This is a genomic window from Stutzerimonas zhaodongensis, assembly GCF_003696365.1.
GTDB classification, from domain to species: domain Bacteria; phylum Pseudomonadota; class Gammaproteobacteria; order Pseudomonadales; family Pseudomonadaceae; genus Stutzerimonas; species Stutzerimonas zhaodongensis.
Genome location: NZ_RFFM01000001.1, coordinates 1,769,410 through 1,820,931, shown reverse-complemented (window position 1 = coordinate 1,820,931; position 51,522 = coordinate 1,769,410). Strand labels below are relative to the sequence as shown.

Sequence of the window (51,522 nt, the reverse complement as noted above, 5' to 3'; positions counted from 1 at the left end):
AGACTGAGCGAGGCGGTAATGAAAAGGGGGAGCAGGCTTCGGTCTGCTCCCCCTTTTTCGTTATGGCTAACGCGCTGCTTGATTGAGTCGAACTGAAGAGCGAAGGATAGATAGGCGACATCCAAGGTCTATCTCTTTACACCGGAACCGCTTTGGCCCGGGAGATAACGAACGAAACGGGCGGTGTCTGCCGCTCGCCCTACATGTACCAGCAGTCCATGGAGCAAGCCCACCGATGATCAATGCGGATCAGCCGCACAAGCCACGAGGCGCTGTAGTGACCTTGGCCAATCGACCTAGCGAACCCCTTCATGAAAGAGCCGTGCACGAGCAGCTTGCCCGGCGTCTTGCAGTGCTCCAGGGCATGACTTTCCTCGGTGCGTACGATCGCAGCGTCGAATATCCCCAGCATTTGTACTTCGTACCCTCGGGCACCATCGTCGGCACCAGCACCGCGCGCGAATTGGGTCTCGACGGTGAGGAAGATCTGTTTGGCGGTGTTGTCCCGCAGCCTTTTATCGAGACGAAGGCCATCAGCCATCCGCTGGTTCGCCCGGATGCTGACGCGCCGATCGGATGGTCACGCGATTTCGTCAGTCGCGTCATCGGCAGTGTTCTTCCCGGATACAGCATGTTCTCGCTGAACGATGCTCGAGAAGCCGGGCGGCGCTTGCTCCACGAAGGGGCAGTGAGATTAAAGCCGGTAAGAGCAACGGGAGGCCGGGGACAGGAACGGATCACCACGGTACAGGCGCTGGATCAGGCCTTGGCACATATCGATGAAAAGGAGCTGGCGCAGTACGGGCTGGTGCTTGAGGCCAACCTGGAACAGGTGACCACCTTCAGCGTTGGCCAGATCCGAGTGGCGGGCAACACGCTGAGCTATTACGGAACCCAGCGGCTCACATCCGACAATTCCGGTGAGACGGTCTACGGCGGCTCCGATCTAGTCGTTTCAAACGGCGATTTCGATGCCCTGCTGGCGCTCGATCTGCCGGAAAAGGTGCGGTTGGCCGTGTCACAGGCGCAAATCTACGACGATGCTGCTTCGGCGTGTTTCCGGGGGTTCTTTGCCTCTCGTCGAAACTACGACATCGCTCAGGGTATCGATGGCCGAGGTCGGGCTTGTTCCGGTGTACTTGAGCAGTCCTGGCGAATCGGCGGGGCCAGCGGAGCGGAGATTGCGGCACTTGATGCGTTCAGGCAGGGCGCTCGCGGTGCCGTTCGAGCGTCTACCGTCGAAGTTTATGGTGAGGCGCAGACTATTCCACATGGCGCAACCGTGCTGTTTCGCGGCGAGGATGCCGAGGTTGGCTTCATTACCAAATACGTCACGGTAGAGGCTTATGGCGACGCAAAGTGAGTGTGTAGATATTCTGGTTGATGACGAGCACATAGCTGGCACCTTTCTCTCGCCGCCAACCAAACTGCCCGGCGTGCTGTTTGTACATGGCTGGGGAGGCAGCCAGGAGCGCGATCTTAGCCGCGCGCGTGGCATTGCGGGGCTGGGTTGCATCTGCCTGTCGTTCGACTTGCGCGGTCATGCCCTTACCGTTGCGCAACAGCAGACCGTTACGCGCGAGCAGAACCTGAATGATCTGCTAGCCGCTTATGACTTACTGGCGCAGCACCCCAACATCGATCCGTCTGCTATCGCCGTGGTGGGCACCAGCTACGGGGGCTACCTGGCCGCTTTGCTGACTGCGCTGCGGCCGGTGAAGTGGCTGGCGCTTCGCGTCCCAGCTCTTTATTCGGATGATGACTGGATGGTGCCCAAGCGTCAGCTCAATCGTGATTTGCTCAATCAATTGAGGGGACGCCGGGTGACCCCAGAGGAAAATCGTGCGTTAGCGGCCTGCGCTGAGTTTCGCGGGGACGTGCTGATCGTCGAGTCCGAACACGATCATCTGGTGCCCCACAGCACCATCATGAGTTACCGCGCTGCATTCCATCAGACGCATTCATTGACGCACCGCGTCATCCTCGGTGCCGATCACGCATTGACCACTGAATGCTGTCAGAAGGCCTACACCGACATCCTGGTGAATTGGGCAACTGAAATGGTGGTGGGTGCACGTCTGGATCAGCAGGAAGGCCTCGCTGCTGCCAACAGGATGCCTTAGCCGGGCGGCGAGGGCGGTTGTATGGGGCCGACGAAACGGCTCCAGCGGCGATCCAGCACCTGCTGCTTGAGCACCTCGATCACGTCGACCAGAAGTTCCTCCAAAGCCAGGTCGGTGTTTTCGTCCTGATAGACCCAGGCTTCGAAGAATTCATCGGCAAGGTTTCGCGCAAGGCGCTGGAATTGTGGGCTTTGCAGTCCCTCTGCGGCTCCCTGCAACAGCCGTGCGGCAATGTCGGCCAAGGCCTGGTCGAGCGTATCGGCGACCCGCCCACCCATTGGCAGACGACGCAGGCTGGTTACTTCCGGATTGTTCTGCAGCGCTTGATGGATCAGCGCGCCCACGTAGCCTTCGATAGCGCCGCGATTGTCCCGGTAACCGGTCTCCAGCATGCTCTGCATGCGCCGGGACAGGTCGTTGAGCAATCGCTCCTTGCGCGGCCTGACGACTTCCTCGAGCAGTCTGCGAGACAGGTCGTCGCTGGCACCGATTTCTTGCTGCATACGGCTGAACAGCCGAACCATGACCCGATCCGATAGATCTTCGAGCAGCAGTGAATAGTAGCGGTGGGCGACTCCGAAAATTGCCCAGCGCCGCATGTCGATCAGGCCCAGCCGCTGAAGTCGGATCAGCAGACTGCCTACGCGTAACACACGCAACCAGCGCAAGCCCGTCAGCGGAATGCAGCCGAGAACGTCGTACCAGTGGGCGAAAGGATAGTAGTACCAGCGCGTGTAGCGTCGCTCGAATAATGCGACTGTCCAGCCGAGCAGGACGTCGAGGATGAATATCGCGACAAAGCCTAGATCGATCAGTTGGAAGTTGCGGTGAATGGTGGCGTCGTATCGCTGATGCAGTTCAGGCAGCCAGTTAGAGAGCGCCTCGTTGATGGGCGCCAGGATGAAAAGGCTGTCAAATATGATCAGCCCCAGGTTGATGCAGACCAGCAAGACGATGAAGCCTTCCCAGGCCGCGTGCAGCCCGTCACGCAGGCGCTCATTCCGTTGTGCAGTCGGCTCGGTCATTGGCCTGCACTGGCCGGTGCGCTGGCCGCATGCCAGAGAATTTCAGCACATCCCTGACGGCGCGCGATCAGCCGAGCCACGACGAAGAACAGGTCCGACAGACGATTGAGGTAGGCCAGCCCGACCGCACGTAGCGGCTCCATGGCATTGAGCTGCTGACAGCGGCGCTCACTGGTGCGTGCCATGCTTCGGCAAAGATGGGCCATGGCGATCAACCGTGTGCCGCCGGGCATGATGAAATCCTCGAGTGGCCCAAGCTCCTGGTTCCAGTGGTCGATGGCTGCTTCCAGACGCGCCACCTCCGCCTCCGTCAGCGCCTGGTACTCCGGCATCGCCAGTTCGCCCCCGAGATCGAACAGGCGGTGCTGGCAGGGACCGAGAACCTCGATCAGCTCGGCCAGGTCGGGCCAGCGAGTCTGGGCTTCGGCCAGCTCGGCCAGGAGCAGGCCGAGCTGGCTGTTGAGTGTATCGATTTCACCCATTGCCTCGACCCGCGGGTGATCCTTAGGCACCCGGCGGCCGTCAGCCAAGCCAGTTTCGCCTGCATCACCGGTTCGCGTGTAGATCTTCGAAAGTCGGTTACCCATCTGTAATTCCTTGGTTCAGCTCGCAGGAGTGTCGGAGGCCGATGTCAGTGGAAGACGCAAGGTGAAGGTCGTGCCCTGATCTGGCCTGCTCTGAACTTCCATCTGGCCTTTGTGGTTGTTGGTGATGATGAAATACGAAACGGAAAGGCCCAGGCCGGTTCCCTGGCCCACCTCTTTGGTCGTGAAGAAGGGCTCGAAAATTCGCTTGCGGATGTTCTCGGGAATGCCGCCGCCGTTGTCTTCCACCTGAATCTCGGCCCATGGCGGGCTCAGGCGCGTGCGCAGAATGATCTGGCCTCGGCCTCGTTCCGGATGCTGGTGGATCGCCTGCGCCGCGTTCTTCAGGAGGTTCAGCAGCACCTGCTCCAGTTCATTGCCAATGCAGGGAACACGATCGATCTGCGGATCGAAATCACGCACGATTTCGATGGAGCGGAAATCGAAACCGTCCATCAGCGCGAAGTCGTTGCCCGCGATTTCCAGCGCCTGGTCGATGAGTATCGGCAGTTGGCATTCGGCAAGTTGCCTGTTGCTGAGGCGACTGAAGCTCAGCATGTGGCTGACGATCTTGGCGGCACGCGAGCCGGCCTGCTGTATTCCGTCGAGCAACTGCGGGATTTCCCGCCGCTGCAGGTACTGGTTAACGGCCGACAGGGAGACGCCTGTCTCGTCGGCGGCCTCGCGGTTTCGCTCCAGATCGGGCGACAATCGTCGGCGGATGTTCTGTGCGTTGTGCAGGATTGCGCCGAGGGGGTTGTTGATCTCATGTGCCATGCCGGCGGCTAGGCTGCCGACCGAGAGCATTTTTTCCGACTGCACCATGATTTCTTCCATGTTGATCCGATCGGTAATGTCGTCGATGCGGATCACAACGCCACGGCCGCCCCCGCCCATGAGGGGGTAAAGCGTCAGTGCGTAATGACGAGGCTCGTCATTGAAGGTCCAGGTGACGCGTTCGATTTTCTCGACCTGATGATGTTCCGAAGTTCGCCGGATCTGCGTAAGGAACGGCCGTAGCGGTTCGAATGCGATGAACACCGGTTGATTCAGGGCGTCGTCGATGGACGTACCGGACAGGGCGCTGGCCTGCTGATTCCATTGAGTTACGTAGAGTTGCTCATCCAGCGCGATGAGCACCGAGGGCATGGAGTCGATAATGCTGTTCAGGTAGTTCTGGAAGCCGGTGAGCTTCTGCTCGATCTTGCTGCGTACCTGCACTTCAAGCTCGAGTTTGCGGTTGGAATGGCGGGTTTCCTCAGCCAGACCCTGAGCGTGGTCGAAGGCCTCCTGGGCGTCGTCACGGGCGCGTTTGAGCTGCTGCTCGCGGGCTTCCATACGCGACAGCATGGTGTTGAAAGCATCTGCGAGGTTGCCAATCTCGTCCCGGTTCCGCGGCGTGGCGCGCAGTGAATAGTCCTCATCTCGTGTGACCTGGCGGGACAGCGCTTCGAGGTCTCGAATCGGTCGGGTGATCAGTCTGCGAATCTGGCGTGCCACCAGCGCCCAGAGCAGTAGACTGGCCAGCAGGATGGCGAGGCTGGCCGTAAAGGTGCCTGTATAGAAGGCTCCGGGCAGTTCACTGCTGGCGACGATCAGCAGATGACCCGGCGGGCCTGCGGCTTGTGGCAGTTCAACGAGCAGGTTGGCACGCATTTCATTTTTTTTCCACGCCGGCAGGGTGCTGATCTGCTCCGGAAGATCCAGCGGGTCGCCTCGATAAAGTTGGGCAAGGCGCCGGCCTGTATTGTCGTAGATCACCGCTGCGCGCAGTGGCGCGTAGTCATGCAGCTTTTGCAGCAGCTCGTCGGCTGCCGATTCGGATGCCAGGGCGCGGCTGCTCAGCTCTGGGGTCGCCAGCAGGGCGCCGAGCGTATGCATGGCTTGCGGTGCGACGCTTTGGCGGGAGATCCAATAGGCCGCGCTGATGAAGGTGAGATTGGACACCAGCAGCACAGCCGCGAGCAGCACGAGCAGGGCGATCAGCAGCTTGCGGCCGACCGGCAGATTTTCGAGGCGCTGGCGCAGGGTCATGGCAGGCACAGGCGAGAGAGTGTTGCAGCAGGGTAGCGGTGCCTCAGTCCGTCGGCAATCCGCGAAGTTGCAGGAATGCCCTGAGCTGCTCCAGAAGCCTCGCAAGGCCGGGCGCTTCCACACCATGCTGTAGCGCGGCCCGGCACGCGTGCCCGAGCAAAAAACTCACTTCGGTGCGACGTCCATTGTGTACGTCCTGGTGCATCGACGAGTAATTGCTGGCGGTGGCCTCGATGACGCGCAGCACTTCATCTTCAAGGCCAACGGCGGCTTCCGTCTGATTGCAGGCGCGCAGCAAGTGCGCGAGGTCCTTGCACAGCGAATTCAGCTGTTCGCGGTGTGCCAGCAGTTCGCCGTTGCGGCAATCATGCAGAACGCTCATGGGGTTGATGGCGCAATTGAGCGCGAGTTTGCGCCACAGCTTGCTCATGATGTCGCGGTTCCAGACGTGGGGGATCTGCGCTTTTTCCATGTCGGCGAGCCAGGCCGGTGCGTTTGGGTTCATCGGATCGCCCAGCCAGTTCTGCCCTCGACCGGCGTGGACGATGCTGAAGCCACTCTGGCGATAGGCACCTTCGGTGCTGGAGATGAAAATGCAACGGCAGTCGGGCCATCTCTCAGCGATGGCCTGCTGGCTGCCGAGGCCATTCTGAAGGAGAAGGATCTCCGTGCCTGATCTCAGCCGTAGCGACACTTCAGCGACAGCGGCCTGCGCATCGTAGGCCTTGCATGCCACCAGCAACCGCCGGATTGGTGTGGTCGCATCCGGCAGTTCTGCGGGCACCGGATAAAGAGAGGTTTCGCCCTCTTCGGTCAGCGCCAGGCCGCCTGCACTCTGGTAATCCGCCAGCCGCTGCTGGTTACGCAGAATAAGACGCAGTGGTACGCCAGCACGCGACAGGCGCGTCGCCCAGAGGCCGCCGAGACTGCCAGCCCCGAGTACATGCCAGGTCACGGCCATCAGGTGGCTTGCTTGTAGCGCAGGGGTACGATCCGGCCTGTGGCATAGGCGTCAGGCAGTAATGCCTCTGCACGCTGAATGATCAGCGCCGTGTTGACTGGCGATACGCTTGCATCGAGGCTGACCATGCCGATTCCGGCCTTGATCGAGATAAATCCTTCGCTGGTCTTGAAGGCCTTGAGGTTGAGCCCTTCGTGGAGCCGCTTGAAGCTGCTGGGTGAACAAGCACGCAGGTCGTCGATCAATGTGACCACGCCGAAATGCCGGTCATCCAGGCGGGTAAGCACGTCCAGCGGACGAACCAGTTGTTGCAGGCGCCTCGCAACGCCTCGCAGCAGTTCGTGGTGGAACGTCTCGCCGTAGCGTTCCTGCTGACTCATTATTTCAGGCAGGCCGATCACCAGGTAGCAGAGCGCGCCGCCGCGGCTTTCGATCTGGCGCAGGCTGTCGCCAAGCCGCTGCTCGAGGTAGCGGCGGTTGCCGATGCCGGTCACGTGGTCTATCAGGTTGCGTTGTTCCAGGCTTGCGATGTTCTCGGTCAGCAGACGATTTTCCCGCATCAGCCGCTGCAACGACCCGCACAGCCTGTCGGCTGCATATACCCGCGGCACCAGTTGGTCATTCATGACCGACTTTCCGATGAAATCGTCCACGCCGTGGTCGAAAGCCTTGCTCAGCACGTCCTGACCGTCACGACCAGTGAGCAGAATGATGTAGGTGTAGTGATCGGACATTTCGTCCTGCTGGCGGACCTGGGTGGTCAACTCCAACCCATCCATCTCCGGCATCAGCCAATCGGCCAGCAACACGTTGGTGGGGCGTTGTTCAATCAGTTCCAACGCGGCGCTGGCGCTGTTGGCGAAGCGCACATCCTCGTACCCAGCCTTGGCGAGGGCGCGACCTATCATCACGCTGGAAAACTTGGCGTCATCGACAACCAGGATGCTGAGTTGGGGGTTGGGCATGCAGGACTCGGTGAGGGATGTGACCCTGAAAAGTGATGGTCGGGTCTTATTGCCCTGAACCGTTATAATGATGGCCCATTTGAACCGTCAAGCTAAGCGCGCTGGATCACACCCTTGCGCCGTTTCCATTAGGAGGAAGCCCCATGCCCTCGTTCGACGTGGTGTCCGAACTGGACAAACACGAAGTGACCAACGCGATCGAAAATGCTGTCAAGGAACTTGAGCGGCGTTACGACCTGCGTGGGAAAGGCAGTTTCGAACTCAAGGAACTGACCGTCAATATGACCGCCGACGCTGATTTCCAATTGGAGCAGATGCTGGAAATCCTCAAACTGAGCCTGGTCAAGCGCAAGATCGATATTCAGTGCCTCGAATTCAAGGATCCCTATCCCTCTGGCAAGTCGGTGAAGCAGGAAGTAGTGCTGCGTGAAGGGATCGATAAAGAGTTGGCGAAAAAGATCGTCGCCCATATCAAGGACGCCAAGCTGAAGGTGCAGGCTGCCATCCAGGGCGAGCAGGTACGCGTCACCGGCAAGAAGCGCGATGATCTGCAGGAGGCCATTGCGCTGCTGCGTGCCAAGGATTTCGGCATGCCAGTGCAGTTCAACAACTTCCGCGACTGATTCGTCCCCCGCGCACGCACGCGTGCCTTTGCCCGCATCAACCGAGCAACCAGGCTAGCCCGGGCGCTCGGTGTTTCTAGGAGTCCCCAATCCAATGGATTTCAGTGTCGATTATCTGGTCGAACTTTCCGAGGCCTGGCTGCCGATCGTTATTCAGTATGGCGCTCAAGTCGCTCTAGCGCTCTTTACCTTTCTGCTTGGCTGGTGGCTGATCAATACCTTCGTAGCCCGGGTTGGCAGCTTGTTGAAGCGTCGCCAGATCGACCCTTCGTTGCATGGTTTCATCGAAAGTCTTTCGAGCATCGTGCTCAAGGCGTTGTTGCTGATCAGCGTGGCCTCGATGATCGGCGTCGAGACGACCTCTTTCATTGCCGTCATCGGTGCGGCCGGCCTGGCGATAGGCTTGGCGCTGCAGGGCAGCCTGGCCAACTTCGCCGGCGGCGTGCTGATCCTTATCTTCCGACCCATTCGAGTCGGTGAATGGATCGAGGCGCAGGGCGTGGCAGGGACGGTGCATTCGATACAGATATTCCATACCGTGCTCAAGTCCGGCGACAACAAGACCATCGTTGTGCCTAACGGCAGCCTCTCCAACAGCCATATCACCAACTTTTCACGTGAGCCGCGGCGTCGCGCTGATATCAACATCGGTATCGATTACAGCGCAGATATCAAGCTGGCTCGCCAGATCCTGCTTGAGATTGCCGAGGATGAGCGCGTCCTGCGCGATCCCGAGCCAGTGGTCCATGTCGTCGGGCTGGGTGATAGCTCGGTCAATCTATCGCTTCGTGTCTGGGTTGCGACAAAAGACTTCTGGCCCGTGACGTTCGGCTTCACTGAAAGGGTGAAAGAGCGCTTCGATGAGGCTGGAATCGGTATTCCCTTTCCGCAGCGGGTGGTACATCTGGTGCAGCGTTAGCCTGCTGTTCAGATTTGAAAAAGCCGGCAATGCCGGCTTTTTTGTCAGTTTCGCTCGGTGTTCGCCAAAGGATCGGCCGGGTCCGCTATTCGGCGAGTGCGCGACCACTGCCATGCAATCAATATCAGCGTCGGTATGCCGAGCAAGGCGGTAACCAGGAAGAAGTCGCTGTAGCCGAGCCGTTCGACCATGACGCCTGAATAGCCGCCCAGCAAGCGTGGCAATAGCAGCATCAGCGAACTTAGCAGGGCGTACTGCGTTGCAGAGAACTTCAGATTTGTCAGGCTTGAGAGATAGGCGACAAAGGCCGTAGAGGCGAGCCCGCCGCTGAAGTTATCGCAGGAAATCGTCACGATCAGCATGTTCAGGTTGGCGCCCATCTCCACCAACAGCATGAACATGAGATTGGTCGCCGCCGACGCAGCCCCACCAATGAACAGTATCGGAAGGATGCTGAAGCGCACGATGAGCAGACCACCGAACGCCGCGCCGAGCAGCGTCATGATCAGGCCGAACAGCTTGCTCACGCTGGCAATCTGGTCCTTGCTGAAGCCCTGGTCGATATAGAAGACGTTGGCCATCACGCCCATCACCGTGTCGGACATCCGGTAGGTGGCGATCAGTCCCAGCAGCAGCAGCGCCTGCCAGCGGTAACGCACGATGAAGTCGGTGATCGGCGTCAGCACCGGCCCCATCAGAATGCGACCAGGGCCGGACAGGCACGCCCAGCAGATCAGCAGATACATTGTGCCGCGCGGCCAGTAACCACCCCAGTAGGATTGGAACATGCCAGTGGTGGATACCATCAGAATGATCAGCACAATTACCGACACGGCCTGGTGAACGAAGTCGAATCGAACGGGACGCTGGCGCTGACCGGCCTGCTGCAGCATGTGCCGGACGGGGGACAAAAGAGAGCGGCCCCAAGGCGATAGCGAACCGATGATGAATAGCAGATAGAGGATCGCTCGTGGCCACGCCTGGGCGATCAGCGCATTGATCATCGCTGGTACGGAAATCAGCAGGACCAGGAACAGGCCGACGCCTGCCAGCTGGTGGTTGAAGCTGTATTTGGACGGCTCGTTAGGCAGCGGTGCGGCGCCGTCCGGCTCGGGGATCAGCAGACTGGTAATCAGTCCCGGCAGAATCAGCAGCGCGAAAATGACATACGTCAGAGCCCAGGCGGACTGGCTGTATTCAACATTGGTCGAACCCAGCCACTCGGCAAGAAACAGTGCCCCAGCGCTGGCCAACAGCATGGCGATTCGGTAGCCCGTCATGTAGCTGGCTGCCAGCGTCGCTTGCAGCTTGTCTTCGGCAATCTCCAGCCGGTACGCATCGATGGCGATGTCCTGGGTGGCAGAGGCGAAGGCCACCGCGACGGCGAGTGCTATCAGCATCGTCAGGTTGTGCTGCGGATTACACAGAGCCATGCCGATCAGCCCGATTGCGATCACTACCTGCGAAAGGACCAGCCAGGATCGGCGGCGCCCCAGAGCGCCGAGCCACGGCAGGCGCCATTGATCGAGCATCGGCGACCATACCCACTTGAAGGCATAAGCCAGACTGATCCAGCTGGCGAACCCGATGGTTTCGCGAGATACACCGGCTTCGCGGAGCCAGACTGAAAGCGTGGAGAACACCAGTATCGCCGGCAGGCCTGCAGCGAAGCCGAGAATCAGCAGCGTGATAGAGGCGGGGCTGGCATAGGCGGCGAGGGCAGTGCGCCAGGTTTCACGGGACATATGACGGGACGGCGATAGACATGAAGCGCGCACTCTACCCGCTGTACTCCGCCGATTGCCAGCCGTGGCGACGTATGTCGACGCGGTCGTTGATGATGGTCACGCCCTCAGCCCGCAAGCGCATGCGTTGTTCGTGTCCGGCAGCGGTTCCGGCCGGAAGGCTCAGTCGTCCGCCCGCACTTATGACCCGATGCCACGGCAAGCGAGAGCCTTCCGGCAGTTGCGACATCAGCCTGCCTACCCAGCGTGCGGCGCGACCAAGCCCTGCCAGGCTCGCTATTTCGCCGTATGTCACTACCTTGCCCTCAGGGATCTGTGCCATGACGAGGTACACGGCAGCCCGGCGCGAGTCGGTTTCGGCGGCTAGCGAATGCTCAGGCAGTAGCTCTGGCATCGTGTTTCCTCTGCTGCGTGGTGAATGGAAGTAACGACAGTCGAGACGCTGAACTCGGAACCCGTTCGGCAGTCTGTGCTTGCTGTGGACAAAGGCATAAGGATAATGCCGTCTTTCTAATCGCACTTGCGCAGAATTTCAGCCCTCTATGTTTTCCAGAACGCTTCTATGTGTATCCCTTTCCCTCGTCGCCCTGCCGTCGCTCGCCGATACCGTTTGGTTGAAAAACGGCGACCGCCTGACAGGCAAGATCAGCCTTCTCGACGGCGGCAAACTGCTTATCGAAACCGAGTATGGCGGTTCGATTCCTGTGAAGTGGAGTCAGGTTGCGACGCTGGAGTCCAACCAGCAGCTGCTGATCAAGCAGGACGACTTTACGGGGGAAGTTGCCAAGTCGATGCAGGCGGCGGACGACGGCACTGTGGTCTTGAACAATGGCGGGGCGGCCCATACGGTCAAGCTCGCCAGCATCTCGCAGATAATTCGTCCCAAACCGTTGGTTCATGACCTGACCTGGAAAGGCAACGTGGACGTTTCGCTGGACTACAAGCGTGCCGAAACGGATACCGACGACTACGACGTATCCTTCAAGAATTCTGCGCGTCATGGCCTGTGGCGACATAACGCTACCGCCAACTACAACCGTGAATACCGCAACGACGTCACTTCGACTGACAACTGGGATGCCGAATACGCCCTGGACCGTTTCCTCGACGAGCATTGGTTCTGGCAGGGACGGCTGGAGTACAAGCGCGACAAGATCGAAGACGTACGCCGTCAGCGCACAGTCGGTACGGGTCCCGGTTATCAGTTCTGGGACAACGAGCTCGGCGCCTTCTCCCTCGCAACGCTGTTCAACCGTAGTGACTACGAATTTGCCAGCGGTAACAAGGAAGACTTCTACTCCCTGGCGATGAAGTGGAATTACAACCGCTATCTGGTTGGCAAGACCTTCGAGCTGTTCAGCAATGGCGAGATCGGCAAACCGCTTGAAAACGTAGCCGACTACCAGCTGGATGCCGAGGTAGGGCTGCGTTACAAGGTGACCGACTGGGCTTCGCTGAACATGAAGGCCGAAAAAGACATTGTCAGCGGCGCGGAAAGCAATAAGGACGAAACACGCTACAGCGTCGGTTTTGGAGTGGGCTGGTAAAGCCAGTCCCAATTCGCTGCTGACCGGGCGCCTTCCAGGCGCCCGGTTTCGTTTTGTCGACTGTTAAAGGCGCAGTCCGCCGTCCAGTTCCAGAATGCGGCCGGTGTAATAGTCGTTCTCAAGGATGTATGCGACGGAGTGCGCGATCTCCATCGGCTTGCCGAGCCGCTTCAGGGGGATACCTGCGGTCATCTTTTCGAGCGCTTCGGGCTTCATGCTGGCGACCATTTCGGTCTCGATGAAACCGGGCGCAACGCCTGCTACACGGATGCCGTAGCGTGCCAGCTCTTTGGCCCAAACGACGGTGTCCGCTGCCACACCGGCTTTGGCGGCTGAGTAGTTTGCCTGCCCCATGTTGCCTGCACGGGATATCGAGGAAATATTGACGATCGCGCCTTGGCTTTTCAGCTCGATCATTTTCGCCGCGACCTCACGAGTGCAAAGGAAGACGCCAGTAAGGTTGACGTCGATCACCGCCTGCCATTGCGCCAGGCTCATCTTCGACAGCTCTCCATCCTTGACCTTGACGGTCAGGCCGTCCCGCAGGATGCCGGCGTTATTGACCAAACCGTCGAGGGTGCCGAAGTCGTTGCTGACCTGGCTCACCATGTGGCTGACCTGCTCCTCGTTGGCGACGTTGCACAGATACGCACGCGCGTCGCCCCCGGCCGCCTTGCAGGCCGCTACCGCTTCATCCAGGCGTTCCTGATTGAGATCGACCAATGCCAGTCGAGCGCCCTTGCCGGCGAGGTATTCGCCCATGGCGCGGCCCAGTCCCTGGCCGCCCCCGGTGATGATGATGACCTTGTCTTTCAACTGCATGCCCAACTCCTCAATGCCTTCGAATGCCGCCAAACGACGTCCGCTGATGAAACCGTTATGCTTGGGCTCCGTCGAATTGTCCTGCCTCGAGGAGCATCCGTGAGCGCCGAAGCCGTAAAGCATGCCCGACAACTCCTGCTCAAGGAATACCGCGCCGTGCTCTCCACTCACTCCAAGGCCATGCCCGGATTTCCATTCGGCTCGGCCGTGCCTTACTGCCTAAGCGAAGAAGGCTGGCCACTGATCTTGATCAGCCGCATTGCCCAGCACACCAAAAATCTACAGGCCGACCCGCGCTGCTCCCTGCTGGTCTCCGAGCGCGGCGCGGAGGACGTTCAGGCAACGGGGCGACTCACCCTGCTGGCCGAAGCGCAGCGGGTCGATGACGTTGCGGTGGGTCATGTAGCAAAGCGCTATTACCGCTATTTTCCGGAGTCCAGCGACTACCACAGCGTTCATGATTTCGATTTCTGGATTCTGAAGCCGGTGCGCTGGCGTTTCATCGGCGGCTTCGGTGCTATCCACTGGCTGGATCAGGTGGCGTTGGCCAATCCTTTCGCGGGCTCTGGAGACGGTGAGGGCGGCATGCTGGATCATATGAATCAAGACCATGCTGCAGCGATTGCTCATTATGTACTGCAAGCAGGACTGCCTCCGGCACCCGCCGCCCGCATGGTCGGAATCGACAGCGAGGGTTTTCACTTGCGCATCGGCCATGCCATTCACTGGTTGGCGTTCCCAGAAAGTTGCACAAATCCGGGAGCTGTGCGGCAGGCGCTGGTGGCGATGGCGCGGCGCTGATTAAGCCTCGGGTAAGCGCATCGGAGAATAATCTGGTTACAGCCTCTTTCGCCGATGGGTTGAATTCGAGCAGCGCTGCCGTCATGTACACGAATTCGGAAGCCGTTCTTCCGCCAAGGACTATCAATGCGAATTTTCTTATTGCTGTTTCTCCTGTTTCCGCTGGCCGAGCTGGCATTGCTGATCAAGGTTGGCAGCTCGGTCGGTGTATTGCCGACCATCCTGTTGCTGATCATCAGCGGTATGGCCGGCATCCTGCTGATGCGTCTGGCAGGTTTCGCCACTGCCTGGCGTGCGCGGGAGCGTCTGGCTCACGGTGAACTGCCGGAACGGGAAATGCTTCAGGGCTTGATGATGGCTGTAGCCGGTGGACTTCTGTTCCTGCCGGGATTCCTCAGCGATATCGTCGCGTTGCTCGTGCTGTTTCCGCCATCGCGCAAGCTGTTTCTCGGTTATGTCGGGCGTCGTTTCGAGGCACAGGCTCAGCGGCGCAGGGCCTTTGCCGACGACCTTCACCAGCAACAGGCACGTCGGGAAGCGCCCCAGCGGCCCAACGTCATCGAGGGCGAGTGGGAGCGCCGCGATAAATAAAGATATCTCGACGAAAAGGCATGCGTGGCATGCCTTTTTTTATCGTCTCGAATGCAAAAAATCCGCGTGCTGCCCTTGAAATCATTTTTGACGCCCGCATGTAGCGGTCACCGCAAGGTCGCTGTCGCATTTTGACAGTCCGTCTTCTGCGGCTCGCATTGCGGGCCGCAACCGGCACCGCCGGATTTGCCCAACCCGCCGATGAGTATGCATCGGCATGGAAACCACTGTACTAGGAGAGATCGACAATGAAGCTTCGTCCTCTGCATGACCGCGTCGTGATTCGTCGCAGCGAAGAAGAAACCAAGACCGCAGGTGGCATCGTGCTGCCGGGCTCCGCTGCCGAGAAGCCAAACCGTGGCGAAATCGTCGCTGTAGGCACTGGCCGCGTTCTGGATAACGGCGAAGTCCGTCAGCTGGCCGTCAAGGTTGGCGACCAGGTCGTATTCGGCCCTTACTCCGGCAGCAACACCGTCAAAGTCGACGGCGAAGACCTGCTGGTGATGAGCGAGAACGAAATTCTCGCTGTCGTCGAAGCCTGATCTGCGTTCGCTCGAGAGCGAACTGCGTTCCATCAACAGAATTTGAGGAAGAATCAACATGGCTGCTAAAGAAGTTAAGTTCGGCGACTCCGCTCGCAAGAAAATGCTGGTCGGCGTCAACGTCCTGGCTGACGCGGTAAAAGCGACCCTCGGCCCGAAAGGCCGTAACGTCGTCATCGAGAAGAGCTTCGGCGCTCCGACCATCACCAAAGATGGTGTTTCCGTTGCCAAGGAAATCGAGCTGAAGGACCGTTTCGAGAACATGGGCGCGCAGCTGGTCAAGGACGTTGCCTCCCGTGCTAACGACGATGCAGGCGACGGCACCACCACCGCCACCGTTCTGGCTCAGTCGATCGTCAATGAGGGCCTGAAGGCCGTTGCTGCCGGCATGAACCCGATGGACCTCAAGCGCGGCATCGACAAGGCGACCATCGCCATTGTTGCTGAGCTGAAGAACCAGTCCAAGCCATGCGCTGACTTCAAGGCCATCGCACAGGTAGGCACTATCTCCGCCAACTCCGACAGCTCCATCGGCGCCATCATTGCCGAAGCCATGGAAAAGGTTGGCAAGGAAGGCGTGATCACTGTTGAAGAAGGCTCGGGCCTGGAAAACGAACTGTCCGTCGTAGAAGGCATGCAGTTCGACCGCGGCTACCTGTCCCCTTACTTCATCAACAAGCCCGACACCATGGTGGCCGAGCTCGACAGCCCGATGCTGCTGCTGGTCGACAAGAAGATCTCCAACATCCGCGAACTGCTGCCGGTGCTGGAAGGCGTTGCCAAGGCCGGTCGTCCGCTGCTGATCGTTGCTGAAGACGTCGAAGGCGAAGCCCTGGCAACTCTGGTCGTCAACAACATGCGCGGCATCGTCAAGGTTGCTGCCGTCAAGGCGCCTGGCTTCGGCGATCGCCGCAAGGCCATGCTGCAGGACATCGCGATCCTGACTGGCGGTACCGTGATTTCTGAAGAAGTCGGCCTGAGCCTGGAAACCGCTACCCTGGAGCACCTGGGTAACGCCAAGCGCGTCGTACTGAACAAGGAAAACACCACCATCATCGATGGTGCTGGTCAGCAGGTCGACATCGAAGCCCGCGTTGCGCAGATTCGCAAGCAGGTTGAAGACACCACTTCCGACTACGACAAAGAGAAGCTGCAAGAGCGTCTGGCCAAGCTGGCTGGCGGTGTTGCGGTGATCAAGGTCGGCGCTGGCACCGAAGTCGAGATGAAAGAGAAGAAAGCCCGCGTTGAAGACGCCCTGCATGCTACTCGTGCAGCCGTCGAAGAAGGCGTGGTTCCTGGCGGCGGCGTTGCACTGGTGCGCGCTCTGCAGGCCATCTCCGAGCTCAAGGGTGACAACGAAGATCAGAACGTCGGTATCACCTTGCTGCGCCGCGCTGTTGAAGCGCCGCTGCGTCAGATCGTTTCCAACGCCGGTGGCGAGCCGAGCGTTGTGGTCGACAAGGTCAAGCAGGGTTCGGGCAACTATGGCTTCAACGCTGCGACCGACGAGTACGGCGACATGATCGAGATGGGTATTCTCGACCCGGCCAAGGTTACCCGCTCTGCTCTGCAGGCAGCGGCTTCCATCGCCAGCCTGATGATCACCACCGAGGCGATGATCGCTGAAGTGGTTGAGGACAAGGCTGCCGGCGGTATGCCGGATATGGGTGGCATGGGCGGTATGGGTGGCATGGGCGGCATGATGTAAGCCAGCCGGCCCGTAGCGTCAGAAAAAGCCCCGCCTCGTGCGGGGCTTTTTTTATGCGTTAGAAATTGTGCAATCGTGCGAATACAGTCCGCCGCTCACGGCGATTCTTTAGGCCGGACACTCAAATCAATGGTATTGCTGCGCAAAAAATAGCCACTTGTCATTTTTTTGCGCACATCTGGAAATTGTCGACTATGGTGAGCTTCTCAATTCACCTAATAACAAGGGTTTGCGCGATGAAACTTGAAATTGCTAGAGGATTGTTTCTGGTTGGCTCCCTCGGTGTCGCTTCCCTTTGTGCAGCTGCATGGAGTGAACCGGACGCCAGGGTTGTCGCGCGGAGCGAACTCAGCAGTCATTGCGCAGTGCCACGTGTCGCCCGAGCGGCGATCTCGGATGCACGGCCGGATCATGACCTGTTGTTGTTCATGTACGGGCTTTCTCAGAGCCTCGTAGGGCGCAGCTGAGCCGCGCACGACGAAACCTGCACCTACCGATCAAACGTTCTGCGCCGCGGTCCTCGCGGTCAATGGGGCGTTACTGGCGTAGCTCCATGGTCCGGGCTTGCAATGACGGTATACACCGCCGGCAGCACGAAGAGCGTGAACAACGTGCCGACGGTCATGCCTGTAGCGATGACCATCCCGATATCGAAACGACTCACCGCCCCGGCACCGCTTGCCAGAATCAGCGGCACCATGCCGAACACTGTCGCGGCTGTGGTCATCAGAACCGGTCGTAGGCGAATCGCCGCTGCCTCTTCCACCGCTTCACGACGGCTCAGCCCCTGTTCCCTACGCAGCTGATTGGCGAACTCGACGATCATGATCCCGTGCTTGCTGATCAAACCTATCAAGGTTACAAGACCGACCTGGGTATAGATATTCATGCTCGACAATCCCAGGAATAGCGGCACCAGCGCACCACAGATCGATAGCGGCACCGTAACCAGAATCACCAGCGGGTCCCGGAAGCTTTCGAACTGCGCGGCCAGCACCAGGAAAATGATGGCCAGGGCGAGCGCAAAAGTCGTGTATAGGGCTGTGCCTTCCTGAATGTACTGACGTGAGGCGCCGGCGTAGTCGTAGGTGAAACCCTGTGGCGCCTCTTCCTGAGCGATGCTGCGTAGCGTCTCGATCGCTTCGCCCATGCTGACGATCGGAAAGCCCTGAATGGTGGCGGCGTTGAGCTGTTGAAATTGAGAAAGCTGGGTCGGGCGCGCCCGATCGCTCACCTTGATCAGGGTGGAAAGCGGGAGCATCTCGCCTTGGCCGTTCTTCACGTAGTAGTTGCTAAGCCAGCCGGGATTGTCCCGATACGCCTGCTCGACCTGGGCAATCACCTTGTAGCTGCGGCCTTCAATGGTGAACCGGTTGATTTCGCTTTCGCCCAGCAGTGTGGCGAGCGTCAGACCGAGGTCTTCCATGGTGACACCCATCTGGGCGGCTTTCTCACGGTCGATATCGACTACCACTTCCGGCTTGTCGAAGGCCAGATCGACATCGAGGAACGCGAACTTGCCTGATGCCTGGGCCTTCTCCTTGATGCGCTCGGTCACTTGCAGCAACGACTCGTAATCGCTGGCGGTGTTGATCACGAACTGGAATGGCAGACCCTCTCCCGTACCCGGCAGGGAAGGCAGGTTGAAACCGAAGACCTGCAAACCTGGAATCTTGTCGATCTGCGCCTGGACCTCGGGTAGTACTTCCATCTGAGTGCGCTCTCGCTCATCCCATGGCGTCATAAGGAAGCCGCCAATGCCGCTCTGCACACCGTTGAAGCCATTGATCTGGAACCAGGAGTAGTACTCCGGGAACGCCTTGAATATCTCGAGGAACTGGTCGGTATAGGCGTTCAGATAGTCGAGGTTAGCGGTCTGAGGCGCGCTGGCCATCATGAAAATGATGCCTTGGTCTTCTTCAGGAGCCAGCTCGCTTTCGGTGAACTTAAGCAGGACGGGGATCAGGCCGAGCACGATGACGGCGAACACCAAAACCACCGGGCGAGTGTTCAACGTGCCGTGAAGTGCTCGCTGATAGCGCAGTTTGAGTCGATCGAAAATCAGGTCCAGCCGGTGCGCAAGGCCTGTTGGATTTTCTTCATGACGCAGCAATCGCGAGCACATCATGGGCGAGAGCGTGAGTGCCACCAATCCGGAGATCAGCACCGCGCCTGCCAGCGTTAGAGCGAACTCCTGGAACAGGGCACCGGTAAGGCCCTGAAGAAATCCGATGGGCGCGTAGACTGCCGCCAGCGTGATGGTCATGGTAACGACCGGCATGGCTATCTCGCGAGCGCCGTCGAGGGCGGCTTGGAACGGCGTTTTGCCTTGCTCAATATGCCGGTGGATGTTCTCCACCACCACGATGGCATCATCCACTACCAGACCGATCGCCAAGACCATGGCCAGCAGCGTCAGCAAGTTGATGGAATAACCCATTGTCTGCATGAAGAACATCACGCCAATCATTGACAGTGGGATGGTCACTACCGGGATCAATACCGAGCGCAGCGAACCCAGGAACAGGAATACCACCACGATGACGATGACCACGGCTTCAGCCAGGGTTTTCACCACTTCATCGATCGATGCCTGGATGAATCGTGTCGCGTCATAGGCGATGGTGATCTTCAGGCCTGGCGGCAGCTGCGATTCGATCTCCGGCATCACGGCACGCACTTCGCTGATCACGTCCAGCGGGTTGGCGCTCGGCGTCCCTTTGACGCCTATATAGACTGAAGGAATGCCATCGAACGAGCTGATGGCGTTGTAGCTTTCGGCGCCCATTTCAACTCGTGCGACATCGCCCAGCAGCACGCGGCTGTCGCCTTGGGTTTTGAGTGGAATGGCGGCGAAGGCTTCGGGCGTCTTCAGCTCGGTGTCGGCGTTGATACTGGTGACGACGTATTGGCCTTTTACCTCGCCGGCCGCGGCTAGAAAGTTGTACTTGCGAACAGCTTCATTCACATCGCCAGCGGACAACCCATAGGCGGCCAGCTTCACCGGGTCCAGCCAGAGGCGCATGGCAAAGACCTGATTGCCGAGAATCTCCGCTTCGGCCATGCCGGGCAGGGTCGCCAGCTTTGGCTGGATAACACGCGACAGATAATCGGTGATCTGTGGGTTGCTCAGTTGATCGCTGTAGAAGCTGATGTACATGAGCGCCGTGGAGTCTGCGGCCTGCTTGTTCAGTACAGGATCTTCGGCGTTCTGCGGCAGCTGGTTCTTCACCGAGTTGGCTTGGCTGAGCAGCTCCGTATAGAGCCGATCGGTATCAGCGCCGATACGGGCGTAGACCGAGATGATCGAGACGTTCTGCTGGCTGACAGACGTCATGTAGTCGACGCCTTCGGCGCTTGCCAGGCTTTGTTGCAGTGGCTGGGTGATATAGCCCTGTATGGTCTCGGCGTTGGCGCCGGGATACGCCGTGGTCACGGTGATCAGGGCGCTTTCCATCTGCGGGTACTGTCGGATCACCAGGTTGTTGAAGGCCTGGAAGCCCAGCAATACGACCAGCAGACTGATCACGCTGGCGAGCACAGGACGGCGGATGAATGGATCGGTAAAAGCCATGACGATCGATGTCCCTATAGCCGACGCCTTAGCGTGCGTCGGACCGGCTGTTTGGCTCGAGTTCGAGGGTGCGTTTCTCGGCAATTGCCACGTGGGCGCCGCCGTCCAGCTTGAGCTGGCCGGCAATGACCACCTGTTCGCCAGCTTCGAGCCCTTCTAGGATCACTACGCGTCCGTCGCGGCGCTCGCCGGTTTTGACGAAACGCCGCTCAATCACGAGGTAGGGTTCGTTGCGCGGGGCCGCTTCGGCCCCGTCTTCCGGCTCGGGCGGTTGACCTTCCTTCACCACCAGAACCGAGTTGCCGTACAGCGTGTAGGTAATGGCGGTTTCAGGAACGATGACTTTCGGATCCTCGCTGGGCAGCAACACCTGAAGGTCGGCGAACATCCCGGGCAACAGGCGCTCGCCGGGGTTGGCCAGTTCTGCGCGAACCTGCACGTTGCGGGTAGTGATCTCCACCTTGGGATTCAGCGCGACAATCGTGCCTTCGAATGCTTCGCCGGGGAATGCCGCGACCTGGACCTGCACAGGCTGCCCGATGGCCAACAACGGCACCTGTTGCTCGGCCATATAGAAGTCGACGAACAACGTTGAAAGGTCCTGCAGCGTCGCTATTGGAGTACCGGCTGCGACGAAGTCACCGACGTCGACCTGCCGGATACCGATGGTGCCGGAGAAGGGCGCATGTATGCGTTTCTTCGCCAGGCTGGCCTTTAGCTGGGCCACGCTGGCCTTGGCTTTTTGCGATTCGGCATTGAGCCGATCGAACTCACTGCGTGAAATGGCCTGGCGATCGATCAGGCTTCGCGCGCGCTCGAACTCGACTTTGGCCAGATGAAGATCGGCTTCGGCGGCCGCCAGTGTGGCCTGCTCGATCTCGCTGTCGAGTAGCACGATCGGCTGGCCCTTGCGCACCTTTTCACCCGACTGGAATTGCACGTCGCTGATGGTGCCTGCGATCTCCACGGACAAATCGATACCCTGCGAGGCAGTCAGCGTGCCGATGGCCGGGAGGCGGCTTTGCCATGGGACTCTGCCGGCCTCGACCACCTCGACATTGACCGGAGGCTTAGGCGCCTTGAACTGCTGGATCTGCGAGTAAATGGAGTTGAACTTGATGGCGGCGAGGATCAGTACTACGACGATCACCGCGCCGAGCATGATGAGCATGCGGCGCAACATTTTCCGTATTCCTTGGAGAGATGAGCCGGCTGGCTACAGCCATGAATCGAGGCAGCCGTTCAGAATGCACGAGCTATGGCCAGGCGTTGGAATACACCGGTCATGGCATTGGTTGTCGTCCCGCAGGACAGGGAGACAAGGAAATTAGCCGCGAACCGGGCGCAAGTAAAGCGGGATGTCAGTCATCCTCGCGCAGTGTTGACGAGGAGCTTTCAATGGCGGATCACTTCACGACCCGCATAGGATGCGGCGAGACCCCGCCGCTGCGGGGCCCGCTCTTCACGATTGGATCTCAACCGGCCAGGCGGTGGGTCACTTCAGTGAGCTGAGCCGACAAACCGTGCAGGTTCTGGCTGGCTTTTTCGGTACGTTCGACGTTGTCCTGATTGGTCGTGGCGATAGCGGTGATCTCTGTCAGGTTGCGCGAGATATCTTCGGCAACGGACGTCTGTTCCTCGGCCGCCGTAGCGATCTGTCTGTTCATGTCGCGGATCGCTTCGACCTCCTGGGTGATGCGTTGCAGCATGCTACCTGCCTCGGTTACCTGATCCACGCCTTCTGCGCTGCGGGCCTGACCGCCTTCAATGGCACGCACTGCATCCACAGCGCCGGTTTGTACGCTATCGATGATCTGGTGAATCTCGGCGGTCGAGTCAGCTGTGCGTCTGGCCAGCGTCCGGACTTCGTCAGCGACCACGGCGAACCCGCGGCCAGCGTCACCGGCGCGGGCCGCCTCGATGGCGGCGTTGAGTGCCAGCAGGTTGGTCTGGTCGGAGATGCCCCGGATGACCTCCAGCACCTTGCCGATGCGGCCGCTGTCGGCTTCCAACCGGCGAATGACCTCGGCCGTATTGCTGATCTCGCCGCGCATGTGGGTAATGGTCTGGATGGTCGAGCGCATCATGGTCTCGCCCTGTTGCGCTGAATGATCCGCCGCATCGGCTGCGCGCGCGGCCTCGGCCGCGTGGCGCGCAACTTCCTGGGCAGTTGCGGACATCTCGTGCATGGCAGTAGCCACCTGATCGGTGCGCGAGAATTGCTCGCGGGTACCCTGGCCCATCAGCGTAGCGATAGCGTTCAGCTCGCCGCTGGCGCTGTCCAGATCCGACGTACTGCGTTGCAGTCGAGTGAAGGTATCGGCCAGGAAGTCGCGCAGCACGTTGGCGGCCACGGCCAGACGCCCCAACTCATCGGCACGGTTGGTATCGACCCGCTCCTTGAAATTGCCGTGGCTAAGGTTGGCGATGTGATCGATCAGGTGGCGGATCGGATTGATCAGGTTACGGTTGACCAGCCAGAGACTGAGCAGGCCGATCAGAACTCCTGCGGCAAGCATCACCAGTGTACCGGCGATGATGGACCGATCAGCCGCACGGCTGATGTCTCCGGAGCTGACCAAGGCTGAGTCACGAAGTTGATTGACCAGTGTGCTGAGCTGTTCACTGGTGGCTCGGTCGATGCCTTTTACTGCGGCGTCGCCTACATAAGGGTCGCTTCCAGCCCCGACGAATGCGTCCCGTCCGCGACGATAGGCGTCGCCCAATGACCGATGTTCGTCCTTCAGCTTCTGTATCTGGCTAGCCAGCGCCGGGTCGTACTGGTTGGCCTGTACGAGGGTGCCAAGCAGTTCCTGCACCTTGCCTTCCTGTGTTTCGAAGCTTTGCCAGAACTTGTTCAGGTTCTCGGCGGATTTGCCGCGCAACAACACGTTCTTCCACTCCTGCACCTGAACCTTGAACTCGAGGTTGGCTTCATTGATCAGGCGTGAAGATTCGACGGGCCCTCGCAGCAACTGCTGGTAGGCCGAGATTCCGTCGGAAAGAAATGAGAAGCTGGCCAGTGCGATGACCATCATGAGCAGCAAGCTGCCACCAATCAGCGACAACAATTGAGCACGCAGAGATTTATTGAGGAACATCGGGGTGTTTTCTCATCGAAAGGAGGCGCTTGCGAAACCCGCAAAACGAGTCGAGCGGTCTGCTCCCTGACCACTCGGTACATCCCCTTTTTCGGCCTGCCGTTTCGATACTTGAGCGCTTTCAGACCAGTCGCAGGTGGTTATCCCAGAGGCCTGCCGGCAATTTCAGCGCGGTGCTGACGAAGCGCTCGGCCGTGCAATCGATCGACCGGCACCGACCCTGTCCCGAACTCACCACGAAGCCTCGTTCAGTGGCTGCTACGCCTGCACAGTCCGGCAGGTGGATTTCGTCCCGCAGGGCGGTGCTGTCCAGATCCCAGATGAAAACCTTGTTGCCGCGTGGCGCAGTCACGGCCAGCAGGCGCAGCGCATCATTGATCGCCAGGCTTGCAGTGTACTGGTTCATGACGCGGCGCTGAGGTTCGCCTAATGGAAAGGCCTGAAATGGCTCTCCGGGTCGTTTGATGGCCAGTAGCGGTACCTGATCCATCGGGTCGCCTTCGTACTGTTGACCTGAGACCACAGTGCCATCGGCCGCGACCGCCAGATGCCTCACGCTGTTCATCTGTTCGGGTAGCTGTTCCTTGCTCAACAAAGTGCCGTCCCTGCGCAGCATCACCAGGCTGGGCTCCATGGCGGCGAGATTCATCATTGCCCGACTGTCGGCCTCGGTACGAATGCCGCCATTTGCTATCACCAGCGTTTCGCCATCTGGCATCCACAGCAATTGGTGAGGCCCTACACCGTGGGTCGAATGCTCATCGGTACGTATGAGGCGGCGCTCATCAACGCGGTACACACCAAGCACGCCTCGGCCTGGTTCAGCCGTGTCGTTCTCGGTGGTATAGAACCAGTCGCCGCTGGCGTGGAACACACCGTGGCCGTAGAAGTGACGGTTCGGCGGCGATGCCAGGATCTGAAGCAGCGTGCCGTCTCGGCTGTCGATCAGGTAGCTTTCGCGGCTCGGTCGACGGCCGACGAACACCGCGATGGGAAGATGCGGATGCGCATAGACGTCGTGGCATCGCTCGCTCACAGGCGTCGAGAAGACCCGAGTGCCATCGAGCCGGTAGCCGACCGCATAGTGACGGCCGTCGGCATCGTCACGTGCCGAAAGTAGCAGCGGCTGCTCGGAGTGATGGGTGAGCGCCCAGCCACCAACCGCCGAGGCGGCCGCCAGGGCGCCGCCAAACCCCAGAAATGCGCGCCGTTTCAACGTCAATCTCCGTCGTGAGCGTTGAAGCCGATCTGCACACCGAGCGCTCGGGCCAGTTCGGTCTGATGCAGGCGATGCAAAGCATCAATGTCCTTGTAAAGCGCATCGAGTCGCGCACGGCCTGCTTCATCGGCAATCAGCTCGCTAAAGGGAAGCATGATGTCTTCCAGGTGTTTGCGGGCCGTTCCATAGGCAGCGTCGATGCGCTTCGCCAGATCAGCCTGATCGGCAGGAACCAGCTTTTTCAGGCCATTGTCGTCTTGGCCGAGCCATAAACGTTGAGCGCCCGCGAGTGCGGCATCGATGCTCTCCAGCGTTGCATCGCTGCGCCAGGCTTCGGCTTGGAATGGCTGCGGGAACCCTTTGGTCTGCCGACCCAGGGGGGCGCCCAACTTCTTTTTCAGGCCATCCAGCGCTGTGACCTGAACCCGAAGCAGATCGGCAATGGCTTCCTGCGATTCGGCATAGCGCTCGTTGGGAAACTTGCTCAGTTGTTCAGCCATGCCGTCTTTCGCTTGCCACTCGAGCAGGATGTCGGCCGCTAGCTTTTGCTGATGTTCGCCGATCGCCTGCAGCAATGGGCAATAGAGCATCTTGGTGTCGTTATCGGTCAGGTCGACGGCTTTGTCGTAAAGCACGTATTCGTAGGCGGTCAGCCCCTGCAGTACGACGCTCCCATTTTCGATGTCCGCCTTTGTCAGGTCGGGTTTGCGCTTTAGCAGCGCAGTGACCTGGCGGCCGACGAGGTTTTTCTTATCAGGCCAGAACTGCACCTGCCAGGCCTGATTGCCTTCGCCCAGCGGGCCGACAAGAAGCGGCTGCAGCCCGGCCCAGGCGAGCTGAGCCTGAAGGTAGGCCTGGCGTGCATCGTCCAGCTCCTCGTTACCCGCGCAGTAGGCGATGCTGCTGGCTGCCATGCGCCGATTGGCTTCTGCCCAGTTGGTGTAGGCGGGGAGCAGGACCTCATTGCTCAGCGTTTCGCTGGTTTCGGCATAGGGGTCGGACGGTGCGCAAGCCGCCAGGAGAAGGCCGAGCGCGGTGACGGTAAAGGCACGAGAGAGACGGTTGGGGTACATGGTGTTCCTCAGTGGCAAACAGGTGTGCGGCAGACACACTAGAGGGATTCAAGAAAAGCCAGCAGAGCGCTGCGCTCTGCGCTGTCGAATTCGAGCACGGCCCGTTTGGCCGGCTCCGCTTCGCCGCCATGCCAGAGCACGGCCTCGAGCAGATTACGGGCGCGTCCGTCGTGCAAAAACTGTGTGTGGTCGCTGACGGTTTGCGTCAGGCCGATACCCCAAAGCGGGGGAGTGCGCCATTCACGTCCAGTGGCATCGAATTCAGGGCGGTTGTCGGCAAGGCCTTCACCCATGTCATGCAGCAGCAGATCGGTATAAGGTCGAATGACCTGATTAGCTAGCTCCGGCTCCGTCGCATCGCCGGTGGTGAATTTGGGCACGTGACAGCTCTGGCATCCGGCCTGATGAAAAAGGGTCTTGCCCGCCAGGACTGTCGGGTTGTCTACGTTACGTCGAGCCGGTACGCCCAGGTTACGGGTGTAGAAGAGCACCATGGACAGGATGTTATCGCTGACTTCCGGTTCGCCGCCTTGGGGCATTGCCAGGCAGTCGGTTTGAACCTGAGTGCAGCTTCGGCCGCTGAACAGGCTGGTACTCAGTCCCATGTCGTTGAAGAAGGCGTCGGCGTTCTGCTGATTGAGGTTCGGTTGCCCGGCCTTCCAGCCGAACCGCCCAAGTGATGTCTCGCCAGTGACTTGGTCGAAAACCCGATTGGGCCGTCCTGAAATCCCATTGCCGTTGCTGTCATCCGGATCGGCATTGGCCAATATCGCCGATTCCGGGATCGCTTCGAGTAGCCCGAGGCCAATCATTGCGGGGGCTACGCGTACCGAAAACTGGGTTTCGGGGTGCATCGGGCCATAGCCCAGATTGGTGATCGTCAGACGCGGAGAGCGCAGTTCCACTTCGAACCCATCGGCGAATCGCTCGATGTGCGTGTCGTAAGCCAGACGAACTTTGCCCTCTGGCGCTACGCCCGGTATTGCCATGTCCTGCAGCTGGCCGCCGTAGGTGGGTTCCGGTGCGATGCCTCGTTCGCGTAACACCTCGGCGTGCTCATCTGCTGCGGGAATCGAAAGGCGCACCAGCATCGAAACCGCATTGCCGCGCTCATCTTCTGCCGGCCGGCCTCGACCATCCTTTATGTGGCAACTCTGGCACGCATTGGTATTGAACAGCGGACCGAGGCCGTCGCGTGCCGTGGTAGAGGCGGGTGCGATGACCCAGGGGTTTCGGAAAAAACTGTTTCCCACGCTGAAATCCAGGCGCCGCACTGGGTCAAGATTGGCAGATGGCATGGAGAAGGCGTTATGGTCGAATTTCCGGACAGTGGCATCACCGCCGGATAGCGCCTCGCCTGGCTCGGGCTCATCGAAGCGTGGGCCATTCGCGTCGCATGCAGACAGAGCGAGTGCCGTCAGGAGGGCGGTGACGGGGCGGGAAAGCAGGTGCATCGATATTCCATAGCCTTTTTACAGGGCGCCAATCGTAGCAGCCTACGAGGGCCTGAATAATATCAATTTGCATTTGGCGCGGGGATGGATGTGCCAGGCGAGCGCAGGACGCGGTCGCTATCGGCGTGCCGTGCAGAGGGGAGCGGCATTGCGCCGCACCCCCATGGCACCTGATCAGAACTCGTGGTCGGCAGTATCTGGATTCAGATCGCTGATGTTAAGTGCTGCCGCAGCCTTTTCGATCGAGCCGGTTTGTTGCACCAGCGCTGCAATCGCCGCACGCACCTTCTCATGACCTTCGGTATTGTCAGGGGCTATCAATTGATCGAATGCCTCACCGTTCCTGGCACTTTCAACCAACACCTGAAGCTTGGCTTCGGTGCTTTCCAGATCGGTTTTCAGCGTCGTATTGACTTCAGGCGCCACACCTTCTACCAGAGAAGCCAGGCTCGGGCCGGTAACTGTGCTGCCGTCGGTACGCTGATACTCACCCAGGTAAACGTTACGGATGCCTTTGGCGTTGAAAAAGTGTGAGTTGTGGGTGTTGTCGCTGAAGCAGTCGTGCTCGTCTTCCGGCGAGTTGGCTTCAAGCGCGACTTTCATGCGTTCGCCTGCAAGTTCACCCAACGACAGGCTGCCCATGCCGAAGAGCATCTTGCGCAAGCCATTCTCGGCCGATTCGCTTTCAAGACTGGCGCGGTAGTTGTCGGACTCGCCCGCCTTCCATTGGCCGACCATTTCTTCCAGGTCGCTGACGAGCAGTCCTGTGGCAGCCTTCAGATAGGTGCGGCGACGATCGCAATTGCCGCCGGTGCAGCCGTCGCCCTCGATGTAATCGCTCGCCGGACGCTCGCCTGCACCAGCTTCGGTGCCATTCAGATCCTGGCCCCAAAGGAGGAATTCGATGGCGTGGTAGCCGGTCGCCACGTTGGCTTCGGAACCTGCCAGTTCGTTCAAACTGGCAAGCTTCTCACCAGTGATTTCGCTGACGTCGATTTTGTCCTCGCCAATCTGCAGCTCCTTGTTGGCGATTATATTGGCGGTCGCGCCTGGATTGCCCAGCGCATGCTGATAGTCACCTTCGACGTAATCGATCAGGCCCTCATCCAGCGGCCAGGCGTTGAGCTGACCTTCCCAGTCATCCACCACCGGATTACCGAAGCGGAACACTTCTGACTGCATGTAGGGAACGCGTGCAGCAATCCATGCATCTCTGGCAGCTTGCAGGGTCTCGTCGGTCGGGTTGGCGAGGAGGGCGTCGACTGCTTCCTCCAGCTTCTGCGCGGTGTTGTGCGCGTCGCTGAAAATGGCATGGGCCATATCGGCATAGTGGTTGACGACAGCCTGCGCGGATTCGCTGTTTATAGTGGCTGGTGCGCTCGCGGCGGGTTCGCTCTGGGTGGTGGCTTGCGGGGCAGCGGCCTGCTCGGCCGGTGCTTTGTCTTCGCCGCAACCAGCGAGTGAAATGGCGACAGCCAGAAGGCTGGCGGTGGCCCATACGGGAGTGCGTAGCATGGCGGGTTCCTTTGCTTGCAGGGATGTGTAAGACGTATTCCGCAGCGGGTGCGACAATCGGATGCAGAACATAATGCGAAAGATTTGCATTTTGTGCAAAGAAATTGCGTGGGGCAGGTCGCGTATTGCCGTTCGCGGTGCCGTTAGAATGCTGGTTCCAATGCCGGACATTCCATGGAGAAGTCTTGATGAGCCTGAGCGCTGCTGTGTTGCTGGTCCTGCTGTTTCTTGCTGCTGCCTACGCAGTAGTTCTCTACAACGGCTTGGTGCGCCTCAAGCATGGAGTCAGCAAGGCTTGGTCGAACATCGACGTATTGCTGCGTCAGCGACACGAAGAGCTGCCCAAGCTGGTGGAGACGTGCAAACAGTACATGCAGCACGAGCGCAGCACGCTGGAGCAGGTTGTCAAAGCGCGTAATGCAGTAGCTGCTGCACGTGACCAGGGCGATGTCGGTGCGCTCGGGAAGGCGGAAACGGGCCTGCGTGCCGGCTTGGGGCAACTTTTTGCCCTGGCTGAGAATTATCCGGAGCTGCGTGCGAACGAGAGCTTCCGGCACCTGCAGCAGCGCATCAGTGGGCTGGAAAGCGGCATTGCCGATCGCCGCGAGCTGTACAACGAATCGGTCAATCTGAACAACGTGCGCGTCGAGCAATTTCCGGACGCTTTGCTTGCGCGTGCTTTTGGCTTCCACGAGGCGCCGTTGCTTCAGTTCAGCGAAGCAGACAAGGCGGACGTCGATCTCAAGCCGCTGTTTGGTTGAGCGATCAGCACAATGCTGCTTATCGGTGCGGGCGCCGTGCTGTGTCTGGTCGGGGGATGGCTATGGATCACCCGCTGGTCCAAGGTGCGCCATCTGACGGACACCCCGACCTCCAGAATTCGTTCGGCGGCGCAAGGTTATGTCGAGCTGGCCGGTGTGCTGCGAAACTGTCCCGACCTCCCGCCATTGAATGCGCCGCTGACGGGCAAGCCCTGCCTCTGGTGGCGTTATCGGATCGAAGAGTATCTGTCCGGCGACAAGCGCAGCAGTTGGCGGATTATCGAGCAGGGCGCGAGCGACAGGCTGTTGCGGCTCTCGGATGCGACGGGTGATTGCCTGGTCGACCCACAGGGTGCAGAGGTGCTGCCTGCCAGATGTGATCGCTGGACCGGTGATCTGCGCCATCCCCGAGGGGTGCCGGCTGGCGGCCCACTGGCCTGGCTGACCGGCAATCGCCAGTATCGCTACGTGGAAGAGCGGTTGCATGCCGATGAGCCGCTGTATGCCATTGGTGACTTTCGTACCAGCGGTGGCGGTCGGCTCGGACTTGATCTCCAGACCGCCCAGGGTCAGGTGGTGCGAGAGTGGAAGGAAGACTACGCCGGGCTGCTGCAGCGCTTCGACAACAATCGTGACGGTCAGCTGGATCAGTCAGAGTGGAGTCGCGTACGTCTCGCGGCCGGCCTCGAAGCGCAGAAGCGTCACCGTCTAGCGAGCGAGAAAGACCCGGAGCATCGTTTGATGCGTCCTGGCGAGGGCTTGCCCTTCGTTCTTTCCAGTCACGGTGAGGAAGTGCTTACGCGTCGCTATCGCTGGCATGCAGCCGGTGGAGCAGTACTTTGTCTGATTGGAGCGGCACTGCTGGCGGCGCAAGCTGTGAGTTGAAAGCCGATCGGACTGATTCGGTGGAGTCAGCCACAAGTCGGCTGCAAAACACGCATTGCCAGTGTCAGCCAGACTTCAGTTCGCCCTCGGCAAAATGCCAGGCCCGGCGTGCGCTATTCACGTTTCTCGGCAATCCAGATGGTATGCCGGGTGCCGCGATTGCCATGGGCGAACACCTGCACTTCTTCTGCGTTGAAACCTGATCTGGCGAGCTTTTGGGAGAACGCCTGATCGGCGCTGGCCGACCATACGGCAAGCAGGCCCTTGGGACGCAGCGCTTTGGCACAGGCCTCCAGCCCTGCCGATGAATACAGCCAGCTGTTGCTCTTGCGGGTCAGGCCTTCCGGGCCATTGTCCACGTCGAGCATGATGGCGTCGAAACCTTGCGGTTCATTTTTCAGAATGTCAGCAACATCGCTGCGCAATACCCGCGCTCGTGGGTCATTGATCGGCATACCCGCTTTCTCGCCCAGTGGGCCGCGGTTCCACTCGATCACGCCCGGGACGAGTTCTGCGACATGCACTTCGGCGTCTTCACCGAGATGCCTGAGCGCTGACGCAAGCGTGAACCCCATGCCTAGCCCTCCGATCAATACGCGGGGGTGCGGCCGTTGAGCGATTTTCCGGCAGGGTATCTCCGCCAGTGCGTCTTCGGAACCGTGGGTGCGAGTGTTCATCAGCTGGTTGCCGTTCCCCCCCTGTATCTTGATGACGAAATCCTCGCCATATTCGAACAGGCACAGCGCACCGCCGTCGTCGGGAATCTGGGCGGTGTCGATCAGTACAAAACGCTTCATTAAATGCTCGTAGAGGCAGGTGGAGGGTGTTGCGCTCGGAGCGCAGAACGCGATTAAAGCGGCTCCGAGTTGAGCCTGGACTCGACCCGCAGGGACTGGTTGAGGAGGCTGGTAAGTTCCGAGGCGGGCACCGGCTTGCTGTAGTAGTAGCCCTGGCCTTCGTTGCAGCCTTCTTCGATGAGATAACGTTCCTGCTCTTCGGTTTCCACTCCCTCGGCGATCACGAGCATACCCAAGCTTTTACCTAGCTGAATGATGGCGCGGACGATGGTGGTGTCCCCTTCATCGGTCGCCATGTCCCGTACGAAGCTCTTGTCGATCTTGATCTTGTCCAGTGGCAGGCTTTTCAAATAGCTGAGCGATGAGTAGCCGGTGCCGAAGTCGTCGATGGCGATCAATGCCCCGGATTGGCGAAGACAATGGAGATTGTGGGTGGCTGCAGCGATATCTTCCATCAAGCCCGTTTCGGTCACTTCCAGCTCCAGCGTTTCCGGCGGCAGTCTGTGAACGCTGAGCAGATTGCTGATCATCTTCGGTAATTCTGGATGGTGGAGTTGGACCGTGGACAGGTTGACGGCCATCCGCAGGTCGACGAAGCCCTGACGGTGCCATTCACTCAACTGGCGGCAGGCCTGATCGAGCACCCATTCGCCGATGACGATGATGCTGCCGTTCTGCTCGGCAAGGGGGATGAAAATATCTGGCGGCACCATCTTTCCGCTTGGGTGGGACCAGCGCAGCAGTGCCTCTACACCGGTAATCCGCTTGAGCCTGTAGTCGATCTGTGGCTGGTAGACCAGATGAAACTCGCCCCGTTTGACTGCTTCCGCCAGGTCGTTCTGTAGCTCCCGTCGCGTTCGCATTTCGCTATCGATGCTGGCCACGTAGAACTGGTAACGATTGCGCGAACGGTTCTTCGCCAGCGTCATGGTCTGCTCGGCTTTTTGCAGCAGTTTCTCCGTGTTGTCCCCGTCTTCGGGATACAGCGTGATGCCGATGGTGGCGCGGAGCCGAATGTTCTGCTCATCGAGCGTCACGGGCCGCTCCAGATCATCGAGGACCTTCTGCGCCAGTTCGGCGGCCTCATATGGTTCCTCGAAGCCGAACAGCACCAGTACGAATTGGTCACCGCCAAGGCGAGCCAGCGCGCCGACGCGGCCGCTGAGGCTGCGCAGGCGATCGGCCAGGGCGACCAGCAGACGGTCGCCGCTCTGGTAGCTGAACCGCTCGTTCAGGCCCTTGAAGTCGTCAAGCCCAAGGCACAAAACCGCGACACGGCGCTGCAGCCGTGCAGCTTCGCCCAGTAGGTTGTCCAGTTGCTGTTGCAGCTGCAAGCGATTGGGTAGGCCGGTGAGCGAGTCATATTGGGTCATGCGCTGGAGATTGCTCTCGGCTGCGTGGCGCAATTGCATGTTGTGTTCGATGGAGGCGAGAAGCCCGTTTGCGGTCTCGACCCAGAGTCCCAGCTCGTTGCGCTCGTGGCCCTTTGGCATTGGTAATGTGTGCTCGCCGGGACGCCCAGGGTTAATTCGTGACAAGTGCTCGATCAGTTTCGTGAGCGGACGGGTGAGCAGCCACTCGTAGATGAGGTAAAGCAACAGGCCCAGCACCAGGGCGCGCAGGATACCGATGACGAAGATAACCGCTGAGTCACTCACGAACTCTTCGCCATAGGGCGCAGTGTCCAGGGTAATGCTCAGGTCGCCGTAGTATTCGTTATAGGGAGGGCGGCCGATCAGGGCTATGGAGAAATCCTGGTCGCGTCCCAGAATCGGATCGGTCAGCCAGCGCGAGCCGTTCGACATCAGCGGGCGAGACTTAAGTGCTAGCGGGTCGTCGCTCGGATGGCCGATGGACGCCTTGCGTATCGATTCATGCTGGAACAACCCTTCCATGACTTGCGCGCCCATTTCACGATCAAGGCTGTAGATGGCCTGAGTAGAGGGATCGCGGGTCATTCGCAGGATGCGTTGCGCATCTGCGTTAATCAGCTGTCGGGTTTTGTAGGCGTCGAAAATGATCTGCGCGCAACTTAATACCAGGCCAACGCCAAGCGCTGACAGCAGCACGATGCGAAGCAGTTTCCTCGACAAGCTGTTGCGCAATGCGGTCAAAAGAATTTCCTTTTTCCGAGCCGGTGCCCAGCGCAAGTATTGGTCGTCATAGAAGACGCGTCAAAGATGGACGCGTGCTTATAAAGCAAAACGTTATCAGAACCACCTGCGTCTTGCTGAGCGCTCGGTCGTCCTTCAGAGCACCAGACAGTATGCATTGAACCGCTACGCCAGGCGCACATGCATTCGGCTTGAACACCGGTCAGGCGACGGGGGGTGACTCCTTCACTTCGCAGCCTTTTATAACCATGCGGATGATCGTATCGGCGGCGGCCTCGTAGTCGGCATCGTCAAGTTTCGGCTTGCCGGTCACGGTCGAGATCTGCCAGTCGAAATCAGCGTAGGTTTGAGTCGCGGCCCAAATGCTGAACAGCAGGTGGTTGGGGTCGACGTCTGCCATCAGGCCCTGATCGATCCATCGCCGAATGCAGTCGACGTTATGGCTGGCCTGCGCATTGAGCTGCTCGGCCCGCTCAGGGGGCAGGTGTGGCGCGCCATGCATGATTTCACTGGCGAACACCTTCGAAGCACAGGCGTGCTCGCGTGAAATTCGAATCTTGGTACGTATGTACGCGCGTAGGACCTCGGCGGGATGGCCGGGTTGATTGAAAGGTTCGGAGGCCTGAAGCAGCGGCTCCACGATGCTGTCGAGCACCTCGCGATACAGATTTTCCTTGCTCTTGAAGTAGTAATAGACATTGGGCTTGGGCAACCCGGCGCGCTCTGCGATATCGCTCGTCTTGCTGGCGGCAAAGCCCTTCTCGGCAAACTCCTCACTGGCTGCTCGGAGGATCAGTTCTTTGTTTCGCTCGCGGATACTGGACATAGGGCCTGTTCGATTCGCTGCCTGCGAGGCCTTTTGGCCGGGCCGAAATCCTAGCACCTGCATTAAGCCCGTCTCAAGGAAACCACAGCGAGCGCCTGGTTAGTGGATGCCCTTGTATACAAAGCCTATTTTCACCCTTTGTGGGAATCCTGCTCCCCATCGCTAGCAAGGATCAGGACCTTTGAGACCAGGATCCGCCAGACGGTATCAAGGCTCAAGCGCGCAGGCCGATACATCTCTGGCGTCAGGATTATATTAATTGTATACAGATAATAAATAACATGTGTACCAGTGGTACGACAGCCGAGGTGGACGGAATGCCTTTCATGCAGCGCAGTATTCAATGGCAGTTGATCATCAGCATGGGGGCTGCTCTGCTCACCAGCACCCTTATCGTCATCCTCGTCTATTCGTCCGCGGTCAATCGGCTGGCTGAGCGCTACCTGGTCGGTCAGGCGCTGCCTGCGAACATCGCGGCGATCCGCAATGACATCGAACGCACCCTGGCGGCGCCGATAACCGCCACGGCTGGTATCGCCAGCAACACGCTTGTGCATGACTGGCTTCGTGGGGGCGAAACTGGGTTATCCGCCGAGGCCATTGGCAGCTACCTGAATGGCGTCAAAGCACAGCAAAATGCGCTGACCACCTCGATTGCCGTGCTTGATAGCGGCAACTATTACTCCGAGGCAGGCCTATCGCGCACGCTCGCTCGCAGCGCCGCGGGCGATAGCTGGTTCTATAGCCTGGTCGACAGCGGAACCAAACGCCGCTTCGAAATCGACATCGACAAGGCCTCCCGTCTGCCGACCCTTTTCATCAATCAGCGTATCGAGGCGGGCGGCAAGACGCTCGGTGTCGCGGGCCTTGGTTTCAGCCTCAAGAGCATGTCGGAGCTGATCAGCAACTTCCGTTTCGGTGAGCGTGGCGAGGTCTATCTCATCAACGGCGAAGGCAGGGTCAAGGTACATCCCAAAACCGAGAACAATGATCAAACCGATCTCAGCGCGTTGACCGGTGCAGATGCTGCCCGTCAGCTGCTTAGCGGCCCGCGCGACGCCGTGCGCTTCGAGCGCAATGGCGAGGCGTTCCTGGCAGTGGCCCAGCCGTTGGAGAGCCTTGGCTGGGTGCTGGTCAGTGAGGTGCCGGAAGCGGAAATCTTCGCCGAGGCGCGTCGCACGTTATGGACGATAAGCTTGATCGGCGCCTGTATCGCGCTGTTCTTCCTAGGTCTCGTAGTGCTGCTGGCGCGCGGCCTGGTCAAACCGATCCGTCAGGTTACCAATGCGCTTGTGGAAATCGGAGGAGGTGGTGGTGATCTGACCCGTCGGCTGGATGAAAGTCGGGCCGACGAGCTGGGCGATCTTGCTCGCGGTTTCAACCGCTTTATTGGCAGCCTGCGCGGACTGATTGGTGATGCGTTGAACACCAGTGAGCAATTGCGCACCGCTGTCGGCCAGGTAGCCCAGGTAGTCGATAACACGGCGACCCGCGCAGGCCGCCAGCATGAAATGACCGACATGGTTGCCACCGCTGTCCATGAAATGGGGCTGACGGTGCAAGAAATCGCCCGCAATGCCAGCAACGCTGCCCAGGCGTCGCAGGGAGCGCGCAGCGAGGCGATGGAAGCGCGCAAGGTGGTCAGCGATTCGATTTCCCATATCGAGAAGATGTCCGGTGAGATCGGCCATGCTGCCGAGTCGGTCACTGACCTAGCGCAACAGGTTGCCTCCATCGACAAGGTGCTGGCGGTCATCCGCAGCATTTCCGAGCAAACCAACCTACTGGCCCTCAACGCGGCCATCGAGGCCGCTCGCGCGGGAGAAATGGGGCGCGGCTTCGCAGTCGTGGCGGATGAAGTACGGACCTTGGCCAGCCGGACGCAAGCGTCCACCGATGAGATTCAACAGATGATTCAGAGCCTCAAGAGCGGCGCCGAGAACGCGGTCAGCTCCATGCGAGCGGGCCAGGCCGCGACCGGCACGGGTGTACAGGCAAGTCAGCGCACTGGGCTGTCACTCGGCGCCATCACCGAGCAAGTCGAGGCGATCAGCGACATGAACACTCAAGTGGCTGCCGCCACCGAAGAGCAGAGCAGCGTAACCGAGGAAATCACTCACAACGTACAGGGCATCGCGGATCTGGCTCAGGCCACGGCAAGCGATGTACAGGGATGCCGCGAAGATTGCCACGTACTGAGCCGTCTGGCGGAGGATCTGAGCCGGCAGATGGGTAGTTTCAAGCTTTGATCGGTTAACACGCTTGGCTAACCAGCCGGGGCTGATCAGCGCCTGGCTAGAAGGCGAGGTTCGGAGACAAATAAAAAAGCAGCCGGGCCGGCTGCTTTTTTCGTCTCTCAGGCCTGCGCTCAGAAGTGCGCTTTGACCAGCAGGCTGGCGGTGTTCTGGTTGGTGCCTCCAACCAAATCGCTGACGAAGCCGCCGTCTTCGATGCCATATTTGTCCGACCAATAGTCGTATTCGATTCCTACATAGAGCTTGCCCGGCTCTCCATCGAGCGCCTTGCCCAGGTCATATTTGATCTGCGGGTTGATATGCAGGTTCTTCGAGATGAAATCCCCGCGGCGCTCGGAGCCGGCGTCGTTCACAACCCAGTCAATGTATCCATCGAAGAGGATGTCCGATTTGCCGATCGGAAAGGTCATGGCCCAGGTTGGTGTGACTTGCCACTGGCCGCCTGGTTTGCCTGTGCTGCCATCGGGCTTACGGTAGTAGACATTGATTGCCAGGCGGTCGAAGCCGGGTATGTCCAGGTCAACAGCGGGTCCAAGCAGATAATTCTGATTCGGAACGCCATTGGTGCTCTCGCCCCGTTCATAAGTAGCGGCGAGGAGAATGTCCTTGATCGGGCCGAAACTCATGTTCTGGCCGCTGAGTTTGCCCAGTGACAGGCGGGGGCTGAACTCACCGTAATAGGTGTGCCCGTCGCTGCCGCTCACACCGTTGTAGAAGATGTTGTCCACGAACAGGAACATATCGCCCCAGGCCCAGCCGCTGGCGTGCTCGAACGTCAACGTTTGCTGGATCGGCGGATTGATCTTGTAATCCTTGCCATAGAGATAGGTCAGGCTGTTGTTCTGCCAGTGCAGCATCCCGTCGGCAAAGGCCGGTGCGGACAGCAGGCAGCCGGCCAGCGCCAGCGAAAGTGGTGCGTGCTTGAAGGTCATGTCGATACCCTTTGGTTTTTTGTTGTCTTGAATGCGGGGCACGCGCCCGGCGATATGCCGGGCGCCTGGGCTGCTTCAGCCGGTGGGCGTCAGCTGGGAGGACGGATCATTGGTAGTGGCTTTCGGATGAACCTTGGAATAGTCGGGGATATTCACCGCAAGGGTGTTGGTACCGACGGAGTCCTCAATCAGGTTTTCCGGGTCATAGTCATCCATTTCTTCCGGCTCGCGGGGAAGGAAGAAGTTGAGCAGAATCGCGCTGAAGGCACCGATGGTGATGGGCGACCCGAAGATGTTCTTCAGAACATCGGGCAGGTGGCTGAGCACGTCCGGCACCGCGGCCACCCCTAGACCCAGACCCAACGAGATGGCGACGATGAGCATGTTGCGACGATTCAGGCCTGCTTCAGCCAGGATCTTGATCCCTGCGATGGCGACTGTGCCAAACATGATCAGCGTGGCACCGCCGAGTACCGGCTTGGGCATCAGCTGCAGGACACCGCCGACTACGGGGAACAGAGCCAGCAGGATCAGGATGCCAGCGATATACAGCCCCACGTGACGGCTGGCGACGCCGGTCAGCTGGATCACACCATTGTTCTGACTGAAGGTTGTCATGGGCAGGCTGTTGAAGGTCGCGGCCAGCAGCGAGCTGCAACCGTCGCCGAGGATGCCGCCCTTGATCCGTTTGATATACAGAGGGCCCTTGACTGGCTGACGAGAAATCATCGAATTGGCGGTCAGGTCTCCCGCTGTTTCCAGTGGTGTAATGAGGAAGATCACCGCGATCGGAATAAAGGCCATCCAGTCGAAAGCGAAGCCGAACTTGAACGGCTGCGGCACGCTGATAGCCGGGAGAGTCGCAAGGCTGGAAAAGTCCACCATGCCCATCATCCAGGCGGCGAAGTAACCCACCATCAACGCGACGATTACGGCTGACAAGCGCAGCAGTGGAATGCCGAAGCGATTGAGCACGATGATGGTGCCGAGCACCAGTCCGGCCAGCGCCAGATTCTGTAGGGCGCCGGGATCCTCCGCTCCGTAGCCCCCGGCAATGTCGGTCATCGAGACCTTGATCAGCGATAGGCCCATGAGGCAGATGATGGTCCCGGTAACCACCGGCGTGATGATCCGGCGTAGCTTGTCGATGCAGCGGCTGACCGCGATCTCGACGAACGCTGCGCAGAAGCTGACACCAAACAGCGTGGCGAGGATGTCCTCCGGGCTGCCGCCGCGTCCCTTGACGATGAAGCCCGCCGCCAGGATCACGCTGAGAAAGCCAAAACTGGTGCCCTGCAGGCAGAGCATGCCGGCGCCGATCGGCCCGATGCGTTTGGCCTGGATGAAGGTGCCGATGCCTGAGACGAAGAGCGCCATGCTTACGAGATAGGGCACGTAGTCGCCCAGGCCGAGCACGCTGCCGATGATCAAGGTGGGAGTGATAACGCCAACAAAGCTGGCGAGCACGTGCTGTATCGCCGCGAAGGTAGCGGGGAGTGGGCCTGGGCGATCTTCGAGCTGATAGATCAGGTCCTGATTGGGAGCGTCACCGCTCCTGGATTCGGTTGCGGTCATGAGTCAAGCCTGCCATTCGTTATTGTTCGGTCATGGGCTTTCGAGGCTGCACGGACCTCGTTCACTGACCGACGAAAGCTGTTCAATCGGTCAGGTTGGCCCGACTATAACAACCTGTGAACAGCTGATGAAACAATAAATTTGCGGATTGTGCACAATTATGACGGACGACCCTCTTCCATTGTGGAGCCTGACGTGACGGCTATCTATCGGATGGACCGCAATTCCCGGGCAACGTGCTCGGCAAGCCCCGCCCCAGCTTCGCTCATGGTTAGATAGGTACGATCAGCGCCGGCTTCCTCGATCTGCTGGGCAATGTCCTCATACATGGCATGAGAGACGATCAGTCCTGCAAAACCCTTGCCGCGCAGCTTGCCGGTGGAAATTATCTTCGCTTCAGGATCATTCATGGCCAGGATCACCGCCTCGATATTCTTCATCTCGAGGCTTTCCCAGAACATCTGGTCCTCGGCGTCGGCGAACAGTACGTGGCGACCGTTCTGGCTGCTTTTTTCCACCGTCACCGGGTCGGAGTCGAGGCTGATCAGCCGCCAGCCCTGATGCTGGAGATGATCGTAGGCGGCGCGCCCCGTACGCCCCATACCCATGATCAGAATCTGCGCGTCGCCCAGCGACACAGGTTGCTCATCGGGGTGGCGAGTATTGCGTTCGAGGGGGATAAGCCGTCTGGCGAATCGGTCATAGAGCGGGTGAGAGATCCGGTTCAGCTGAGCCGATAGCACGAAGGAGAATGCGACCGTGATCGCCAGCGGGGTCAGCCATTGCGGCAGTATCACACTGGCGACGATCAGGCCGAACTCGCTGTAGTTGGTCAAGCTCGACGCGCTGAGAAACGCGCTGCGTGCGCGCAGACGGAAGAGCAGGAACAGAAAGAAGAACAGCGCGCCCTTAAGTGGCAGCAGCAGCGCTACAGCACCAGCAAAGAGCATGGCATCCATGTCCGGCAACCCGCCGATACCGATCTGCAGGAAGAAGCCGACCAGAAAGACTTCCTTGATCGCCCACAATGAGTTCGACAGTTCGGTGGCGCGTTTGTGTTTGGCCAGCATGGCGCCGAAGGCCAGGGCCCCCAGTTCTGAACTCAGGCCGACGTATTCGAAACCGATCCCGCCGGCGACCAGCGCCAGCATCAGGCCCAGCAGCACCATCAGTTCCTCGTGCCCGCTGTGATCGAGCAGGCGGAACAGCAAGGGGCGCAGCAGCGGCAGTCCGAACACCAGTAGTGCCCAGGCCGACGGCACCTTGCCACTCGCGATACTCATCACGACCAGTGCGATAAGGTCTTGAATAATCAGTACACCGATTGCTACTCGGCCATGGAAGGCGCGCAGCTCGCGCTTGCCTTCCAACACCTTGGCAGCCAGTACGGTGCTTGAAAAAGACAGGGCGATGGCCAGCAGCAGGCTTTCGCGAAAACTGGTGTCGAGGAAAACCAGAATCGCGGGCAGTGTCACCAGGCTGGAGATGGCGAAGTGCAACAGGCTGCCGCCAATGACTTCGCGACGTACCAGATTGCTCAGCTTGAGTTTGAGGCCGATGGTGAATAGCAACAGCAAGACGCCCAGGTGCGCCAAGTGTTCGAGGACCACACTGTCGGTTGGGCCAACCCCGAAGTGGCTGCCGAAGCCTGCTAGCGCGAAACCTGCTCCCAGGTAGCCGATCAGCGGCGGCAATCCGAGTGCACGCGCGGTAAGACCAAGGATGAACGCGAAAGCGATCCAGGTTGCTTCGATCATCGATCAGTCCTTCAGCAGTCGGAGCAGGGCAGCCAGGGAGGCGGGGCATTTTAACGGCGACCCACGGGCTGTCGAGTGTCAGGCTACAGCAGGAAAAAGCAAGCCCGCGCGAGGCGGGCTTTGATGATCGTCCAGGTTCGTCAGTGGTTCGCGCCAGTCAAGGCGTGGCGCTCGGGCCCGCCAAGTACGTTGAATAAAAGGTTGAGGCTAACCGCGCTGATGGTCGCCACTGCGATCCCGCTGTGGGTGATCGGCTCCATCCAGTGCGGCAGATGCGCGAAGAACTCCGGACGCACCACTGGCACCATTCCCAGACCAATGCTCACCGCAACCAGTAACTGATTACGACGGTCACCGATATCGGCCTCCTGCAAGATCTTGATGCCCGTGGCGGCGACCATGCCGAACATGGCAATGCCGGCGCCGCCCAATACAGCGGCGGGAATCGAGGCAACCATGAACGCAGCTTTCGGCAGCAGGCTCAGGCTGATCAGGAAAAGACCGGCGATCGCAGTAACGTAACGGCTGCGCACGCCGGTCATCTGGACCAGGCCAATGTTCTGCGCGAAGGACGAATGGGTGAATGTATTCATGAATCCGGCCAGAAAGGTTGCCCCTGCGTCACAGAGCAAGCCGCGGCGCAGTTGCTTGGGGTCTACCTCCTGCCCGGTGATCTTGCCCAGCGCGAGAAACATGCCCGCCGACTCGACGAAGATGATTACAACCACCAGACACATCGACAGGATCGGGGCGAGCAGGAACTGCGGCGCGCCGAAGTGATTCGGTGTGACTACCTGAAACGCCGGCGCAGCGCTGATGCCCGATAGATCGACCATGCCCAGACTGCCGGCCAGTACGTAACCCAGGGCCATCCCGACCAATACCGAGACGTTGACCCAGAAGCCACGCATGAACTGGTTGATCAGCAGAATGACGGCCAGCACCGCTGCGGCTACGCCAAGGTAGGGCAGGGCGCCGAACTGGCCGGTCCCGCTGCCGCCGCCTGCCCAGTTCACCGCGACGGGAAATAGCGAGAGCCCGATGGCGGTGATCACCGTACCGGTTACCAACGGCGGGAACAGCCGTACGATCTTGCACACGAAGGGGGCGATCAGCAGTCCGAAGAGGCCGGCAGCGATGGTGGCACCGAAGATTCCGGTCATGCCCACGCCTGGCATGCCGGCCATTACCACCATGCTGCTGACTGCAGCGAAACTGGCGCCCATCATCACCGGCATGCGGATGCCCATTGGCCCGATGCCCATTGACTGGACAAGGGTGGCGATGCCAGCCACCAGCAGGTCAGCATTGATCAGAAACGCAATCTCCTCGCGTGACAGCCCAGCGGCCTGGCCTACGATCAGCGGGACGGCGACCGCTCCGCCGTACATCAGCAGCACGTGCTGGAAACTCACCAGCAGCATCTGCAGCAAGGGCAGCCGCTTTTCCTTGACTGGAGCGGTCTGCCGCTCGGTCACATCGTTCATGCAAAACACCTCGGACGCTTTTGTTATTGGAGGGTCGCGGTGACCCCACTGAACGTGCAGGGTCGGATTTTTGTGATGCTCGGGGCTCGGCATTGCCTGCGGGCGCTGGGGCCGATTCCAGGCGTGCGTAGTCTTCGCTCTGGGCGATACGGTTCAGGTGGATAAGAAAGAAGCCGCGCCCGGAAGCGCGGCTGATGGGCAGCGATCAGTCGATCAGGGCGCCCTTGTCGATCCAGGCGCCGAGCAGGTCGCGCTCTTCCTGAGTCATGTTGGTCATGTTGCCCAGCGGCATGATCTGGCTTGCTACTGATTGCGCATGGATCTTCGCCGCTTGCTGGCGGATCTGTTCCGGCGTATCGAACATCACACCTGCGGGAGCCGCGCTGAACAGGGGGCTGCTTGGCTGCGCCGCGTGGCACACCGTACAACGCTCATCGATCACGCTGCGAACCTTGGCGAACTCGCTATTGCTGACCTCCGGCTCTGCCGAGGTGCCGCCCTGTTGTGCGCTCATGCTGGCCTGCTCCGGGGAGGTTGGTGCCAGGTTGGGAGCTGCCGGCTGCCGGTTGGGCGCAGTGACGAATGCCAGGCAGATCATGCCGACTGCCGCAGCGGGCAGTGCCCAGGCGAAGCGGTTGCTGTCATGCCGGGTGTTGAAGTAGTGGCGCACCAGCACCGCGAGTACCGAGATACCGGCCAGGATCAGCCAGTTGTATTTGCTGCCGTAGGTGCTCGGAAAGTGGTTGCTGATCATGATGAACAGCACGGGCAGGGTGAAATAGTTGTTGTGGCGTGAGCGCAGCAGGCCCTTGGCCGGCAATACCGGATCAGGCGTGCGGTTCTGCTCGATGGCAGCAACCAGCGCGCGCTGAGCCGGCATAATGATGCGGAACACATTGCCGACCATGATGGTGCCGATCAGCGCGCCGGTGTGAATGTAGGCAGCGCGGCCGCTGAAGACCTGTGAATAGGCCCATGCGGCGGCGATTACCAGGACGAACAACACCAGGCCTAGCAGGGCCGGCTTCCTGCCCAATGGCGAGTCGCAGAGCAGGTCATAGACGAACCAGCCAACGATGAGGGAGCCGAAGCCGATAGCGATCGCCGTAGCTGGCGCCATGTCGCTGCCCGGCGCGATCAGATACAGAGATGGATTGAGATAGTAGACCACCATCAGCAGGGCGACGCCCGACAGCCAGGTGGTGTAGGCCTCCCACTTGAACCAGTGCAGGTTATCCGGCATCCGTGGTGGCGCCAGCTTGTACTTTTCCAGGTGGTAGATACCGCCACCATGGATCGCCCAAAGGTCGCCTGAAAGGCCATCACGTGGGTTGGCGCGGTTGAGGTTGTTTTCCAGCCACACGAAGTAGAACGAGGCACCGATCCAGGCGATGCCGACGATCATGTGAATCCAGCGAATACTCAGGTTCAGCCATTCGGTCAAATGTGCTTCCACGATAATTACCTCTTGCACGGCTGGCGAACCAACCGATGTTTCTTCTTATTCGACTCGTCGCAAGTGTTCCGCTTGTTCTGAAGCACGCATGACCGGCGCGGCCTTTCGACGGCCGTTCCGGTGATGCCTTCGTAGATCAATCGATCGCTTGCTCGGAGTCCCGGTGGGGGTCGAGGAGAAGTTGCTCTGCCTCGGTGAAAAAATGCTCGTCGCAGTTGTTGCCAGAACCGCTGCGATCGACCACCAGGAATTCATCCCGCTTTTCGATCGTCAGCACCGGGTGGTGCCAGACGCCGCGGTGGTAATTGACGCCCTGCCTGCCGTTGCTGCGAAAGGCACGGACGTTACCCGGTACAGGTGCATCGCCAAGCGGCGCGACCACGACCAGAAAGGGGTTGCCGAGCAGCGGAATGAAAGCCTGGCTGCCCTGCGGGTGTCGTTCGAGCATGCGAATGACCAGCGGCATCTCCAGCGCGTCGGCGGCGAAGATACTGATGATGGCCTGATCGTCCGGCTGCGCGGTCTCGACCGTCGCCAGCTTGTGATAGCGGCGGGTGGAACCGTTGTTGATCATGAAGTACTCGCTGCCTTCGGTTTCGATCACATCACCGAATGGGGCGAAGGCTTCCTTGGTCAACGGTTCGATCGTGATAGTGCGCATACTGTGCTCGTTATCTGGATTGCTGGTTTTGAGGGTGGCCTGAACGGCGCCGAATTCAGTTCACCGTAGCGAGGACTGAGCATCCGCGCTGGTGGGCTGAATGCCACCCTGCTGCTGACCTCTTTACTCTCTCCGCTCGGGAAAGGGCCTGGGTGAAGCGCTTCCTACTTGGCTACGTTGCCAAACAACCGCAGCCGGCTTACGCCACCGTCCGGGAAGATGTTCAGGCGTACGTGGGTGATCGGGCCGAGCTTGGCGATCTGTTCGCTGAACTCATGCTCGGCGTGCATTTCAAGCTTCTGGCTTGGTAGCAGCTCGCGCCAGAACAGGCTTTGGGTTTCGATCTGGCTATCAGTGCCGCCTTTGACGTACGCCGCCTGGATGCTGCAGCTGTCAGGGTAATTGCCTTTGAAGTGCAGGGTGTCGACGACGATACGCTCGATCTCACCCGGGTGGCCCAGCGCGACGATGACCCAGTCATTGCCGGGCGTGCGACGGCGGGCGGTTTCCCAGCCGTCGCCCATGTTGATGCCGCGGCCAGGATTGAGAATGTTGCTCATGCGGCCAAAGTGCTCGTCGGAGCAGGCCAGGGCCCGGCCGCCGTTGAGCGCCGAGGCCAGGTCGAGCTGCTCGTTGTCACCGACACTGCTCCAGTCGCGAAACGGAATGCCATGTACGCGCAAACGAGCAACACCCCCGTCCGGATAAATGTTAAAGCGCAGGTGGCTGAATGGCTGATCTACTCGGATCTCGTGATAGTGGTGACTGTTGCCCTGGAGCTCCACTGCAGGAAGAATTTCCGTCCAGACGGTGCTGTCGTCCGGGTCGCCATCGGCGAGGTAGCAAGCTTCCAGCGAGGCGGACGGCGGGAAGTTACCGGTGAAGAAGCTGGTGTCGATGTCGACGCCCTTGATCGAGCCGGGCACACCGAGGCGAATGACTGCGTGGTCGTAGCCTTCGAAGCGCTTGCGGCGTGATTCCCAGCCATCCATCCACTTGCCGTTGTCATCGAAAACCCCTTCCTTCCAAACGGCCGGCGTTGGCTGGAACAGCCGATTGACGTCGGCAAACCAGTCGTCAGTGACGGAAAGGGCCTTGGTGCCCAGGCGGGCGTCGGCCAGGTTGACGTATTTTTCGAAAGGGGCGGCATAGCTCTTCATACGGTGTTCTTCTCTTCGAATCTTATAGTGGTCGCTTGCTTACATTGTCTGCAGACGGAACAGAGCGATCTTGTTGATTTCAGCCAGCGCGCGAGCGAACTCCTGCTCCTGCGAGTTGTGCAGGCGCTCCTCGAAGGCGGCAAGGATCTGGTGCCGATTGCTGCCCTTGACCGCCATGATGAAGATGAAACCGAACTTGGCCTTGTAGGCCTCGTTCAGCTCGGTGAAGCGGGCGAATTCTTCGGGCGTGCATTCGTGAATGCCGGCGCCGGCCTGTTCGGCCGTGCTTGATGCGGTCAGCTCGCCACGCACCGCAGCCTTGCCAGCGAGGTCCGGGTGAGCGTTGATCAAGGCGAGTTGGGTATCCTGGGGCGCCGACAGCATCGCCTGAGACATGCGGGTATGCATCACCTCGACATAATCCAGCGTCTCGTCCACGCCTGCCTGGTAGACGGTGTCAGCGACCCACGGCGAATGCTCGTACACATCGGCAAAGGCGGCGACGAAAGCGTCGCGGTCGAGAGTGGACGGCTTGATGGTCTGAAACATGGTCATAGGCTGCTTTCCTGGGGCAGGGGGTGAGTCGAGTGCCAATGGCGGGCAATGTCGACGCGGCGGGCGAACCACACCTGCTCGTGGCCCTTGGCGTACTCGATGAAGCGCTGCAGCGCCGCCATGCGTGCGGGGCGGCCCAACAGTCGGCAGTGCATCCCAATGGACAGCATTTTTGGCGCACCTTCAGATCCTTCGGCGTATAGCACGTCGAATGCGTCCTTGAGGTACTCAAAGAAGTCATCGCCCTTGTTGAAGCCCTGGACCTGGGTGAAGCGCATGTCATTGGTGTCCAGGGTGTAAGGGATCACCAGATGGGGCTTGTCTGAGGTCGATTCCGGGTCCCAGTAGGGCAGGTCGTCATCGTAGGTGTCCGAGTCGTATAGAAAGCCGCCTTCTTCACGAACCAGCCGACGGGTGTTAGGCCCGGTGCGGCCGGTGTACCAGCCCAGTGGTCGCTCGCCGGTTATATCGGTAAGGATGCGAATGGCTTCGAGCATGTGCTCGCGCTCCTGTTCCTCATCCATGTATTGGTAGTCGATCCAGCGGTAGCCGTGGCTGCAGATCTCGTGCCCGTCGGCGACCATCGCCTTGATCACGTCCGGATGACGCTGCGCCGCCATGGCCACGGCGAAGATGGTCAGCGGGATGTCGTTTTTGCGGAACAGCTTGAGCAGACGCCAGACGCCGGCGCGGCTACCGTATTCGTAGAGCGACTCCATGCTCATGTTGCGCACGCCCTGCAAGGGTTGCGCGGCGACCATCTCTGACAGGAAGGCTTCGGACTCCTTGTCGCCATGCAGCACGCAGCGCTCACCGCCTTCCTCGTAATTGAGCACGAAAGAAAGCGCGATTCGGGCATTGCCCGGCCATTGCGGATGGGGCGGGTTCTCGGCGTAGCCGATGAGGTCACGAGGGTAGTCGGCGCTCACTGTTGTTATTCCTTGTCTGATCCACAGGTTGCCGCTGCGAGGTACTGGGCAGCCGTCATGGGTTTAATTGTATACAAAACGATTTGCGCTTTGTAAATCAAAAAACACGACAAATATCTGAATGCTGGCCCAGGGAAGGAAATTCCTGTTTGTCTGCGCCAACTTGGTTCGCTTGGTCAGGCGTTTTCTATTGCGGTTGCCACCAGCAGGAAGCAGGCCAATATCTGCGATAAAAACTGTGTACAATTTTCGTTAAAACTGTCTTTTATTATCTGGCCGAGCTGCTATGCTCGTCGCAACTACACCAACAGACACTAGAGGAGGCGAGCATCAAGGGATAAGCCGCGATGCTGGAATCTATGGGACGTTTGACTACTCATGTACTGGATGCCGCCCACGGCTGCCCAGGCAGCCACATCCGCGTTGAGCTCTATCGGGTCGAAGGCGAAAGCCTCGAGCTGATTACCACACGCCAGACCAATGCCGACGGCCGCTGCGATTCGCCACTGTTGGATGGCGACGACTACCGGTCCGGGGTTTATCAGCTTCAGTTCTCAGCCGGCGATTACTACCGCGGGCGAGGTGTTGTGCTGCCTGAGCCGGCATTCCTAGACGTGGTGGTGCTGCGTTTCGGCATCAGCGCTGAGCAGGACCATTACCATGTGCCGCTTCTGATTTCGCCTTACAGCTACTCGACTTATAGAGGTAGCTGATTGCACCGGCCGCAGTCCTTGGTGAGGCGGCCGTACCGCTCCCATGCGTGAAACTTTGACTCCCCTGAGTCCCCCGGCCCGCCTTTGATGGCGGGTTTTTTTGCCGGGAGTCAGGTTTATAAGGGGGCAGGGGGCCGGTTTTGCTCGCAAGCGTTTCGCCTTGGGGGCTCTTGGGCACGGCCTATTTGCACCGACTCATAGTGAATTGCTCGCTCCGGCAGCCGCTGTGACCTCAGCGACTCACCAACGAAACCGCCCCCGCGCCCCCAAACAGCGCAGCACTGACGCGATTGAACCAAACCTGCCCCTTGCCCGTGCGCAAATAACGCGCCGCGCCATGCGCACCCAATCCATAGGCCAGCTTGCAGCACAAATCCAGCACCGCCCAGGTCAGGATCATCACAAGCAGCTGCGGCATGAGCGGCCGATCCGCGCTGAGAAACTGCGGCAAAAAAGCGGCGAAAAAGAGAATGTCCTTGGGATTGCTCGCGCCCAAGCCGAAGGCGCGCCAGAACAGCTGACGAAAACGCGGGCGCACCTCTGCGGTAGTTACATCGGGGCCAGTGTATGGACGTCGGGACTCTTGCCAGCTTTGCCTGCCGAGATAGAACAGGTAGAGCGCGCCAATGATCTTCAGCAGACTGAATACTTGCTCCGACGCCAGCAACAACGCGCCCAGCCCCAGCGCCGAGGCGCTGAGCAGGCAGATCGATGCACTGACCCCGCCGACGAACGCAGGCCAAGAGCGCCGTAGCCCGAAATTGAGGCTGTTGCTGATCATCAACAACGACAGCGGACCGGGGATCAGGATGACCACCAGCGCTGCGCTTGCAAATAACAACCAGGTTTCGACACTCATGCCGTTGCTCCTTGCCTTGTGCGTTTCAGATATTTCGGCGGCCCCGGAGCGCAGCCCGGCGAGGGCGCAGTGACAATCAAAGGCCTTTTCTGGCGCAGCCATGATCGCGCGCTCTAACGACAAAAGCCCACCGCGAAGGGTGGGGCTTTGCCGGTCGCTTCGCTTATAGAAAGGCGAACTTGGCGATAAAAATCACGCACAACACATACAGACTGATTGATACCTTCTCTCGCTGCCCAGTCAGCAGCTTGAGCGTTGCATAGGTCAGAAAGCCCAGCGCAATGCCATTGGCGATGGAGAAGGTCAGCGGCATCATCACCACGGTGACGATCGCCGGTATGGTGTCGGTGTGGTCCTTCCAATCGATATGCGCCATCCCACTCATCATCAGCATGGCGACATAGATCAGCGCGCCCGCCGTTGCATAGGCAGGGATCATGCCGGCAAGCGGGGCGAAGAACATCGCAACCAGGAACAAGACACCTACGGTGACTGCGGTCAGACCGGTACGGCCACCCGCCGCAACCCCTGCAGCGCTCTCCACGTAACTCGTCACTGGCGGGCAGCCGACGAATGCACCTGCAACGCTGGAGGTGCTGTCTGCTTTGAGTGCGCGCGACAGGTTCTGGATTTTGCCGTCGTCATCAACCAGGTGTGCCCGATGCGCAACGCCCATCAGCGTGCCAGCCGTGTCGAACATGTTCACAAAGAGGAATGCCAGGATCACGCTGACCATGGCGACGTTCAGGGCGCCTGCGATGTCCATCGCCAACCAGGTCGGGGCCAAGCTGGGTGGCATCGAAACCAGGCCGTTGTACTCGACCAGACCTGTCGCCCAGCCGATACCCGTTACCACCAGCATGCTCAGCAGAATGGCGCCAAAGACATTGCGATGGCTGAGCACCGCGATCATCAGAAAGCACACCGCAGCCAGCAGCGCGGTGGGCTCGCTGAACGATCCCATGGTCAGCAGAGTGGCCGGGCTGTCGACCACGATGCCCGCGGTCTTCAGGCCAATGAGCCCAAGAAATAATCCGACTCCCGCACCCATGGCGAAGCGCAGGCTCATGGGAATGCTGTTGAGCAGCCACTCGCGAAGGCGAGACAGACTCATGATCATGAACAAGATGCCGGAGATGAACACCGCACCCAGCGCGATCTGCCAGCTGTAGCCCATCTCGCCAACGACGGTGTACGTGAAGAACGCATTCAGGCCCATGCCCGGCGCGAGACCCACCGGCCAGTTGGCATATAGACCCATCAACAGGCAGCCGAGCGCTGCGCCGATGCAGGTGGCGACGAAGGCGGCACCGTGGTCGATACCGGCATCGGCCATGATGTTCGGGTTGACGAAGATAATGTAGGCCATGGTGACGAAGGTCGTCAGGCCTGCGAGCAGTTCGGTCTTTACGGTGGTTCGGTGGGCGCTGAGCTTGAAGACTCGGTCGAGCAAGCCGGCTTTCTTCAGCTGCAGCCCGAGAGCTGCCTGTTCCTGTTTGGTGCTTTGCACTAGGTGTTCCTCATCGTTCTTGTTGTCTATCACCTAGAGCGATGCTCTCGAGGGCAGGTGATGGTGAGGGCTCCTCCTGTTCGATTTTTTGACCGAAAGGTCAGGAAGGCTTGTCGCGATTATGCTTTTGTATACAAAAAATGCAACTTCATTTGCAGATCCGCTTTCTACAGGTCATCCCTATTGGGTTTTACCCATTTCTTGCTCCCCAGACCGGCTCATTCGGTAGTGAAAAGAGAAGATGCAGAATCTTGATTGTGCACAATAAAAGCGTATTTATTTCGCCGTTTTGGCGCTCGCTACTGCCAGCGGCGTATTGAAAGGCAGTAAAGTTCGCCCTGCCGACAATTCCGACGCGAGTCACCATGAACGAACAGTTGCAGCCTCTGAAAAAGCCGACCAAAACCGGCAAGGTCCGTACAGGGACCCAGGACGACATCGTTTACGCACACATCTTCGACGCAATTCTCGAACAGCGTTTGGCGCCGGGTACCAAACTCAGCGAAGAGGCCCTTGGCGAGATTTTCGGGGTGAGTCGCACCATCATCCGGCGTGCGTTATCCCGTCTCGGGCATGAGGGTGTGGTGCTGCTGCGTCCCAACCGAGGTGCGGTTGTAGCCAGCCCCAGCGTCGACGAGGCTCGGCAGATCTTTTTTGCACGGCGTATGGTCGAGCGCGCCATCACCGAACTGGCTGTACAGCACGCTGAAGCGGAACAGCTGGCTGAGCTTCGGCAGATGGTCAAAGACGAGCAGGACTGCTTCGCGCGCGGCGATCGAGGCGCCGGTATCCGTCTGTCTGGCGAGTTCCACCTGAAACTGGCCGAGGCGGCGAAGAACGCGCCGCTTGTAAGCTTCCAGCGCAGTCTGGTGTCCCAGACCTCGCTGATCATCGCTCAGTACGAGACGGGGAATCGCTCCCATTGCTCCTACGACGAGCACAACCAGCTGATCGATGCCATCGCTGCCCGCGACAGCGAAAAGGCAGTGAGTCTGATGATGCATCACATGGATCACATCGACAGCAAGCTCAACCTCGATGAAGACAGTGCGTCGGATGATTTGCACGCCGTCTTCTCGCATCTCGCCTTGGCCAGGAAAAAACCCCGCACGGCTCGCTAGGTGGCGTTCCAGCGCCGCTGGCGCGTTCAGTGTCAGCGTCGAAAGGGCCAGGTCGGGACATTGCTGATGATCGACCTCGGCCGGTAGATAGCCTTCGAGCCTATCGCTTGAAGGCCGGGCCTGTGTACCTCGATCGTACCTTTTCCAGTTTGCCCTGAATCCTTCGACTCGGTTGCGGCGCCTTGGTCGATATGTCTAATGTTATGTTATAACTATTGCATAAGCTGTATGGCTCCTGTGCCC

44 protein-coding genes are annotated in these 51,522 nt (G+C 59.6%); 15 read left to right on the top strand and 29 right to left on the bottom strand.

Annotated elements, in window-relative coordinates:
* Window positions 1-235 precede the first annotated feature (235 nt).
* Entirely contained in the window at window positions 236-1,363 is a 1,128-nt protein-coding gene (locus EA797_RS08295; RefSeq protein ID WP_122164621.1) for a DUF3182 family protein, read from the top strand.
* The gene (locus EA797_RS08290) at window positions 1,347-2,123 is read left to right on the top strand and encodes an alpha/beta hydrolase family protein (RefSeq protein ID WP_122164620.1); all 777 of its coding nucleotides are present in this window, start codon (window positions 1,347-1,349) and stop codon (window positions 2,121-2,123) included. Before EA797_RS08295 ends, EA797_RS08290 begins: the two co-directional genes overlap by 17 nt.
* Here the strand turns inward: EA797_RS08290 and EA797_RS08285 are convergent.
* From EA797_RS08285 to EA797_RS08265, 5 genes are read right to left on the bottom strand one after another with little or no spacing between them, the layout of a single operon-like run.
* A complete protein-coding gene (locus EA797_RS08285) occupies window positions 2,120-3,148 on the bottom strand; it encodes an ion transporter (RefSeq protein ID WP_122164619.1) in 1,029 nt (342 codons plus the stop codon). The two genes, EA797_RS08290 and EA797_RS08285, sit on opposite strands and share 4 nt — an antisense overlap.
* Window positions 3,145-3,735, bottom strand: coding sequence for a cob(I)yrinic acid a,c-diamide adenosyltransferase (locus tag EA797_RS08280; protein WP_122164618.1), 591 nt, complete (start codon window positions 3,733-3,735; stop codon window positions 3,145-3,147). Before EA797_RS08280 ends, EA797_RS08285 begins: the two co-directional genes overlap by 4 nt.
* Before the next feature lie 15 nt (window positions 3,736-3,750).
* The gene (locus EA797_RS08275; protein ID WP_122164617.1) at window positions 3,751-5,766 is read right to left on the bottom strand and encodes a HAMP domain-containing sensor histidine kinase; all 2,016 of its coding nucleotides are present in this window, start codon (window positions 5,764-5,766) and stop codon (window positions 3,751-3,753) included.
* 43 nt (window positions 5,767-5,809) lie between these two features.
* Window positions 5,810-6,721 (bottom strand): putative 2-dehydropantoate 2-reductase, encoded by a 912-nt coding sequence (locus EA797_RS08270; RefSeq protein ID WP_122164754.1) that lies wholly within the window; start codon window positions 6,719-6,721, stop codon window positions 5,810-5,812.
* A 5-nt stretch (window positions 6,722-6,726) separates the two neighbouring features.
* A complete protein-coding gene (locus EA797_RS08265; protein ID WP_122164616.1) occupies window positions 6,727-7,692 on the bottom strand; it encodes a response regulator in 966 nt (321 codons plus the stop codon).
* Window positions 7,693-7,835: 143 nt separating this feature from the next.
* Between EA797_RS08265 and EA797_RS08260 the strand changes: the two genes are divergently transcribed.
* On the top strand, window positions 7,836-8,315 hold the full coding sequence (locus EA797_RS08260) for a YajQ family cyclic di-GMP-binding protein (protein WP_122164615.1): 480 nt from the start codon (window positions 7,836-7,838) through the stop codon (window positions 8,313-8,315).
* 94 nt (window positions 8,316-8,409) lie between these two features.
* Window positions 8,410-9,234, top strand: a complete 825-nt coding sequence (locus EA797_RS08255; protein WP_122164614.1) for a mechanosensitive ion channel family protein — start codon at window positions 8,410-8,412, stop codon at window positions 9,232-9,234.
* 44 nt (window positions 9,235-9,278) lie between these two features.
* Here the strand turns inward: EA797_RS08255 and EA797_RS08250 are convergent, their stop codons facing one another.
* A complete protein-coding gene (locus EA797_RS08250) occupies window positions 9,279-10,979 on the bottom strand; it encodes an AmpG family muropeptide MFS transporter (RefSeq protein WP_122164613.1) in 1,701 nt (566 codons plus the stop codon).
* 34 nt (window positions 10,980-11,013) lie between these two features.
* Entirely contained in the window at window positions 11,014-11,373 is a 360-nt protein-coding gene (locus tag EA797_RS08245; RefSeq protein WP_122164612.1) for an MGMT family protein, read from the bottom strand.
* Between the two features lie 148 nt (window positions 11,374-11,521).
* Between EA797_RS08245 and EA797_RS08240 the strand changes: the two genes are divergently transcribed.
* Entirely contained in the window at window positions 11,522-12,526 is a 1,005-nt protein-coding gene (locus tag EA797_RS08240; RefSeq protein WP_122164611.1) for a DUF481 domain-containing protein, read from the top strand.
* A 63-nt stretch (window positions 12,527-12,589) separates the two neighbouring features.
* On the opposite strand, the gene EA797_RS08235 is transcribed toward EA797_RS08240, so the two are convergent.
* Window positions 12,590-13,348 (bottom strand): SDR family oxidoreductase, encoded by a 759-nt coding sequence (locus tag EA797_RS08235; protein ID WP_122164753.1) that lies wholly within the window; start codon window positions 13,346-13,348, stop codon window positions 12,590-12,592.
* Window positions 13,349-13,447: 99 nt separating this feature from the next.
* Here EA797_RS08235 and EA797_RS08230 point away from each other — a divergent pair, with 99 nt between their 5' ends.
* The 5 genes from EA797_RS08230 (at window position 13,448) to EA797_RS21980 (ending at window position 17,457) form a co-directional block, all read left to right on the top strand.
* The gene (locus EA797_RS08230; RefSeq protein WP_122164610.1) at window positions 13,448-14,149 is read left to right on the top strand and encodes a HugZ family pyridoxamine 5'-phosphate oxidase; all 702 of its coding nucleotides are present in this window, start codon (window positions 13,448-13,450) and stop codon (window positions 14,147-14,149) included.
* A 126-nt stretch (window positions 14,150-14,275) separates the two neighbouring features.
* Window positions 14,276-14,740 carry an FxsA family protein gene (locus EA797_RS08225; RefSeq protein WP_122164609.1) on the top strand — a complete coding sequence of 155 codons (465 nt, stop codon included), beginning with the start codon at window positions 14,276-14,278 and terminating at the stop codon, window positions 14,738-14,740.
* A gap of 248 nt (window positions 14,741-14,988) precedes the next feature.
* Complete coding sequence (locus EA797_RS08220) at window positions 14,989-15,282, top strand: co-chaperone GroES (protein ID WP_019340746.1); 294 nt, start codon at window positions 14,989-14,991, stop codon at window positions 15,280-15,282.
* 58 nt (window positions 15,283-15,340) lie between these two features.
* Window positions 15,341-16,990: a chaperonin GroEL gene (gene groL, locus EA797_RS08215; RefSeq protein ID WP_122164608.1), complete on the top strand. Its 1,650-nt coding sequence runs from the start codon at window positions 15,341-15,343 to the stop codon at window positions 16,988-16,990.
* A 236-nt stretch (window positions 16,991-17,226) separates the two neighbouring features.
* Window positions 17,227-17,457 (top strand): hypothetical protein, encoded by a 231-nt coding sequence (locus EA797_RS21980; RefSeq protein WP_122164752.1) that lies wholly within the window; start codon window positions 17,227-17,229, stop codon window positions 17,455-17,457.
* Between the two features lie 59 nt (window positions 17,458-17,516).
* Here EA797_RS21980 and EA797_RS08205 read toward each other — a convergent pair whose 3' ends face one another.
* From EA797_RS08205 to EA797_RS08175, 7 genes are all read right to left on the bottom strand, one after another.
* The gene (locus EA797_RS08205) at window positions 17,517-20,564 is read right to left on the bottom strand and encodes a multidrug efflux RND transporter permease subunit (protein ID WP_122164607.1); all 3,048 of its coding nucleotides are present in this window, start codon (window positions 20,562-20,564) and stop codon (window positions 17,517-17,519) included.
* A gap of 28 nt (window positions 20,565-20,592) precedes the next feature.
* A complete protein-coding gene (locus EA797_RS08200) occupies window positions 20,593-21,747 on the bottom strand; it encodes an efflux RND transporter periplasmic adaptor subunit (protein WP_122164606.1) in 1,155 nt (384 codons plus the stop codon).
* A 292-nt stretch (window positions 21,748-22,039) separates the two neighbouring features.
* Window positions 22,040-23,665 carry a methyl-accepting chemotaxis protein gene (locus EA797_RS08195; RefSeq protein ID WP_122164605.1) on the bottom strand — a complete coding sequence of 542 codons (1,626 nt, stop codon included), beginning with the start codon at window positions 23,663-23,665 and terminating at the stop codon, window positions 22,040-22,042.
* Window positions 23,666-23,786: 121 nt separating this feature from the next.
* Window positions 23,787-24,881 (bottom strand): DUF1513 domain-containing protein, encoded by a 1,095-nt coding sequence (locus EA797_RS08190; RefSeq protein ID WP_122164604.1) that lies wholly within the window; start codon window positions 24,879-24,881, stop codon window positions 23,787-23,789.
* A gap of 2 nt (window positions 24,882-24,883) precedes the next feature.
* Window positions 24,884-25,957 (bottom strand): imelysin family protein, encoded by a 1,074-nt coding sequence (locus EA797_RS08185; RefSeq protein WP_122164603.1) that lies wholly within the window; start codon window positions 25,955-25,957, stop codon window positions 24,884-24,886.
* Between the two features lie 38 nt (window positions 25,958-25,995).
* Entirely contained in the window at window positions 25,996-27,411 is a 1,416-nt protein-coding gene (locus EA797_RS08180; RefSeq protein ID WP_122164602.1) for a di-heme oxidoreductase family protein, read from the bottom strand.
* A gap of 174 nt (window positions 27,412-27,585) precedes the next feature.
* On the bottom strand, window positions 27,586-28,926 hold the full coding sequence (locus EA797_RS08175) for an imelysin family protein (RefSeq protein WP_122164601.1): 1,341 nt from the start codon (window positions 28,924-28,926) through the stop codon (window positions 27,586-27,588).
* A gap of 188 nt (window positions 28,927-29,114) precedes the next feature.
* Between EA797_RS08175 and EA797_RS08170 the strand changes: the two genes are divergently transcribed.
* Both EA797_RS08170 and EA797_RS08165 read left to right on the top strand, forming a co-directional pair.
* A complete protein-coding gene (locus EA797_RS08170; RefSeq protein ID WP_122164600.1) occupies window positions 29,115-29,687 on the top strand; it encodes a LemA family protein in 573 nt (190 codons plus the stop codon).
* Between the two features lie 12 nt (window positions 29,688-29,699).
* Window positions 29,700-30,572 carry a GIDE domain-containing protein gene (locus EA797_RS08165; RefSeq protein WP_122164599.1) on the top strand — a complete coding sequence of 291 codons (873 nt, stop codon included), beginning with the start codon at window positions 29,700-29,702 and terminating at the stop codon, window positions 30,570-30,572.
* A gap of 113 nt (window positions 30,573-30,685) precedes the next feature.
* Here the strand turns inward: EA797_RS08165 and EA797_RS08160 are convergent, their stop codons facing one another.
* From EA797_RS08160 to EA797_RS08150, 3 genes are all read right to left on the bottom strand, one after another.
* Window positions 30,686-31,369, bottom strand: coding sequence for a spermidine synthase (locus EA797_RS08160; protein ID WP_122164598.1), 684 nt, complete (start codon window positions 31,367-31,369; stop codon window positions 30,686-30,688).
* A gap of 53 nt (window positions 31,370-31,422) precedes the next feature.
* Entirely contained in the window at window positions 31,423-33,483 is a 2,061-nt protein-coding gene (locus EA797_RS08155) for a putative bifunctional diguanylate cyclase/phosphodiesterase (RefSeq protein ID WP_208644414.1), read from the bottom strand.
* 202 nt (window positions 33,484-33,685) lie between these two features.
* The gene (locus tag EA797_RS08150) at window positions 33,686-34,309 is read right to left on the bottom strand and encodes a TetR/AcrR family transcriptional regulator (protein WP_122164597.1); all 624 of its coding nucleotides are present in this window, start codon (window positions 34,307-34,309) and stop codon (window positions 33,686-33,688) included.
* A gap of 317 nt (window positions 34,310-34,626) precedes the next feature.
* Here EA797_RS08150 and EA797_RS08145 point away from each other — a divergent pair, with 317 nt between their 5' ends.
* Window positions 34,627-36,558, top strand: a complete 1,932-nt coding sequence (locus EA797_RS08145; RefSeq protein ID WP_122164750.1) for a methyl-accepting chemotaxis protein — start codon at window positions 34,627-34,629, stop codon at window positions 36,556-36,558.
* Window positions 36,559-36,677: 119 nt separating this feature from the next.
* Here the strand turns inward: EA797_RS08145 and EA797_RS08140 are convergent, their stop codons facing one another.
* The 9 genes from EA797_RS08140 to puuE all read right to left on the bottom strand — a co-directional run bounded on the left by EA797_RS08140 (window position 36,678) and on the right by puuE (window position 47,076).
* Window positions 36,678-37,496 carry an outer membrane protein OmpK gene (locus tag EA797_RS08140; protein ID WP_122164749.1) on the bottom strand — a complete coding sequence of 273 codons (819 nt, stop codon included), beginning with the start codon at window positions 37,494-37,496 and terminating at the stop codon, window positions 36,678-36,680.
* A 75-nt stretch (window positions 37,497-37,571) separates the two neighbouring features.
* On the bottom strand, window positions 37,572-39,071 hold the full coding sequence (locus tag EA797_RS08135) for a uracil-xanthine permease family protein (RefSeq protein ID WP_122164596.1): 1,500 nt from the start codon (window positions 39,069-39,071) through the stop codon (window positions 37,572-37,574).
* A 206-nt stretch (window positions 39,072-39,277) separates the two neighbouring features.
* Window positions 39,278-40,828, bottom strand: a complete 1,551-nt coding sequence (locus tag EA797_RS08130; RefSeq protein WP_122164595.1) for a cation:proton antiporter family protein — start codon at window positions 40,826-40,828, stop codon at window positions 39,278-39,280.
* Between the two features lie 140 nt (window positions 40,829-40,968).
* Window positions 40,969-42,315 (bottom strand): nucleobase:cation symporter-2 family protein, encoded by a 1,347-nt coding sequence (locus tag EA797_RS08125; RefSeq protein WP_122164594.1) that lies wholly within the window; start codon window positions 42,313-42,315, stop codon window positions 40,969-40,971.
* 205 nt (window positions 42,316-42,520) lie between these two features.
* Window positions 42,521-43,771, bottom strand: coding sequence for a urate hydroxylase PuuD (locus EA797_RS08120; RefSeq protein WP_122164593.1), 1,251 nt, complete (start codon window positions 43,769-43,771; stop codon window positions 42,521-42,523).
* Window positions 43,772-43,907: 136 nt separating this feature from the next.
* Complete coding sequence (locus tag EA797_RS08115; RefSeq protein ID WP_122164592.1) at window positions 43,908-44,432, bottom strand: ureidoglycolate lyase; 525 nt, start codon at window positions 44,430-44,432, stop codon at window positions 43,908-43,910.
* A gap of 164 nt (window positions 44,433-44,596) precedes the next feature.
* Window positions 44,597-45,592, bottom strand: a complete 996-nt coding sequence (alc, locus tag EA797_RS08110) for an allantoicase (RefSeq protein ID WP_122164591.1) — start codon at window positions 45,590-45,592, stop codon at window positions 44,597-44,599.
* Window positions 45,593-45,631: 39 nt separating this feature from the next.
* Entirely contained in the window at window positions 45,632-46,147 is a 516-nt protein-coding gene (gene uraD / locus EA797_RS08105) for a 2-oxo-4-hydroxy-4-carboxy-5-ureidoimidazoline decarboxylase (RefSeq protein ID WP_122164590.1), read from the bottom strand.
* Window positions 46,144-47,076, bottom strand: coding sequence for an allantoinase PuuE (gene puuE / locus EA797_RS08100; RefSeq protein ID WP_122164589.1), 933 nt, complete (start codon window positions 47,074-47,076; stop codon window positions 46,144-46,146). The genes uraD and puuE overlap by 4 nt, the downstream gene beginning before the upstream one ends.
* Before the next feature lie 359 nt (window positions 47,077-47,435).
* Here puuE and uraH point away from each other — a divergent pair, with 359 nt between their 5' ends.
* Window positions 47,436-47,789 carry a hydroxyisourate hydrolase gene (uraH, locus tag EA797_RS08095; protein WP_122164748.1) on the top strand — a complete coding sequence of 118 codons (354 nt, stop codon included), beginning with the start codon at window positions 47,436-47,438 and terminating at the stop codon, window positions 47,787-47,789.
* A gap of 232 nt (window positions 47,790-48,021) precedes the next feature.
* Here uraH and EA797_RS08090 read toward each other — a convergent pair whose 3' ends face one another.
* Entirely contained in the window at window positions 48,022-48,648 is a 627-nt protein-coding gene (locus EA797_RS08090; RefSeq protein WP_122164588.1) for a LysE family translocator, read from the bottom strand.
* 163 nt (window positions 48,649-48,811) lie between these two features.
* Entirely contained in the window at window positions 48,812-50,158 is a 1,347-nt protein-coding gene (locus EA797_RS08085) for an NCS2 family permease (protein ID WP_122164587.1), read from the bottom strand.
* Between the two features lie 365 nt (window positions 50,159-50,523).
* On the opposite strand from EA797_RS08085, the gene EA797_RS08080 reads away from it, so the two are divergent.
* A complete protein-coding gene (locus EA797_RS08080) occupies window positions 50,524-51,279 on the top strand; it encodes a GntR family transcriptional regulator (RefSeq protein ID WP_122164586.1) in 756 nt (251 codons plus the stop codon).
* The last annotated feature ends 243 nt before the right edge of the window (window positions 51,280-51,522 follow it).

What these genes read in the sequence shown, in the direction of transcription:
- EA797_RS08170 (WP_122164600.1), top strand. Translation starts at nt 29,115, where the DNA reads ATGAGCCTGAGCGCTGCTGTGTTGCTGGTCCTGCTGTTTCTTGCTGCT.
- EA797_RS08145 (WP_122164750.1), top strand. Translation starts at nt 34,627, where the DNA reads ATGCCTTTCATGCAGCGCAGTATTCAATGGCAGTTGATCATCAGCATG.
- EA797_RS08115 (WP_122164592.1), bottom strand. Translation starts at nt 44,432, where the DNA reads ATGCGCACTATCACGATCGAACCGTTGACCAAGGAAGCCTTCGCCCCA.
- EA797_RS08130 (WP_122164595.1), bottom strand. Translation starts at nt 40,828, where the DNA reads ATGATCGAAGCAACCTGGATCGCTTTCGCGTTCATCCTTGGTCTTACC.
- EA797_RS08135 (WP_122164596.1), bottom strand. Translation starts at nt 39,071, where the DNA reads ATGACCGCAACCGAATCCAGGAGCGGTGACGCTCCCAATCAGGACCTG.
- EA797_RS08295 (WP_122164621.1), top strand. Translation starts at nt 236, where the DNA reads ATGATCAATGCGGATCAGCCGCACAAGCCACGAGGCGCTGTAGTGACC.
- EA797_RS08245 (WP_122164612.1), bottom strand. Translation starts at nt 11,373, where the DNA reads ATGCCAGAGCTACTGCCTGAGCATTCGCTAGCCGCCGAAACCGACTCG.
- EA797_RS08185 (WP_122164603.1), bottom strand. Translation starts at nt 25,957, where the DNA reads ATGTACCCCAACCGTCTCTCTCGTGCCTTTACCGTCACCGCGCTCGGC.
- EA797_RS08175 (WP_122164601.1), bottom strand. Translation starts at nt 28,926, where the DNA reads ATGCTACGCACTCCCGTATGGGCCACCGCCAGCCTTCTGGCTGTCGCC.
- alc (WP_122164591.1), bottom strand. Translation starts at nt 45,592, where the DNA reads ATGAAGAGCTATGCCGCCCCTTTCGAAAAATACGTCAACCTGGCCGAC.
- uraH (WP_122164748.1), top strand. Translation starts at nt 47,436, where the DNA reads ATGGGACGTTTGACTACTCATGTACTGGATGCCGCCCACGGCTGCCCA.
- EA797_RS08260 (WP_122164615.1), top strand. Translation starts at nt 7,836, where the DNA reads ATGCCCTCGTTCGACGTGGTGTCCGAACTGGACAAACACGAAGTGACC.
- EA797_RS08250 (WP_122164613.1), bottom strand. Translation starts at nt 10,979, where the DNA reads ATGTCCCGTGAAACCTGGCGCACTGCCCTCGCCGCCTATGCCAGCCCC.
- EA797_RS08220 (WP_019340746.1), top strand. Translation starts at nt 14,989, where the DNA reads ATGAAGCTTCGTCCTCTGCATGACCGCGTCGTGATTCGTCGCAGCGAA.
- EA797_RS08205 (WP_122164607.1), bottom strand. Translation starts at nt 20,564, where the DNA reads ATGGCTTTTACCGATCCATTCATCCGCCGTCCTGTGCTCGCCAGCGTG.
- EA797_RS21980 (WP_122164752.1), top strand. Translation starts at nt 17,227, where the DNA reads ATGAAACTTGAAATTGCTAGAGGATTGTTTCTGGTTGGCTCCCTCGGT.
- EA797_RS08265 (WP_122164616.1), bottom strand. Translation starts at nt 7,692, where the DNA reads ATGCCCAACCCCCAACTCAGCATCCTGGTTGTCGATGACGCCAAGTTT.
- EA797_RS08275 (WP_122164617.1), bottom strand. Translation starts at nt 5,766, where the DNA reads ATGACCCTGCGCCAGCGCCTCGAAAATCTGCCGGTCGGCCGCAAGCTG.
- EA797_RS08285 (WP_122164619.1), bottom strand. Translation starts at nt 3,148, where the DNA reads ATGACCGAGCCGACTGCACAACGGAATGAGCGCCTGCGTGACGGGCTG.
- EA797_RS08255 (WP_122164614.1), top strand. Translation starts at nt 8,410, where the DNA reads ATGGATTTCAGTGTCGATTATCTGGTCGAACTTTCCGAGGCCTGGCTG.
- EA797_RS08280 (WP_122164618.1), bottom strand. Translation starts at nt 3,735, where the DNA reads ATGGGTAACCGACTTTCGAAGATCTACACGCGAACCGGTGATGCAGGC.
- EA797_RS08160 (WP_122164598.1), bottom strand. Translation starts at nt 31,369, where the DNA reads ATGAAGCGTTTTGTACTGATCGACACCGCCCAGATTCCCGACGACGGC.
- EA797_RS08150 (WP_122164597.1), bottom strand. Translation starts at nt 34,309, where the DNA reads ATGTCCAGTATCCGCGAGCGAAACAAAGAACTGATCCTCCGAGCAGCC.
- EA797_RS08195 (WP_122164605.1), bottom strand. Translation starts at nt 23,665, where the DNA reads ATGTTCCTCAATAAATCTCTGCGTGCTCAATTGTTGTCGCTGATTGGT.
- EA797_RS08080 (WP_122164586.1), top strand. Translation starts at nt 50,524, where the DNA reads ATGAACGAACAGTTGCAGCCTCTGAAAAAGCCGACCAAAACCGGCAAG.
- EA797_RS08090 (WP_122164588.1), bottom strand. Translation starts at nt 48,648, where the DNA reads ATGAGTGTCGAAACCTGGTTGTTATTTGCAAGCGCAGCGCTGGTGGTC.
- EA797_RS08180 (WP_122164602.1), bottom strand. Translation starts at nt 27,411, where the DNA reads ATGCACCTGCTTTCCCGCCCCGTCACCGCCCTCCTGACGGCACTCGCT.
- EA797_RS08290 (WP_122164620.1), top strand. Translation starts at nt 1,347, where the DNA reads ATGGCGACGCAAAGTGAGTGTGTAGATATTCTGGTTGATGACGAGCAC.
- EA797_RS08140 (WP_122164749.1), bottom strand. Translation starts at nt 37,496, where the DNA reads ATGACCTTCAAGCACGCACCACTTTCGCTGGCGCTGGCCGGCTGCCTG.
- EA797_RS08165 (WP_122164599.1), top strand. Translation starts at nt 29,700, where the DNA reads ATGCTGCTTATCGGTGCGGGCGCCGTGCTGTGTCTGGTCGGGGGATGG.
- EA797_RS08200 (WP_122164606.1), bottom strand. Translation starts at nt 21,747, where the DNA reads ATGTTGCGCCGCATGCTCATCATGCTCGGCGCGGTGATCGTCGTAGTA.
- EA797_RS08225 (WP_122164609.1), top strand. Translation starts at nt 14,276, where the DNA reads ATGCGAATTTTCTTATTGCTGTTTCTCCTGTTTCCGCTGGCCGAGCTG.
- EA797_RS08240 (WP_122164611.1), top strand. Translation starts at nt 11,522, where the DNA reads ATGTTTTCCAGAACGCTTCTATGTGTATCCCTTTCCCTCGTCGCCCTG.
- EA797_RS08125 (WP_122164594.1), bottom strand. Translation starts at nt 42,315, where the DNA reads ATGAACGATGTGACCGAGCGGCAGACCGCTCCAGTCAAGGAAAAGCGG.
- uraD (WP_122164590.1), bottom strand. Translation starts at nt 46,147, where the DNA reads ATGACCATGTTTCAGACCATCAAGCCGTCCACTCTCGACCGCGACGCT.
- groL (WP_122164608.1), top strand. Translation starts at nt 15,341, where the DNA reads ATGGCTGCTAAAGAAGTTAAGTTCGGCGACTCCGCTCGCAAGAAAATG.
- EA797_RS08235 (WP_122164753.1), bottom strand. Translation starts at nt 13,348, where the DNA reads ATGCAGTTGAAAGACAAGGTCATCATCATCACCGGGGGCGGCCAGGGA.